The organism is Leptospira biflexa serovar Patoc strain 'Patoc 1 (Paris)' (genome assembly GCF_000017685.1).
GTDB classification, from domain to species: domain Bacteria; phylum Spirochaetota; class Leptospiria; order Leptospirales; family Leptospiraceae; genus Leptospira_A; species Leptospira_A biflexa.
Genome location: NC_010602.1, coordinates 1,834,215 through 1,891,885 on the forward strand (window position 1 = coordinate 1,834,215; position 57,671 = coordinate 1,891,885).

54 protein-coding genes (2 of these 54 cut by a window edge) are annotated in these 57,671 nt (G+C 39.2%); 30 read left to right on the plus strand and 24 right to left on the minus strand.

All coding sequences use genetic code 11. From position 1 onward, the window contains the following. The 7 genes in view from murC to rsmH are tightly spaced (at most 13 nt apart) and all read right to left on the minus strand, a layout consistent with a single transcriptional unit that may run on beyond the window. Positions 1-1,062 carry the 5' portion of a UDP-N-acetylmuramate--L-alanine ligase gene (murC, locus tag LEPBI_RS08675; protein ID WP_012388740.1) on the minus strand. It extends 348 nt beyond the left edge of the window, so 1,062 of the gene's 1,410 nt are visible here — the first part of the coding sequence; it begins with the start codon at positions 1,060-1,062; its stop codon lies off the left edge, out of view. Between the two features lie 13 nt (positions 1,063-1,075). After that, positions 1,076-2,161: a UDP-N-acetylglucosamine--N-acetylmuramyl-(pentapeptide) pyrophosphoryl-undecaprenol N-acetylglucosamine transferase gene (locus tag LEPBI_RS08680; RefSeq protein ID WP_012388741.1), complete on the minus strand. Its 1,086-nt coding sequence runs from the start codon at positions 2,159-2,161 to the stop codon at positions 1,076-1,078. Next, entirely contained in the window at positions 2,158-3,306 is a 1,149-nt protein-coding gene (locus tag LEPBI_RS08685; RefSeq protein WP_012388742.1) for an FtsW/RodA/SpoVE family cell cycle protein, read from the minus strand. The genes LEPBI_RS08680 and LEPBI_RS08685 overlap by 4 nt, the downstream gene beginning before the upstream one ends. After that, positions 3,306-4,418, minus strand: coding sequence for a phospho-N-acetylmuramoyl-pentapeptide-transferase (mraY, locus tag LEPBI_RS08690; RefSeq protein ID WP_012388743.1), 1,113 nt, complete (start codon positions 4,416-4,418; stop codon positions 3,306-3,308). The genes LEPBI_RS08685 and mraY overlap by 1 nt, the downstream gene beginning before the upstream one ends. A 10-nt stretch (positions 4,419-4,428) precedes the next feature. Then, positions 4,429-5,955 (minus strand): UDP-N-acetylmuramoyl-L-alanyl-D-glutamate--2,6-diaminopimelate ligase, encoded by a 1,527-nt coding sequence (locus LEPBI_RS08695; protein ID WP_012388744.1) that lies wholly within the window; start codon positions 5,953-5,955, stop codon positions 4,429-4,431. Further along, positions 5,952-6,308, minus strand: a complete 357-nt coding sequence (locus tag LEPBI_RS08700; RefSeq protein WP_041769824.1) for a hypothetical protein — start codon at positions 6,306-6,308, stop codon at positions 5,952-5,954. The genes LEPBI_RS08695 and LEPBI_RS08700 overlap by 4 nt, the downstream gene beginning before the upstream one ends. After that, a complete protein-coding gene (rsmH, locus tag LEPBI_RS08705) occupies positions 6,296-7,240 on the minus strand; it encodes a 16S rRNA (cytosine(1402)-N(4))-methyltransferase RsmH (protein ID WP_012388746.1) in 945 nt (314 codons plus the stop codon). Before rsmH ends, LEPBI_RS08700 begins: the two co-directional genes overlap by 13 nt. Positions 7,241-7,312: 72 nt before the next feature. On the opposite strand from rsmH, the gene LEPBI_RS08710 reads away from it, so the two are divergent. Next, the gene (locus LEPBI_RS08710) at positions 7,313-7,828 is read left to right on the plus strand and encodes an HIT family protein (RefSeq protein WP_012476277.1); all 516 of its coding nucleotides are present in this window, start codon (positions 7,313-7,315) and stop codon (positions 7,826-7,828) included. A gap of 2 nt (positions 7,829-7,830) precedes the next feature. Here LEPBI_RS08710 and LEPBI_RS08715 read toward each other — a convergent pair whose 3' ends face one another. Next, positions 7,831-8,691: a CheR family methyltransferase gene (locus LEPBI_RS08715; protein WP_041770007.1), complete on the minus strand. Its 861-nt coding sequence runs from the start codon at positions 8,689-8,691 to the stop codon at positions 7,831-7,833. A gap of 70 nt (positions 8,692-8,761) precedes the next feature. On the opposite strand from LEPBI_RS08715, the gene LEPBI_RS08720 reads away from it, so the two are divergent. Next, positions 8,762-9,508 (plus strand): menaquinone biosynthetic enzyme MqnA/MqnD family protein, encoded by a 747-nt coding sequence (locus LEPBI_RS08720; protein ID WP_012388749.1) that lies wholly within the window; start codon positions 8,762-8,764, stop codon positions 9,506-9,508. On the opposite strand, the gene LEPBI_RS08725 is transcribed toward LEPBI_RS08720, so the two are convergent. From LEPBI_RS08725 to LEPBI_RS08740, 4 genes are all read right to left on the minus strand, one after another. Next, positions 9,509-10,147 (minus strand): LIC11874 family lipoprotein, encoded by a 639-nt coding sequence (locus LEPBI_RS08725; protein ID WP_012388750.1) that lies wholly within the window; start codon positions 10,145-10,147, stop codon positions 9,509-9,511. Positions 10,148-10,185: 38 nt separating this feature from the next. Beyond that, complete coding sequence (locus LEPBI_RS08730; protein ID WP_012388751.1) at positions 10,186-11,613, minus strand: ammonium transporter; 1,428 nt, start codon at positions 11,611-11,613, stop codon at positions 10,186-10,188. A 10-nt stretch (positions 11,614-11,623) separates the two neighbouring features. Continuing rightward, a complete protein-coding gene (locus LEPBI_RS08735) occupies positions 11,624-13,444 on the minus strand; it encodes a GAF domain-containing SpoIIE family protein phosphatase (RefSeq protein WP_012388752.1) in 1,821 nt (606 codons plus the stop codon). A 174-nt stretch (positions 13,445-13,618) separates the two neighbouring features. Then, entirely contained in the window at positions 13,619-14,623 is a 1,005-nt protein-coding gene (locus LEPBI_RS08740; RefSeq protein ID WP_012388753.1) for a hypothetical protein, read from the minus strand. Positions 14,624-14,670: 47 nt separating this feature from the next. Here LEPBI_RS08740 and LEPBI_RS08745 point away from each other — a divergent pair, with 47 nt between their 5' ends. Both LEPBI_RS08745 and LEPBI_RS08750 read left to right on the plus strand, forming a co-directional pair. After that, on the plus strand, positions 14,671-15,099 hold the full coding sequence (locus tag LEPBI_RS08745; protein WP_012388754.1) for a hypothetical protein: 429 nt from the start codon (positions 14,671-14,673) through the stop codon (positions 15,097-15,099). A 71-nt stretch (positions 15,100-15,170) separates the two neighbouring features. Next, positions 15,171-16,619 (plus strand): AsmA family protein, encoded by a 1,449-nt coding sequence (locus tag LEPBI_RS08750; RefSeq protein WP_012388755.1) that lies wholly within the window; start codon positions 15,171-15,173, stop codon positions 16,617-16,619. A gap of 133 nt (positions 16,620-16,752) precedes the next feature. Here LEPBI_RS08750 and typA read toward each other — a convergent pair whose 3' ends face one another. Further along, on the minus strand, positions 16,753-18,561 hold the full coding sequence (gene typA / locus LEPBI_RS08755) for a translational GTPase TypA (RefSeq protein ID WP_012388756.1): 1,809 nt from the start codon (positions 18,559-18,561) through the stop codon (positions 16,753-16,755). Positions 18,562-18,679: 118 nt separating this feature from the next. On the opposite strand from typA, the gene rplU reads away from it, so the two are divergent. From rplU to rsfS, 10 genes are all read left to right on the plus strand, one after another. Then, positions 18,680-18,988, plus strand: a complete 309-nt coding sequence (gene rplU / locus LEPBI_RS08760; protein ID WP_012388757.1) for a 50S ribosomal protein L21 — start codon at positions 18,680-18,682, stop codon at positions 18,986-18,988. Then, entirely contained in the window at positions 18,989-19,318 is a 330-nt protein-coding gene (locus LEPBI_RS08765) for a ribosomal-processing cysteine protease Prp (RefSeq protein ID WP_012388758.1), read from the plus strand. It abuts the gene before it with no gap. Between the two features lie 3 nt (positions 19,319-19,321). Further along, positions 19,322-19,579, plus strand: coding sequence for a 50S ribosomal protein L27 (gene rpmA / locus LEPBI_RS08770; RefSeq protein WP_012388759.1), 258 nt, complete (start codon positions 19,322-19,324; stop codon positions 19,577-19,579). Between the two features lie 76 nt (positions 19,580-19,655). Then, positions 19,656-20,681, plus strand: coding sequence for a GTPase ObgE (gene obgE / locus LEPBI_RS08775; RefSeq protein ID WP_012388760.1), 1,026 nt, complete (start codon positions 19,656-19,658; stop codon positions 20,679-20,681). Continuing rightward, complete coding sequence (proB, locus tag LEPBI_RS08780) at positions 20,668-21,531, plus strand: glutamate 5-kinase (protein WP_012388761.1); 864 nt, start codon at positions 20,668-20,670, stop codon at positions 21,529-21,531. The genes obgE and proB overlap by 14 nt, the downstream gene beginning before the upstream one ends. Before the next feature lie 3 nt (positions 21,532-21,534). Further along, positions 21,535-22,800 carry a glutamate-5-semialdehyde dehydrogenase gene (locus LEPBI_RS08785; RefSeq protein WP_012388762.1) on the plus strand — a complete coding sequence of 422 codons (1,266 nt, stop codon included), beginning with the start codon at positions 21,535-21,537 and terminating at the stop codon, positions 22,798-22,800. A gap of 1 nt (position 22,801) precedes the next feature. Beyond that, complete coding sequence (locus tag LEPBI_RS08790) at positions 22,802-23,392, plus strand: nicotinate-nicotinamide nucleotide adenylyltransferase (protein WP_012388763.1); 591 nt, start codon at positions 22,802-22,804, stop codon at positions 23,390-23,392. Between the two features lie 2 nt (positions 23,393-23,394). Further along, entirely contained in the window at positions 23,395-24,000 is a 606-nt protein-coding gene (gene yqeK, locus LEPBI_RS08795) for a bis(5'-nucleosyl)-tetraphosphatase (symmetrical) YqeK (RefSeq protein ID WP_012388764.1), read from the plus strand. Beyond that, a complete protein-coding gene (locus tag LEPBI_RS08800) occupies positions 24,001-25,158 on the plus strand; it encodes a LytR C-terminal domain-containing protein (protein ID WP_012388765.1) in 1,158 nt (385 codons plus the stop codon). A gap of 1 nt (position 25,159) precedes the next feature. Then, on the plus strand, positions 25,160-25,525 hold the full coding sequence (gene rsfS / locus LEPBI_RS08805) for a ribosome silencing factor (protein WP_012388766.1): 366 nt from the start codon (positions 25,160-25,162) through the stop codon (positions 25,523-25,525). On the opposite strand, the gene LEPBI_RS08810 is transcribed toward rsfS, so the two are convergent. Beyond that, positions 25,512-27,584: a thioredoxin domain-containing protein gene (locus LEPBI_RS08810; protein ID WP_012388767.1), complete on the minus strand. Its 2,073-nt coding sequence runs from the start codon at positions 27,582-27,584 to the stop codon at positions 25,512-25,514. The two genes, rsfS and LEPBI_RS08810, sit on opposite strands and share 14 nt — an antisense overlap. A gap of 242 nt (positions 27,585-27,826) precedes the next feature. Here LEPBI_RS08810 and LEPBI_RS08815 point away from each other — a divergent pair, with 242 nt between their 5' ends. The 3 genes from LEPBI_RS08815 to LEPBI_RS08825 all read left to right on the plus strand — a co-directional run bounded on the left by LEPBI_RS08815 (position 27,827) and on the right by LEPBI_RS08825 (position 31,387). After that, complete coding sequence (locus tag LEPBI_RS08815; protein ID WP_041770009.1) at positions 27,827-29,386, plus strand: TolC family protein; 1,560 nt, start codon at positions 27,827-27,829, stop codon at positions 29,384-29,386. Further along, complete coding sequence (locus tag LEPBI_RS08820) at positions 29,383-30,561, plus strand: M20 metallopeptidase family protein (RefSeq protein ID WP_012388769.1); 1,179 nt, start codon at positions 29,383-29,385, stop codon at positions 30,559-30,561. Before LEPBI_RS08815 ends, LEPBI_RS08820 begins: the two co-directional genes overlap by 4 nt. A gap of 67 nt (positions 30,562-30,628) precedes the next feature. Then, entirely contained in the window at positions 30,629-31,387 is a 759-nt protein-coding gene (locus LEPBI_RS08825; RefSeq protein WP_012388770.1) for an enoyl-CoA hydratase/isomerase family protein, read from the plus strand. A gap of 4 nt (positions 31,388-31,391) precedes the next feature. On the opposite strand, the gene LEPBI_RS08830 is transcribed toward LEPBI_RS08825, so the two are convergent. From LEPBI_RS08830 to LEPBI_RS08845, 4 genes are read right to left on the minus strand one after another with little or no spacing between them, the layout of a single operon-like run. Continuing rightward, positions 31,392-31,853, minus strand: coding sequence for a MarR family winged helix-turn-helix transcriptional regulator (locus LEPBI_RS08830; protein WP_012388771.1), 462 nt, complete (start codon positions 31,851-31,853; stop codon positions 31,392-31,394). Between the two features lie 16 nt (positions 31,854-31,869). Then, positions 31,870-33,189, minus strand: a complete 1,320-nt coding sequence (locus LEPBI_RS08835; protein WP_012388772.1) for an aminopeptidase P N-terminal domain-containing protein — start codon at positions 33,187-33,189, stop codon at positions 31,870-31,872. After that, a complete protein-coding gene (waaF, locus tag LEPBI_RS08840; RefSeq protein ID WP_012388773.1) occupies positions 33,186-34,247 on the minus strand; it encodes a lipopolysaccharide heptosyltransferase II in 1,062 nt (353 codons plus the stop codon). The genes LEPBI_RS08835 and waaF overlap by 4 nt, the downstream gene beginning before the upstream one ends. After that, positions 34,247-35,347 (minus strand): thiolase family protein, encoded by a 1,101-nt coding sequence (locus LEPBI_RS08845; protein ID WP_012388774.1) that lies wholly within the window; start codon positions 35,345-35,347, stop codon positions 34,247-34,249. Before LEPBI_RS08845 ends, waaF begins: the two co-directional genes overlap by 1 nt. A gap of 78 nt (positions 35,348-35,425) precedes the next feature. Here LEPBI_RS08845 and bfr point away from each other — a divergent pair, with 78 nt between their 5' ends. From bfr to LEPBI_RS08865, 4 genes are read left to right on the plus strand one after another with little or no spacing between them, the layout of a single operon-like run. Continuing rightward, the gene (gene bfr, locus LEPBI_RS08850; protein ID WP_012388775.1) at positions 35,426-35,902 is read left to right on the plus strand and encodes a bacterioferritin; all 477 of its coding nucleotides are present in this window, start codon (positions 35,426-35,428) and stop codon (positions 35,900-35,902) included. Positions 35,903-35,928: 26 nt separating this feature from the next. Further along, entirely contained in the window at positions 35,929-37,032 is a 1,104-nt protein-coding gene (locus tag LEPBI_RS08855) for a THUMP domain-containing class I SAM-dependent RNA methyltransferase (protein ID WP_420804599.1), read from the plus strand. Beyond that, positions 37,029-38,186, plus strand: a complete 1,158-nt coding sequence (locus LEPBI_RS08860; RefSeq protein ID WP_012388777.1) for an acetylglutamate kinase — start codon at positions 37,029-37,031, stop codon at positions 38,184-38,186. Before LEPBI_RS08855 ends, LEPBI_RS08860 begins: the two co-directional genes overlap by 4 nt. Beyond that, positions 38,183-38,539: a DCC1-like thiol-disulfide oxidoreductase family protein gene (locus LEPBI_RS08865; RefSeq protein ID WP_012388778.1), complete on the plus strand. Its 357-nt coding sequence runs from the start codon at positions 38,183-38,185 to the stop codon at positions 38,537-38,539. Before LEPBI_RS08860 ends, LEPBI_RS08865 begins: the two co-directional genes overlap by 4 nt. Here the strand turns inward: LEPBI_RS08865 and LEPBI_RS08870 are convergent. From LEPBI_RS08870 to LEPBI_RS08880, 3 genes are read right to left on the minus strand one after another with little or no spacing between them, the layout of a single operon-like run. Next, positions 38,511-39,206 (minus strand): iron-containing redox enzyme family protein, encoded by a 696-nt coding sequence (locus tag LEPBI_RS08870; RefSeq protein WP_012388779.1) that lies wholly within the window; start codon positions 39,204-39,206, stop codon positions 38,511-38,513. The two genes, LEPBI_RS08865 and LEPBI_RS08870, sit on opposite strands and share 29 nt — an antisense overlap. Next, complete coding sequence (locus tag LEPBI_RS08875) at positions 39,203-40,192, minus strand: D-alanine--D-alanine ligase family protein (RefSeq protein ID WP_012388780.1); 990 nt, start codon at positions 40,190-40,192, stop codon at positions 39,203-39,205. The genes LEPBI_RS08870 and LEPBI_RS08875 overlap by 4 nt, the downstream gene beginning before the upstream one ends. Beyond that, positions 40,189-41,397: a KamA family radical SAM protein gene (locus tag LEPBI_RS08880; protein ID WP_012388781.1), complete on the minus strand. Its 1,209-nt coding sequence runs from the start codon at positions 41,395-41,397 to the stop codon at positions 40,189-40,191. The genes LEPBI_RS08875 and LEPBI_RS08880 overlap by 4 nt, the downstream gene beginning before the upstream one ends. A gap of 82 nt (positions 41,398-41,479) precedes the next feature. Here LEPBI_RS08880 and LEPBI_RS08885 point away from each other — a divergent pair, with 82 nt between their 5' ends. The 3 genes from LEPBI_RS08885 to LEPBI_RS08895 are packed head-to-tail and all read left to right on the plus strand — an operon-like array spanning position 41,480 to position 44,225. Then, positions 41,480-42,124: an HAD family hydrolase gene (locus LEPBI_RS08885; protein WP_226992738.1), complete on the plus strand. Its 645-nt coding sequence runs from the start codon at positions 41,480-41,482 to the stop codon at positions 42,122-42,124. Between the two features lie 34 nt (positions 42,125-42,158). After that, a complete protein-coding gene (locus tag LEPBI_RS08890) occupies positions 42,159-42,974 on the plus strand; it encodes a GerMN domain-containing protein (RefSeq protein WP_012388783.1) in 816 nt (271 codons plus the stop codon). A 57-nt stretch (positions 42,975-43,031) separates the two neighbouring features. After that, entirely contained in the window at positions 43,032-44,225 is a 1,194-nt protein-coding gene (locus tag LEPBI_RS08895; protein WP_012388784.1) for a GGDEF domain-containing protein, read from the plus strand. Positions 44,226-44,471: 246 nt separating this feature from the next. Here the strand turns inward: LEPBI_RS08895 and mqnC are convergent, their stop codons facing one another. Further along, positions 44,472-45,575, minus strand: coding sequence for a cyclic dehypoxanthinyl futalosine synthase (gene mqnC, locus LEPBI_RS08900; RefSeq protein WP_012388785.1), 1,104 nt, complete (start codon positions 45,573-45,575; stop codon positions 44,472-44,474). Between the two features lie 122 nt (positions 45,576-45,697). Here mqnC and LEPBI_RS08905 point away from each other — a divergent pair, with 122 nt between their 5' ends. Genes LEPBI_RS08905 through LEPBI_RS08920 form a run of 4 tightly spaced genes read left to right on the plus strand, consistent with a single transcriptional unit; the run spans position 45,698 to position 51,576 of the window. Beyond that, entirely contained in the window at positions 45,698-47,800 is a 2,103-nt protein-coding gene (locus tag LEPBI_RS08905; protein WP_012388786.1) for a (Fe-S)-binding protein, read from the plus strand. A gap of 18 nt (positions 47,801-47,818) precedes the next feature. Continuing rightward, positions 47,819-48,739: a FecR family protein gene (locus LEPBI_RS08910; RefSeq protein WP_012388787.1), complete on the plus strand. Its 921-nt coding sequence runs from the start codon at positions 47,819-47,821 to the stop codon at positions 48,737-48,739. Beyond that, positions 48,736-49,662 (plus strand): LBF_2017 N-terminal domain-containing protein, encoded by a 927-nt coding sequence (locus LEPBI_RS08915; protein WP_012388788.1) that lies wholly within the window; start codon positions 48,736-48,738, stop codon positions 49,660-49,662. The genes LEPBI_RS08910 and LEPBI_RS08915 overlap by 4 nt, the downstream gene beginning before the upstream one ends. After that, positions 49,663-51,576: a PP2C family protein-serine/threonine phosphatase gene (locus LEPBI_RS08920; RefSeq protein WP_012388789.1), complete on the plus strand. Its 1,914-nt coding sequence runs from the start codon at positions 49,663-49,665 to the stop codon at positions 51,574-51,576. It begins immediately after the preceding gene. Here the strand turns inward: LEPBI_RS08920 and LEPBI_RS08925 are convergent, their stop codons facing one another. Then, a complete protein-coding gene (locus LEPBI_RS08925) occupies positions 51,577-53,166 on the minus strand; it encodes a peptide chain release factor 3 (protein WP_012388790.1) in 1,590 nt (529 codons plus the stop codon). It abuts the gene before it with no gap. A 128-nt stretch (positions 53,167-53,294) separates the two neighbouring features. Here LEPBI_RS08925 and LEPBI_RS08930 point away from each other — a divergent pair, with 128 nt between their 5' ends. Together LEPBI_RS08930 and LEPBI_RS08935 are read left to right on the plus strand one after the other, a co-directional pair. Next, complete coding sequence (locus LEPBI_RS08930) at positions 53,295-55,328, plus strand: 6-bladed beta-propeller (protein ID WP_012388791.1); 2,034 nt, start codon at positions 53,295-53,297, stop codon at positions 55,326-55,328. After that, a complete protein-coding gene (locus LEPBI_RS08935) occupies positions 55,309-57,321 on the plus strand; it encodes a tetratricopeptide repeat protein (protein ID WP_012476280.1) in 2,013 nt (670 codons plus the stop codon). Before LEPBI_RS08930 ends, LEPBI_RS08935 begins: the two co-directional genes overlap by 20 nt. On the opposite strand, the gene LEPBI_RS08940 is transcribed toward LEPBI_RS08935, so the two are convergent. Then, positions 57,287-57,671: the 3' portion of a hypothetical protein gene (locus LEPBI_RS08940; protein WP_012388793.1), read on the minus strand. Its footprint extends 191 nt past the window's final position; 385 of the gene's 576 nt are visible here — the last part of the coding sequence; the start codon falls outside the window, past its right edge — the gene reads right to left on this strand; its stop codon occupies positions 57,287-57,289. The genes LEPBI_RS08935 and LEPBI_RS08940 overlap by 35 nt on opposite strands.

Sequence of the window (57,671 nt, forward strand, 5' to 3'; positions counted from 1 at the left end):
CATTTTGATTTCAGTTGGGTGGTGGCCATAGTCATCGATCACTGTCACCTCATTCCAAACTCCCAAAATTTCTTGCCTTCGTTTCACACCGATATAACGAGAGAGAATTTGAGAAGACTGAGAGGGACTGATTCCAATTCTATATGCACAAGTGAGAGCCACTAATCCATTGGTAAGGTAATGGACACCGGGATACGGTAATTCTAATGTATAGGACTGGTTTTCCAGTTGGAAATAAAGTTGATTTTCTTTCACTTCATAAAGAACCACAGTGATTTGTTTCTGAAACTGGGATAAAAAATAGGAAAACCATTCTTCATTTGTATGTGATTTTGTGACAAGTAAGTTCAGGTGTAACTCATTATGAAACGTAAGGTTACGATAATGAATTTCTAATACTGATTTTATCCCTGGATCACCAACAAATAATACAACTTCACCAGGAGATCCAAAACCCATATAGTCTAAGAAAGCTTCTTCTAACCTTTCTCGCGTTCGGTAGTAATCTAGATGGTCGTTATCGATATTCGTCAATAATCTAATGTTGGCTTTATGGCGAAGAAAGGTTCCGTCAGATTCGTCTGATTCGTAAACTGCATAGTCACCCTTTCCCATCTTACCACCACGTTTTTGTAATAAACTGGTATCCCCTCCAATCATGATGGTTGGATCAAGTCCAACTTCCGTTAAAATCTGTGAGACCATAGTTGTGGTCGAAGTTTTACCATGGCTACCCGCAACAGAAATTGATTTCTGATTGGAAACAAGAAGGTGCATAAATTCCGATCGATGTTTCAAAGGAATGTTTAAATTTTGAATACGATTAAACACATCTTTGTGTTTGTCATTGATGGCAGAACTGTAGACTACCATTTGGATACCATCCAAAGGAATTTCTCCAATCGAATGATAGAGTTTTACACCACGTTCGACTAAGTAGTCTGTGATATCTGATTTTTTTTTATCATAACCGACGACTGGAATTTGTAAATCGATGGCCATATGAGCAAGGCTTGACATCCCACTCCCACCAATGCCTAAAAATAGTATAGGACCTTTCATTTACGTTTTAATCCTAGTTTGAGTCTGAAAAAAAATAAGAAACGGTTTGGTAGGCTGCATTTACATTCGATAACGCCAAACTGATATGGCCCATTTCACGTAAAACTTCTGAATGGTCTTTCCAGGAAAGTAGGAATTTGACCAAAGGAGTTGGGTCATCACTTGTAGAATGTATGGTGACAGCGGCTCCTTGCTTTTCTAAATATTCTGCATTCGCCTTCTGGTGGTTATCTGCCGCAAAAGGATATGGTATGAGGATCATAGGTAAACCAAAAACCAAACACTCGGCAACTACACCTGCACCAGACCTTGCCACAACTAAATTTGCCCATTCATAATTGGGTTTCATATCATTGGCATAGGAAATGATTTCAGTTCCATCATTTGCTTTTTGTTTCGTTTCGTCGTAGAGATTTGTTCCCGTTAACAAACGAAATTTATACTTAGAGGCAATTTCAGCATTTTCCATCGTCTTTAAGATCATTTGGTTCAACTGTCTTGCTCCTTGTGAGCCTCCGAGGACGAGAACGTTGATTGTGTTTTTTTTACCCTCATGCAAATTTTCATTTTGTCTGATATTCAGATGTTCGGGTATCACACGTTTGCGAATGGGGTTGCCAATGATTTTTCCTGGAATTTGAAATGAGTCCACAATTGGAAAACTGAAGGCAATTTTTTTAGCAAATTTAGAAAACACCCTCGTGATTTTTCCTGGAACACAATTTTGTTCACATAAATACAAGGGTTTTCTAAATAAAATTGCATACAATATGGCAGGTAAACTGGAATACCCACCCATACCGATGACTGCATTGATTTTCAATTTTCTAAATAATAATATTGTTTTGATAAAAGGAAATAAAAACAAAAAAGGATAAACAATCGTCTTTAACCCACCTAACTGAGGGATATTATGCCAAATCACTTGGCAGGGTGGATTCAACAGGTCTGGATTATTTTGATTGCGAACTAAGGAATGAATATAAACAGATTCATATCCAAAAGCATTTGCCTTTTCACTTAAGACTTCTGCAAGCGCAACACCAGGTGAAATATGCCCACCGGTACCGCCAGCTGCAATGATTATAGATCCATTCATACGACCAAATTCTCCCTCCTAGTAATGTTGGCAAGGATTCCGAATAGGATAAAAATCGTTAAGAGAGAAGATCCTCCATAACTTAAAAAAGGAAGAGAGATTCCCGTCACTGGAACGATCCCTGTAACCACAAAAAGATTCAATATGGTTTGGAATCCAAATAAAATGAGAATCCCTGATCCTAAAAAGAAGCCCAATTTGTCTTTGGTTCGTTCCAAAAGGAAAAAAATGCGAACGAGTAAACATAAAACAATCAGAGTGAAAAATGTAAATCCGATAAAACCAAAATCTTCTACAAAAGAAGATAAGACAAAGTCGGTGTGACTATAAGCGAGATAACGATGTGCATAACCTGTTCCGATTGCTTTCCCAGTTGTTCCGCCATCAAAAAAAGCACGAAAACTTGTGACCAATTGGTGGCCTTCATCAAAACGGAATTTGTATGGATCAAGCCAAATCTCAAGTCGTTTTTTTCTGTAACCTACTTGAGTGACAAGTACAACAAGTAGTGGTATCACAGATGCTCCTAATATAAAAAGTCGTTTCAAAGGGAAACCAGCTAACAATACAAAGAAAAACAGTACAAGAAGTAACTCTACAGTGGTTCCAAACGCTGGTTCAATGACAATGAGTAAGAGTGTTAAAAAAATCACAACGATTGAAACGATCTTTTTTTGATCCCATTTGATTTTCTTAAAATCAAAGTTATAAAAAAAATATGATGAAAAAAGTAAAATACTGATCTTAGAAAATTCAGAAGGTTGGATTTGAAATCCAGCTATTTGGATCCATCGATTGAAACTCCTTCCATAACTCGTTCCAACAGATTTCCCAATTCCAGGAATGAATACCGCAACTAATAGTAATAAGCTGAAAAGAGAAAAAACAAATGACCATTTAACCAAAAATTGGTAAGGGATCTGGCAAAAGATAAGGAATAAAAAAAGTCCAATACCGCCCCACAAGATTTGTTTTTTTAAATAATAATAGGAATCGGAAAACTCTCTTTCAGCGGGAATGACGGAAGCACTAAACATCACAACGATTCCCATTCCAAATAACAAAAACATAAAAAAAAGCATGGGAGCATCAAATCGGGATGCTCCATATCGAAATAAATTTCGAAAATTTCGAATCAATTCCATTATTGGATTTTTAAGGTAGAGAGTGTGATGATCGCAAGAATGATCCCAATGATCCAAAACCGAATCACCACCTTCTCTTCTGACCAACCGGAAAGTTCAAAATGATGGTGCAAAGGCGCCATTTTAAAAATCCGTTTTCCCGTCAGTTTAAACGATCCCACTTGCAAAATCACGCTAACAGCCTCTGCAACAAAGATTCCACCGAGGATGACAAGTAGGATTTCTTTTTTTAACATAATGGCAACTAGACCCAAGGTGGATCCTAAAAACAAGGAACCTGTATCACCCATAAACACTTGCGCTGGGTGGCAATTGAACCATAGGAAACCAAGTAACGCACCGGAAAGGCCAGCAAGAAATACGGAATATTCATGGGAACCTGGAAGATACGGAATATGCAAATAGTTTGCTGCCGAAGGAGTTCCAGAAACATAAGCAATCAAAGCAAATGTTGCCGTGGAGATGACTACAGTTCCAGAAGCCAACCCATCCAATCCATCTGTTAAATTCACAGCATGAGAACTTCCGATTAACACGATAATGGCGAATGGAACTGCAAATATACCTAAGTTCCAAACAGGTCCTTTCACAAATGGTAAAAACAAATCGGTAATAGAAAAAACGATTCCTTTTTGAAGATTCACATTTGATTTACCTGTATAATAAAAATACAAGGTGGTAATCGTCACAGCAAAAAGTATCGTCACGATGAATTTGGTACGAGCTCTCATCCCACCTTTTATTTTTTTTACAGATTTCATATAATCGTCTGTAAATCCAAGGCCTGCAAAAAGGATAGCTGAGATAAGGAGTAAAATCACATTCCAATTAGACAAATTACCCCATAACAGAGTTGAGATGGTGAGTGATAAGATCATGATCAAACCACCCATGGTTGGGGTTCCCGATTTGTTAGCATGGGACTGGGGTCCATCATTTCGAACCGACTCTCGGAATTTTAAGGAAAGCAAAAACGAAATAAGAGATTTTCCAAAAATAAAGGTAATGAACATAGACGTAAGTCCCGCCATCATTGCCCGAAGGGTTACATAACTAAACACTCTTAAAAAACCATAATCATTACCAAATGATTCATAAATCCATTGGAACATACTAAATCCTCTATAACCCGGTATCTAAATTTAAAAACGCATTTTCAATTTCTAAAAAGTCGACAAAATTGGTTTTTTCTTTGCCGATGATTTGGTAAGTTTCGTGTCCCTTTCCTGCAACGACCAAAATGCCGTCTTTTTCCAAAAGGGAAACTGCTCGCTGAATGGCAACCCTTCGGTCAGTGATCTTCTCATACCGTTTGAAACCACGAGAAAAACCTGATTCGATTTCATCCAAGATGGACTCAGGATCCTCAGTTCTTGGATTGTCGGAAGTCAGGAAAACAAAATCAGCCAAGGTTTCTGCAATTTTTGCCATTTGTGGTCGTTTGGTACGATCCCGATCACCGCCACAACCAAACAAACAGATGAGTTGTTTGGGACGAATTTCAACACAACTCTTCAGAATATTTTCCAACGCATCAGGAGTGTGTGCATAATCCACAACGGCGATCCGAGTTTTGTCAGGGTATGGGATGACTTGAAAACGTCCAGGTACAGTGGGAATTTCTTCGATCGCCGTAACAACCTCATCCCAAGGAAATCCAAGTTCATAAGCAATGGACATGGCAAAGGCAGTATTAAACACGTTGAAGTTTCCGAGTAAATTGGTGCGAATGCTTCTGACTTCAATAAAAGGAAGATTTTTTTCTTTTTTATGGAAACGGTATTCGCTTCCAAGAAGAGAGAGTTTTGTATTGCTATAATGGAATTCACCCGATTTGCCAAGAATATAAATGGGAGTTTTTAATTTCGACTCGCGTATTCTTTGGATCATTCGATCACCAAATGAAACATCACCTGCAACCAAACCAAATTTGTTTTTGACTGACGATTGTTCGAGGAGTTGGAAAATTTTAAACTTACTTTCAAAATAGTCTTCCATACTTTCATGAAAGTCTAAATGGTCTTGGGTTAAATTGGTGAAACCAGCACAGGTGATTTCGATTCCTGCCACTCTTCCCAATTTTAATCCATGGCTACTTATCTCCATAAAAACATATTCTACACCTTCGTCTAACATCTCTCTGAGTAATAAATTGAGAGAAGATGCATCTGGTGTGGTATAACCTGATTCTAAAATTCGGTCTAAAATTTGGATTTGGACAGTACCTATGAGTGCAACTTTTTTCTTTAATTTTTTGGCAATGTGGAATAAAATAAAAGTTAAAGATGTTTTTCCATTTGTGCCAGTGATCCCAATGATTTTTAATTTTTTAGATGGGTTCCCTAAGAGTTGTGATGCCATTTTTCCATGAACATCACCTAACGCATCTTCTGATTCGAGTATGGTCGGAAATAAATCTAGATTTTTTAATTTGAGGTTCCGTTTGGATACAAGAACCACTTTGACACCTTTATCGTAAGCCATTTGCAAATAAGACTCGATTGTCTCAGCTTTGTCTTCCGGTAGTACAAAAACATCATTTGGTTTCAGCTTTCGGCTATCTGCCCAGATGTATCCTACGTCTAAATCTCCATCTCCTTTGATGAGTTTGAGCTCAGGAATTTTTTTGATAATTTCAGTTAGCTTCATGGTTTTGATTTTGCTTGCATCTCAGGTATGGGGGGAAGTTCAATCGTTACTGTCCTATTCCCTAAACTAATGGGTAAAAATTGATAAGTCCTTCGATACAAGGTTTCGATCCGCTCCGCAGAAGTATAGGAAACGATTCCAATTTTTAATTCATCGTTTTTTCGTTTTAACTCTTCTTTTGCTGTGGTACGTTCATGAATGAATCTCTGGAGTTTTGCCTTTTCCAAACCTTGCCAAACAAAAAAGAAAAAAAATCCTAAGAGGGGAAAAAGCACCAATAGTGATTGAAGAGGTGCCAAAAAATCGGACACCAGATTGGGTATCGATTTGATTGAGTGTGTCATTTTTCCCATCTACTTTCTTTTATCGGATTGATTTTCATAAGACCTCTTAATTTTGCCGATCGTGAGGCTCTGTTTTCCTTGATTTCTGTCTCGGAAGGTAATATGGGTTTTTTGGTTAAAATTTCGAATGGTCCATTGTCTTTCAAATCCCGAAAGGTCCATTTGACAATCCGGTCTTCCAATGAATGGAAGGAAATACAAGTGAGGACACCACCTATTCCCAAACATTGGGCAAGTGCTCGAATGCCTTTTTCCGCATGGACCAATTCTTCATTCACTTCAATTCGTAGGGCTTGGAAGATCCTTGTGGCAGGATGCGATTCTTTTGGCCAAAACTTTCTTGGGATGGATGCTTCTACAAGTTTTACTAAATCGGTATTGGTTCCAAATTTCTTTTTGTGTCTCGTCTGTACGATGTTATTTGCAATTTTTAAGGCCCAACGTTCCTCCCCATACTCCCAAAATACTTTTTTTAAGTGCAAAACTGAACTATAATTCACTACATCGGCAGCTGTTTTTCCACCGATATTGGCTTCCAACCGCATATCAAGCGGCTCATCATTCTTAAACGTGAATCCCCTACCCGAATGCAAAAAATGGAAAAGGGAAACGCCGAGATCCACAAGTGCCCCATCAAGCGAAGGACAACCTACTTCTTGTAATAACTCAGAATCTACTTCTGAAAAGTTCATTTGGAAGGCATGGACCCGGTCAAGAGAACCTATTTCTTTTAAGATCTCTTTTTTTGCTCTTTCTAACATCACTGCATCTCGATCGATGAGGATGAGTTTTGCCTCGGGGAAGGTTTTTAGAATGAGTTTGGAGTGTCCACCTTCTCCAGCGGTCCCATCCAAAAACCATTGCGGATTCGGATTTTTGGTCTGTTGTAATAAGGAGATGACTTCACTTGGCAGGACGGGTATGTGAGGAGATTCTAACACTGTTACTTTCTTACTGTATACTTGTCAAAATCCTTGCAATCCTTTAATCCTTCTCGGAGATTGAAAGTATCAATGAGTTCCTATGAAGAACATTCCATACGTAAAAATCTCTTTAGCATAGGGAAATTAGGATATGCAAAAGGGGACAGACCCAATGTAGAATGTATCCTATGTGGTGTACGCGACAAAAATGAAATTGTCCCGAATCTCACCATTGCAGAAACGGATCTTTCCATCGTTTCGATCAATTTATTTCCCTACAATCCAGGACACATCATCATATTTCCCAAACGCCATATCATCCATTATTTAGAACTGACTGACGAAGAGGCTTTGGATATCCATAGACTGACCCAAAAAACCATGAGGATTTTGGAACAACAATGGAAGGTACAAGGTTTCAATACGGGATACAATTTGGGGAAAAACAGTGGAGGGTCCATCCCCCACATCCACGAACACATTGTGCCTAGGTTTCCGAACGAAGCGGGATTTTTAGATGTACTTTCCAACACAAGGATTGTCATCTACGAACCTTACCAAATGTGGGAAGACCTAAAAAAACTTTGGGTAAAAGAAGAAAACTAAATTTACGTTTTCTTCTGGTAAATCGTATGACCTAAAAACTTAAATTGGTCTGAGATTCCAAACATGGTTTCCGAGTGGCCAAGGATCAAATACCCTTTGGGTTTCAAACTCACTTCAAAATTTTGGAAAAGAGTTTTTTGAGTGGGTTTGTCAAAATAAATCACAACATTCCGACAAAAGATCAAATCCAATTTGTCTGTGATGGGAAACGGAAACTGGAGTAAATTGATTTGGCGAAAATCAACGAGTGCTTTTAAATGAGGTTTCGCTTCAAAATAAACGTGTTCTTTTTCCGTAAATTGGTTGAAGTGTTTTTTCTTTAAGGACTCAGATACAGGTTCCAATCGATCGTCTCGGTAAACTCCCTTTTTCGCAGTCATGAGAACTTGGGTGTCAATATCCGATGCATAAATTTTACAATTCCAACCTGGTTTGTTTTGGAAATAATCATAAACGGTGATGGCAATCGAATAAGGTTCTTCCCCTGTGGACGATGCCGAACACCAAATCCGTAAGGTTTTGGGGGCTCCATTTTCTTGGGCTTCTTTTTCTAAATGGGGGAAGTATTCATTTTTTAAAAATTCAAAATGGTGGTTCTCCCGAAAAAAATCAGTCTTATTCGTTGTTATGCGATTGATAAGCTCTTGCATCTCTTGGGTCGCAAAACTAGGATCCAATTTTAATTTACCAACATAGTCTTCGAAACTTGGGATTCCAAGAGTCCGTAACCTAGCATTGAGCCTGGACTGCACCATGATTTTTTTGTGCGGAGCAAGGAAAATCCCTGCCTGTTTGTACACTAAATTTTTGATGAATTCAAACTCGGCATCACCGATTGTGTTTAAAGATGTTCGAAAGTCCAATTTGCCCTCACGAAGATTCAACAGTGTTTTTTGATTCTGACAAGTTGTTTTTTCCGAAGGAGGGTCAATCATGAAAATTGGCATCGTAAAACACCTAAATGCAAGGCCACTTACCCTCTATTTTGAAAGATCCCCTGATTTTACTCCCGTATATGAGAATCCAAGTGTCCTCATTGAACTTTTAAAAAAAGGGGAACTTGACTGCGCCCTCGTCTCTTCCATTGAATGTGAACGAAATCAAAACAAACTAGATTACACAAAAATTGTTGGAGTTTGCGCCAGGGACGTAGTGCGATCCGTTTTATTTTTTAAAAATGAAACAGAAACCGGGATCCCAGAAAAAGTGTTCACAGACATTGGGTCACGTTCGAGCGTTTGCCTTCTGCAATGCCTCTTCCATTTGGAATATGGAACGAAAGTGGAAGTGATCCCAACAGATGCCAAAGACATTTCCAAAATGATGGAAGAAGGAATTGGTTCCCATTTACTTTTTGGTGACCATGCACTTTTACAAACTCCTATCCCGAGTTACAAGGTGGTGGATCTTGCCGAATGGTGGCACAGAATCACTGGACTTTATTTTTGTTTTGCGTTTTGGGCTTATCCCAAGGGGAAAAAATGGGACCACCAAATCTTTTTAACTGCACTCGAATATGGGCTAAAGGAGCTAAATTCTATCATCAGTGAAGAAAAACGCCTTCCCATTGCCATTACTGACCGCTATCTAAAACAAGAGTTACACTATATCCCCGAACAAAAAAATTTGGATGGGTTTCTACTTTTTATCAAAACAGCAAAAGAATTAGGACTTTTATAATTAAAAAAATCGGATTTTGTATTCCCAAGTTTTAGCCTCAGGGTTTTCTAAAGTTTCTTGTAAAGGGATTTGATACACTAAATTTCCAAGTCCAATAAAACCCCGATTCGAGCTACACTCAGAATCTTTAGGAAACAATACTTTAAACTGAATTTTTCCTTCCCGTAATAATCTGGATGTTTCCGAAATGATTTTTTTTTCACCTGCACTCGAGTCAAGGATGGCGTTATCTGTTAGGTTAGGAAAATCTCGTTTGATCGATAAAGACCTAGGTTTTTGTTTGATGGAAAAAGTTCCTATGAGGACACCTTCCAAATGGACTGGGTCTTCAAAGTCTAATTTGTAAGAAACCTTTCCTTTTCGTTTGAAATACATATCCGTGGTCTCCGATTTCTCCAATTCACGGAACGTAAAGTCTCTCACTTGTAAATTATTATTGGATTTTTTTTTGACTGAATTTTGGATTTCTTCTTTTGAAGTGGGTAAAAATTTAACAAGAGATTCCTTTGAATCTTTTTTTAGAGGAACTGTATAAGCGATTTCCACTGTCCCAGAATTCAATTTTCGAAAAAGGATGGTTTCTTCGTATTCAAAGCAACCATAACAAAAAGGGAGTAAACATAATAAAATTCGAAACACACCCTAGACTTCCGCACGGAGAAATCTAGGGTCAAGGACTATTTGGAAACTGGATAGGCTTCGTTTCCGTGTTCTAAAATATCCAAACCTAACAGCTCTTCTTCTTCCGAAACGCGAAGCCCGACTGTTTTTTTGATGAGATAGAACATGAGTAAACTCGCAGGGAAAGCCCATAAAAATGCAGTGACCACTCCAATGGCTTGGGCCGCAAATTGAGCAAATCCCGCGCCGTAAAAGAGTCCCGTGTCCAAACTAAACAACCCATAAGCCATTGTCCCCCATGCGCCGCAGACCCCATGCACGGAGACAGCACCTACGGGATCATCGATTTTGCGATTGTCCAAAAAGAGAACCGAAACAATGACTAAAATACCAGCCACAAGGCCAATGATCACTGAGCCCAAAATGCTCACATTATCACATGGTGCCGTGATGGCAACAAGCCCGGCAAGGCCTCCATTGAGGGTAAGTCCAATCTCCGGTTTTTTGAATAGATACCAAGTGAGTGCCATAGCACTGAGAGCACCTGCACAAGCTGCCATATGAGTCACGACTGCGATCTTGGCAAAACTCCCCCCTTCGATGGAAGTGGTAGACCCTGGGTTAAATCCAAACCAACCAAACCATAAGATAAACACACCAAGGGCTGCCATAGACATATTATGCCCAAGGATTGGATAGACCCTACCATCGGATTGGAATTTGCCCATCCTTGGACCAACAACTATTGCTCCCGCAAGTCCAGCCCAGGCACCGATGCTATGTACGACTGTCGATCCAGCAAAATCATGAAACCCAACACCTTCACCTCCGCCAAGTCCGAGGGACTCTAAAAATCCTGTGGAGACTCCGAGTAAACTCCCCCAAGCGAAAGATCCAAAAACAGGGTAAATGACGGCAGTGATGATTACAGAAAAAATCAGGTAAGCAGAAAACTTGGTTCGTTCTGCCATCGCACCCGAAACAATCGTGGCGGCAGTGGCAGCAAATACAATTTGGAAGATAAAGAAAGTGTACTTACCTGGATCCATAGTCCCATCTTCTGCATTGATGAGAGATTCTGCAAACGAGGGGACTCCAATTCCAAATCCATCCAAAACTTGTGGGCCAAACATAATCGAAAAACCAATGAGCCAATACGCGAGGGCACCTACTGTTAAGTCGGAAAAGTTTTTCATAAGGATGTTCACTGCATTTTTGGCTCTCGTAAATCCTGCTTCGACATACGCAAACCCAGCTTGCATAAAAAAAACCAAAAAGGCGGCAATACAAGTCCAAACCCAATTGGCTTCTTGCTTTGTGGTTTCGAGGGCAAGTTTTGTTTCTGCAAGAGAGGCCTTGATAACAGCCAAGTCTTTTGCCAAGGATTCCAAACTTTCCTTTTCCCCGTTCTCAAGAGACTCAGCGTTCAGCACGCTGACCAAAAATAGGGCCATCAATGTAAAATAGATTCCGAAATGTTTCATATAACTTTCCTTAACTCACTTTTTGTGTATGTGATTCTAATCTCAAAAGAGAGGTTTTTAATTCCAAACTTTGAGGGGTGTTTTTTACGCCTTGTTGTAATACCTTAATCGCTTTTGGTTTCGCATTTTCTTTCAAATAACATTGTGCCAACAAAATACTTGCTTTCGCAAAACTATGGTCACTCGACAGGGCCATCTTCAAAGCCCGTTTCGCTTCCGAAATCATCCCTGCCTTGTAATAGGCTCGACCCATGGTAAAGTGAGAAGCGGCAGTATTATCACCAGAAGTGCGGAGATACTCTTCTAAATACCGAATGGCTTCCTTGTATTTTCCGTCTCGATAGTACATTTTTCCAAGGAACACTAAAATTTCTTTTAAAGAAGAATCGATGCTAAAGGCTTTGAGCGCTTGGGCATAGGCTTCTTCCATTTTCATTTTGGAATTGGATTGTTTTGCCAATTGGATGTAATGGGAAGCTTCCGGAATGGAATCTCCACAATACAAAAAGAGAAAACTCAAATCGTCTCCATTGGGAACTTCCCCTTGGTAGGCCCGAAACCGTTTGATAAAGGCAGCAGATAATTTTTTTAAATCCACTTTTCCTCGCCCTTCGATGACAAGTTTTTCCCTTTCATCGTGTAACCAAGTTTGGATTCGTTCCACACCTACTTCATCTTTAAGGTGGTTTCTTTGTTCACTAAAACCATCTGAAATCAAAAGTAAAAAATCACCAGGTTCGAGTTTACCTTGTTTTTCTTCATAATCTGCTTTTCTGACAGGAAGGATTCCCAAAGGGACCCCTTTTGTATCATATTGAATGAAGGTATCATCAGATGCTTTATAATGTAACATCCGTTGGTGGCCCGCATTCACATACCCAAAGGTATAATCACTAAAGATTCGAACCATAAACGCAGTGAAATAAGTTGATTCAGGAAGTTGTTCTCTTAATTTTTCGCCGAGTTCTTCCATGATTTCTGTGAGACCAAGCCCTGCCATCACGGATCGTCGGAACTGATGGTGGATGGCCATAGTAACGAGCGCCGCAGGGATTCCATGTCCCGACACATCGATGTTAATTGCTGTGAGAGAATGACCTTGTCTGACAATATCGACTAAATCCCCACTGACCTCAGCCATTGGTTCATAGTGACTTGCAAAATAAATTCCATTCCAGGCACTTAAGTCTTGTGGTAGGATTTGGCTTTGGACATTTCGTCCCATTTTTAAATCCCACTCCAATTGATTGAGAATTGCCGCCTCACGTGCCCTAGCAGTTACAAGTCCCTCAATGAGGCGCACACCATAAAGTGCCAGTGCCAGTTGTGAAGTGAGTGCCTCCAAAATTTCCAAGTCATCAATGATGTAGAAGTTTTCCCTTTCACTTTCTACAGCCAGAGTTCCGAGGATCTCTTCTTTTTGCATGATGGGAACACACATCACCGACTTGGTTTTTTCCCCCTCATCAAAGTAATGCGCCGATCTGGAAAGGTCATTGACAAGGATCGGTTCTTTGGTTTCAAAAACAGTTCCTGAATACCCTTCTCCTGCTTTTAAATTCCGACGTGGAGGTTCGGTTTCTTTTACAAATTTAACAGGGACTAAAAATTCACCGTCCCATAATCGGAGTGTGGTGTTGTCCGATTCAAAAATCTCCTGGCAAATCAGGATGACCTTGTCAAAGAGTTGGTCTTCTCTATCTAAATTGGCAAATTCTTTGGAGATATAAAGGAGGATTGCAATTTTATCTTTATCTGTTAATCCTCCCACAACTTTGTTCTGTCCGCGGAAGTTGACGAGCATTCGTTTGGAAACTTTGAAATCAACCATATTGGATACCTTTCACCTTTAGATGCAAGTATCGTACCGACGATGCATCTCGCCTAAAGAAGTTAAAATATCCTATATTTCTCTACAAACTGGATGGAATTTGCACAAAACGTCAACGGCTTGTTTATGGAAAACAGCCAATTTGTTTATCTTTTAAGCAAATGGTGTTCTTGATTAGAACTGAAACTGCAATTGGAAGGCCATTCGAGTTTCGGCACCCTCTCTTTCCGGGACACTCAAACCTGCTCTTTGGACTGATAGGGCATAAAAATAACCTTCGCCAAACCAACTTGGAAATAAGGATCCAACAATCCCGATGGATGCAGTATAAAACCCACGCAAAGTCCGATCCATCCTGATCTCTCGACCAACACCTGTTAGTAGTTGGATGGATTCTATTTTACCTACGGCAATACTGAAATTTCCCGAATACATAGTTCTCACAGCATAAGGAATGTATTGATTGGATTCATTGAGACGGACACTTGTTCTTTCATAAAATTTTCGTGACCCCTCTAGTTGGAATTCCAACCATTCATTCCATTTGTATCCCAAACCAAGTAAGACTCGTTCCGGTAATTTTTCATTTAGGCGTTCCGATCCCAAGAATTGATCATATCGATAGGATCCAGGTGATTCTAACAATACCCCAAGTCGAAACTGTTCATATTGGATCGCTGTCGAAAGGGAAACATTCCAAGAATAGGAACTATACCCACCAAGCCTTCCTGAAACACCAGGTCCTAAATGTAAGGCAAAGGAAATGTATGGATTGAGTTTCCAATTGGCAAATGCCTGAAAGGCATAATTCGAATAACGTTCATCAGATGGAAAGGATCGTAAGTAAACTGGTTTCCCACGAAATCCAAACCCAAATGACTCCGAAAACGAAACATAACCTGCTCCCGAAATATAAACTGGAGAAAGATTTGGATTCGCATAACTTCCACTTGATGATACATCCAAAATATGTTTGTTCTGGAATGAAAGAAATGCTGTGTTCCCATATATACTTCCCATCGCATGAGTGCTCACAACTCCTTGTGAGGAAAGACCAAGCAAATAGGCAGAAGGGAATGCAACATCGTAACCCGAAATTTGTGCGTGGATCGGAAGGAGAGGGAAAAACGAACTACAGAAAAGTAGGAACCCCGAATGCCATTTTGATTTGAAAATCATTTACTGCCATTCCTTCATGAATTTACTGGAAAGAAAAGGGATTTCTGATGACAAAACCAATGTACAAACAATTTCGTTCCCCTCAAGGTTGGTATTCCTTCCTATTTCCTGTCAACTGGGAGCAAATGGTGGTCGAAGAAATCCCAGCCTTTTTCCATCCAGATGGTGGCGGTGCTTTACAAGTCTACGCCTTTGAATCAAAATTAGAACACTTCGATATTGACAAAGAATTGGAAAATTATCTCAAAATCCATGAAATCGACTACGATCCAGAAAAAGTTGCTGAATTTGAAAATAACGAAGGTTCATCCATCCGTGCCTGTGAGTTTATGCGAGATGATCGCGTTTGGATGGTATACATGGTGGCAAATAAAGAAAAGATGATCCTTCTCACTTACAATTCTGATGAAGAAATCGGTGATGAACTCTTCCAACAATTAACCAATATCATCAGTTCTGTCAGAATTTTGAATTAATTTCTACTTTACAGATTCAAAAAACCAACATAGTCTCAACTCCACCGTTTTAGATGGAAGTAGGAGTCACCATGAAAAAAGTAGGTTATGGAATTGGAGCATTTTTTGCTGCGATTCTTCTAATCATCATCATCGCATTTGTTTTAGCTGGGAGTATCATCACTCCAAGTTTTCTTGTCAAACAAATTGAATCTTCCTTAAATGTCCGTGCCCATGTCGAATCAGTGAATATCAATCTTTTGAATGTGTTATCTGGCATTGAGATTGAAGGGATCATCCTTGCCCCAAGGGATGAAGTGGCAAACAAAGGCACTCCTCTCGAAGAACGAAAATCGAAACCGAAAGGTGCCATCCAACTTGGTAAAGTGGATGTAAAAATTTCTTTCCTAGCTCTCCTTACCAAAACGGTTAAAGTCAACAAACTGGTGTTAAAACAACCAGAAATTGCTCTCACCATGAATGAAGATGGAGGCAATAATCTAACGTCACTTTTCAAAACGCCAAAAATCGTAGATGGCGAAAAAAACCCTGCCCTCTCTCCTGAGGCCCTAGCTGAAAAAAAAGCCGCCGAGGAAGAAGAAGCGAAAGAAAAAGCAAGTGCACCTCCCTCTGGACCTTTTTCCATTAAAGACGTTCCGATTGCCATCAAGATGGGACTTGTGGGGATCCAAGAAGGGAACATCCAAGTGAATATGCGTAAAACGGGTCAACAAATCCTAGTCCAAAAATTAGACCTGGAAATCACAGACATTGATATTGATGGAAGTGATTTGGATTCGCATAACAGCCTTGATGTGAATTTTGATGCGGATGTCACAATCATTGGAAGGAACAAAAAAGAAGCTGCCAAGTTTTTACTCGAAACGGGTGGGAAGGTCACTCCATTTGTTGTGAAGACAGGCCTTGTGAATCCAAAAGTGATATACGAAGTTACGATGAAAGAGGATTCCTTTCTTTCGGGTTTTGCTGCCTTTGATGCGATTGCCGGTGAACTTCCTGCTATGAACCAAGCTGGACTCAAACTCGACAAACTCAAAGAAAAAGCGGAACTCAAAAAAGATGTGAGTTTCAAAGTGGAATATAGCAACGGTAAGGTGACTTTTCTTGACGAACCCACTTTCCCTACAAAAAATTATGACCTGCAAATCACAAAGGGTTCTTACATCATCACAACAACCAATTACCATGAAATGAGAATGGGTATGTTGTATGATGAAGATGAATCTAAAAAATCCCTGGCATCTGTAGATGAAAAAATCAAACAAGCCACCAAAGGCCAAGGGGATGCGAAAGCACTCCGGAATAAAATTGTGGGAAACTTAGTGAAGGATGAACGTTTGTTTATCCCTTTTCGCACCTATGGCGATATCCGCAATCCCAATGTAGAACTGGGTGTGGGACTTGGTACTCTCACTGACCTAATCGGTGGGGCGGTGAAAGAGGTGATCAAAGGGAAAGCAGGTGATGCGTTGAAAAAAATCCCAGGTGCAGGTGATGCCTTAAAGGGACTAGGGTTTTAAAATGAAATCCTAGATTTAGATCAAGAATGTACATAAAAAAGGGACCAAAGATTTACTTCTTTCTGGTCCCTTTTTTCATTCAGCCAAAATACCAAACATTTTAGATTGGCAGTTTGGTATTGTTTTTTAGAGACTAACGTCCACCACTCGATCTTTTTCTCATACTTGCATCCAAAACTTTTTTACGAAGACGCAAACTTTGTGGAGTGACTTCCAAAAGTTCATCATCATCTAAAAATTCAATGGATTGTTCCAATGTGAGTTTTTTCGGTGGAACAAGGCGGATTGCCTCATCCGATCCTGAAGCCCTTACGTTTGTGAGTTTTTTCTCACGCACTGGGTTTACTTCTAAATCAGAGTCCCTGCTGTTCATTCCGAGGATCATACCTGGGTAAACAGATACTTGCGGTTCAATGAAAAGATCCCCACGTTCCTGGACTTTCCAAAGAGCATAAGCAGTTGATTCCCCAGAGTCCATAGAAATGAGGGCTCCGTTTTTACGACCTGGAATTTCCCCTTTGTATTTATCAAAACGTAGGAAGCGGCTAGACATAACCCCTTCTCCACGAGTTTCCGAAATGAAATGGCCTCTAAATCCAATGATCCCTCTTGTAGGAATGATGTATTCCACGCGAGTGATTCCAGAAGTATGGGCATCCATTCCAGTGAGTTCTCCCTTTCGGCGGTTTAGCTCTTGGATCACAGCACCTGTGTATTGGTCTGGTAAATCCATCACTAAAGTTTCGTAAGGTTCAATTTTTTCACCGGCTTCATTGTGTTTGATGATGACTTCTGGTCGAGATACTTGGAGTTCGTAACCTTCACGTCTCATGTTTTCAATGAGGATGGATAAGTGGAGTTCCCCACGTCCCAAAATTTTAAAACGATCTTTGTCTTCTGTTTCTTCTAATCGTAATGCAACGTTTGTTTCAAGCTCTCGATCAAGGCGTTCCCGAAGGTTACGTGTTGTCACAAACTTTCCTTCTTTTCCGGCAAACGGTGAGTTGTTGACCATAAAGAACATGGAAACCGTTGGTTCTTCTACTTGGATCGCAGGAAGTGGGAGTGGATTGCCCATATCACAAACGGTGTCTCCAATGAAGACATCAGGAATTCCCGCCATCGCGACGATATCTCCCGATCCGGCTTCATCGATTTCATAACGAGTGAGGCCTTCGTATCCGTAGAGTTTTGTGATTTTATAATTAGCAGTGGTTCCGTTGGTTTTGGCGAGAGTGACATCTGCCCCTTTTTTCATTGTCCCTTGGTAAATTTTACCAATGGCGATACGACCCACATATTCGTTATAATCAAGTGCAGTCACTTGGAACTGGAGTGCTTTGTCACTGTCTCGTTTCACCGGAGGGACATGTGCAAGGACCATATCAAGGATTGGCTCGATGTTGGCACCAGGCACTTCCGAAAGATTATTCACAGCCCAACCTTGTTTTGCGGAAGCGTAAACAATCGGAAAGTCTAACTGTTCTTCTGTGGCACCAAGGTCACTAAACAAATCAAATACTTTGTCGACAGAAAAACCTGGCCTTGCCCCTTCACGGTCGACCTTATTCACAACTACAATGGGTTTATGGCCTAGTTGGAGGGATTTTCCAAGGACAAACCGTGTTTGTGGCATAGGACCGTCGAATGCATCCACAAGTAAAAGTGTACAGTCTGTCATGGACAGAACTCGTTCCACTTCTCCTCCGAAGTCAGCGTGGCCTGGAGTGTCTACGATATTAATGCGAGTGCCTTTGTACTTTACCGAAGTGTTCTTGGCAAGGATGGTGATCCCTTTTTCTTGTTCCAATGCATTGGAATCCATGATTCTTTCTCGGTCTTCTTTTGCGGTTACGGCGCCCGTATGGCGAAGGATACAATCTGTAAGTGTCGTCTTACCGTGGTCGACGTGTGCGATGATGGCGATGTTGCGAATTTCCATTGTTTTTACCAGAAATTCCAATCCACTTTGGCTGTAAATGGGGATTTGCGTTTGACAAGAGGTGCCTTTCAGAAATCCTGGTAAGAACTACATTCGAGAAAGAGATTAGGATAGTTATATGTTCGCCATCATTGAACTTGGAGCCAAACAATTTAAAGTGTCTCCTGACCAGGTATTCGTCGCAGAAAAAACAGGAAACACGGTTGGAAGCACAGTAGAGACGAAAGTCCTACTCCTTTCCGATAATAACAAAGTGAACATCGGTTCTCCAGCTCTGTCTGGCGCCAAAGTCACTTTAAAGGTATTAGAAGACTGTAAGGGTGAAAAAATCCACGGTTTCAAATACAAAAAGAGAAAGAACTACAAGAAGTCTTGGGGTCATAGACAACAACTCCAAAAACTACAAGTGGTTTCGATCAGCGGTTAATTGATTTATAGTAAAATTTTTAAAGATTTAGGAGGGAAAATCGCAGGAATCCAACTGGAAGGGCATTCTCCAAGGGACCATGGTCTAAGCGGAGAAAATCTATTGTGTGCAGGGGTATCCACTCTCGTTCAGAGTGCTCACTCTTACTTAGCATCACAAGACAGTTTGGAATCGGAAGCAAAACGTGACGGGTATTTGGAATTTTTTGTCAAATCCAACCAAAGAGAGGCTTTGCAAAGCCTACTTTCGATGGTCGAATTTGGACTGAAAAGCCTAGCCCACTCTCATTCCGAAGCGATTTCCATCCGTGACGAAATACTAAAGGGGTAAACAATGGCTACAAAAAAAGGTGGTGGTTCCACAAAGAACGGTCGTGATTCGGTATCGAAAAGACTTGGTGTCAAAGTATATGGTGGCCAACAAGCAATTGCTGGAAACATCATTGTTCGCCAAAGAGGAACTGAATACAAACCTGGAAAAAACGTAGGGATTGGTCGTGACCATACCCTGTATGCACTCGTTGACGGGATTGTGACTTTCGAACATGTAACAAAAGAAAGACAACAAATTTCCGTTTACCCGAAAGTGTAATCCTCTCCTACATTTGAGAGGACCAAACCCGTTTTAGGATTCCCTTAAACGGGTTTTTTTTTGACCCAAGGACTATATGAGCGGATTTATCGACGAAGTACCCATTCAAATTCGAGCCGGACACGGAGGGGCAGGTTCTGTCCATTTCCATAAAGAGAAATTTGTCGAATTTGGTGGCCCAGATGGTGGCGACGGTGGCAAAGGTGGCGACGTGATCTTTCTTGCGGAAGGTCGAATGATGACCTTGGAAAACTACCTGCCCGATCGTATGTATGCCGCACAAGACGGAGAGCCAGGTCTTGGTCAAAACCGAAACGGAAAAAATGGAGAAGACCTAATCCTCAAGGTTCCCGTAGGAACTCAAATCATAGATTCCGTGACGATGGAACTTATCTACGACTTCAATCACGACGGAGAAAGTTTTACCATTGCTACGGGCGGACGCGGCGGAAAGGGAAATACATTTTTTAAAACTTCTGTCCAACAAGCCCCACGTTACAGCCAACCTGGCGAAGAAGGTGGTGCTTTTTCTCTCATCTTAGAATTAAAATTATTAGCAGACATTGGCATTGTGGGTCTCCCTAACGCTGGTAAGTCGACTTTACTTGCCAAAATCACTCATGCCCATCCTAAAATTGCAGGGTATGCCTTCACTACTCTCTCCCCAAATCTTGGTGTTGTGCATAGACATGAAGATTTGTTTCGTTATACGGTAGCAGACATTCCAGGGATCATAGAGGGAGCATCAAGAGGTGTGGGACTTGGGATCAGTTTTCTCAAACACATTGAACGAGTACAAGGGATTCTTTTTCTTTTTGACGGTGGGAATTTACAACTCGAAGAAGAATTGGAAATGTTACGAAGTGAACTTGGGAATTATAACCAAACACTTCTGGATAAAAAGTTTTTACTTGTGATCAATAAAATGGACATTTGGGACAATGATCCCAGTTTCACCGAAGAGATCCAAAAAAAATACTCTCACCTAGGTGAAATCATTTGTATCTCAGCAGATAAAGAATTCAATTTGGAATATTTACTCGAACGTATCGACAAAGTATTTTTTACCGAAAAAGTAAAGTTAGTTTATGAAAACACGTAAGGATTTTTTAGATTCCATCCAAAAATCAAAACTCATAGTCATTAAAATTGGTAGTGCGCGGGTTTCTGGCGAAGAATCTAAAATTAATGATTTTTTATATGATTTGGTAGGTGACATTCGTTCCCTTCGTGACCAAGGAAAAGAAATCATTCTTGTATCCTCTGGTGCGATCGCACAAGGGAAAAAACTCTTGGTTCAAAAAAGTGGTTCTCACCTTCCCAATGGAAAAACGTCACTTGCCGAGAAACAAGCGCTAGCTGCTATGGGGCAGAATAAACTTCTCAACCTATATGATAGTTTTTTTAGTCGCGTGAATGTTCCCATTGCGCAAATTTTATTTGGACGAAAGGACTTAAACGAAGAAAATAGTTTCACAAATTTGAAACAAACATTCCGTCAACTTTTGGATTGGGGAATTTTACCCATTGTGAATGAAAACGATTCTGTTTCCACGGAAGAAATCAATTTAGGTGATAATGACATTCTTTCTGCCGTAGTTGCCTCTGTTGTAGGTGCAGACCTTCTTCTCATACTTACAGGTGTGGATGGTTTTTTAAATGGATCCGAAAAAATTGATTTGTTTACTGAAATCACAAAAGAAACAGAATCTTTGGCAACGGGTCCTTCTGGTCCTGGTACGGGTGGAATGTTTACAAAAATCAACGCCGCAAAACTTTTGTTACCATTTGGAATCAAAACAGGAATTGCAAATGGCGAAACAAAACATGCAATCAATCAATTTTTTTCAAGAGAATCGTTTGGGACCTTGGTTGCCAATGGAAGTTTTCCACATAGAATTCCTTCCGCTTCTGAAATCCAATCACACTTTTTTTCCTATCAGGTGGAGTAAACTATGACATTCGAAGCAACAGAATATGCAAAGTCCATTGCAACAAAGGCAAAAGAAGCAAGTCGTGCATTAAAAAGTCTCACAACCCTACAAAAGAATTCTGTTTTAAAACGAGTGGAAACACTGCTTTTGGAAAATGAAACGGCAATCATCAAAGAAAACCAAATCGATTTACAAAATGGAATTCAAAAAGGACTTTCATCCGCCATGATGGACCGTCTGTTATTAGATTCCAAACGAATCCAATCGATGGCAAAGAGCATAGAAGAGATTCGAAACCTTCCCGATCCCGTGGGTGAAGTTGTACGCGGGACCATCCTTCCGAATGGACTCGAACTTCTTACGAAACGTGTGCCCATTGGTGTGGTCATGACCATTTTTGAATCTAGACCCAATGTGATTGTCGACATTGCATCTTTATCCTTTAAATCGGGGAACGCTTGTATCCTACGTGGTGGGAGTGAAGCATATCACTCCAATTTGATTTTGTCATCCTTATTCCATCAAGCAATTGGTGAGTCGAACCTTCCCAGTGTCACAAAAGATGTGGTGAGTTTTGTGGAAAATACGGATCGCGAAGCGATGGTTCCGTTTTTCCAATTGGATGATCTCATTGATGTGATTGTTCCTAGAGGGGGCGAAGCCCTCATCCGATTTGTATCAGAGAATAGTAAAATCCCTGTCATCAAACACGATAAAGGTGTCACGAATTTATATCTATCCAATAAAGCCAAGGAAGACATTGTCCTTCCTATTCTAATCAATTCTAAAGTCCAACGCCCAGGGGTTTGTAATGCACTTGAGAATTTATTCATTCACAAAGACTACCCCCATATTCAAACCTTACTGAGTGATTTGCAAAAGGCTGGTGTTCAGGTTTTAGGAGATCAGTCGACCCAATCCATTTTTCCGAACCTACCGCTTGCAACAGAAGCAGATTTTTACACAGAGTTTTTAGATACAAGGCTCAGTGTCAAAATCGTAAAATCAGTCGAAGATGCCATGCAAAACATCCAAAACTACAGTTCAGGTCATACGGAATGCATTCTTTCAGAAGATGAATCAGAAATCCAAACCTTTCGCCAAGGACTCGATAGTGCGGCTATCTTTGTCAATTGTTCCACAAGATTCCATGATGGAGGCGAATTTGGCCTAGGAGCAGAAGTTGGAATTTCCACAGGAAAACTCCATGTGAGGGGGCCCATGGGACTTATCCACCTAACTACGACTACCACCTATGTTACAGGAAAAGGACAAGTCCGAGGATAAAATGGATGTGATCTTGTTTGGTGGGAGTTTTAACCCACCGCACATAGGGCACAGACATGTGATCACTACCATTCGGAACCAATTCCCAAAATCAAAACTTTATATCTGTCCTAATTTTGTTTCACCATTTAAGTTGAATGAAAAAAAGTTTTCGAAAGAAGAAATTTGGTCTCTTTGTTTAGCTGAATTCGAAGCATTTTTGGAAAATAATGTGATCCTTTGGGATGAAGAAATCAAAAAAGACCAAATCAGTTTTACAATTGATACACTATTCAAATTAAAACAATTAGAACCGGGCCATTTGATTTCTCTCGTGATTGGTGAAGACAATGTTACACATTTTAACCAATGGAAATCATACCGAGAAATTTTAAACTTAGTTTATAAATTAATCATAGTCAGGCGAGAAACAGAATTTCCCAAACCAGTTTCCATACCAAATTACATTCCAGCTGAGAAAATCCTTGTTTTAAACAATCCCATTATGATAAAAAGTAGCCAGGAGATTCGGAACCTATTAGAAAATGGATTAGAAATCAATTCCATTCTTCCAAAAACCAAAACATTACTTCTAAACATGTACAAACAATGAGAATGAATCATAACGAAACCAAATCGATTGAAGAATGGATTTTTTTCTTCGAAAAAGAAGTTCCGACTCATGTAACAGAAACCAGGTGGGAGCATATCAAAAAAGTGGCAAAAATTGCAGAAGATTTGGCAATCATTCACGAGCCAAAGAATCCAAAAAAAGCCTACTTAGCAGGTCTTTGTCATGACATTACCAAACAAAAAAAATCAGATATCCATATGAATTTATTTCGTGAGTTCCATTTGGAAACAAATGGGATTCCCACCCAGGCCCTTCATGCCTATTCTGCCCCCTTATTCTTACAAAAACAGTATGGATTCTTCGATGAAGAAATCCAATCGGCCATCCAAAGCCATACTCTCGGGAATACAAATCCTTCTCTTTTGGACCAAATTGTATATGCAGCCGATTTTTTAGGATCAGATTTTGCCCAAAGGTCTCAGGAAATAGAAGTGTGGATACAAAAAACGAAGGAAAACCTTCATTTTGGGATTTTTATGAAGGCGTTTCAAACCATCTCGTTTCTCATGGAAAAAAAAGAAGTCATCCATCCCAATACTTTTTTTACATACAATCAATCAGCCCAATTTCTAAAGGAACACAGTTAAATGTTACGTGAGACCCAAGAAAAACAAACCATCCCTGCCAAAACCCTTCTATTGATTGCAGGTAGCTTTTTTGTCTTTGCATTATTATTTTTATTCCTAAGGTCAAAAACAGGATTTTCTCTCGATCAAAAATTTTCCCAAAGCAAACGAATGCCGATTCTTTTTTCTGTTTTAGGAGACAAAGATGAGTATCTGTTTTCTCTTTACGCGGAATTTTATCCAAATGAGAAAAAAGCAGCACTTTTTTTTGTGAATCCAAAAACGAGTTTTGATGACGGTGAAAAATCTTTAAAAGAAAAAGGAAATTCTGCACCTTCTTATGTTGAGTCTGTATTGGAAGATACTTTAGATTCTAACATTCCTTTTAAAATCGTTTGGACTAAGGAACAATTTCAGAATTGGATCAACCTACTCGGTGGATTACAACTTTTTTTTGAGCCTAAATCTTTACACCTAACTAAAAATTTCGATCGTAATAAAGAATCCTATGTGTTAGATGGAGAGGATTGTTTTGATTGGATGAGTTCTCTTTCAGACGAAACCATGATTTCCTACATTCGTAGATTAGAAATCCAAGAGACAGTGATTTTGACACTACTAGAAACCATTCATGAAAAAAGAGATACCATAGGCAAACAAAAAGTCGCATACCTTCATAGTCAAATGACGACAAACCTTTCTTCCAAAGAATGGGAAAATCTTTTTGATTTTTTAAAAAAGGAAAAAATTCAATTTGGAGTTTCTGAAGTTCCCGGTGAACCAGTTTTACGTCCCAAAATCAAAGACCAAATTTTGAAAGCAAATGAAGAAACGGTAAAGGTAGCATTTTATAAATTTTCAAGCGAACTTAGATCACCTTCTTTTGGAGAGGGAGAACGAGCAAGAATCGAAGTCTTAAATGGAACAGCAAAAAATGGACTTGCCAGATATGGAAAAGTGTTACTCAATGATAAAGGTCTGAAAGTTCTCACCGTTGACAATGCTTGGAATTCCAACTTTAAATCCACTGTGATCTTAAATCGTTCGGGAAATACTCATTACACAGATATGATCTCTGATACCTTCCAAGGCAGAAAAGTTTACTTTTCATTACGAAAGGATTTGGGTCTAGACGCCACCGTGATCATCGGAGAAGACTTTCAGAATTCCAAGGATTAATATGCCAAATATAAGCACGGAAACATTAGAACATTTAAAGAAAATAAAACAAACATTAGTTGAAAAAAAATGTGACCAAATACAATTTTTGGATCTAAAGGATGTACATTCCTACTTATCTTTATTTGTAATCGCCACAGTCAAAACAGAAACACAAGGAAGATCTTGTGCCAAAGACATTGATAAATACATGAAACCATTGAAACTCGCAGTCAAACGTCAAAATTTCGCTGACTTACCGAAAGATGCCACTGGTTGGATCTTACTCGATTATGGCGAAATTTGTGTACATATCATGACGGACGAAATGCGGAATTATTATTCATTGGATCGGCTTTGGGGAGATGCAACTCCTATTTTGATATAAGGTGGAAGGCTTCTTCCCAAGTATCCGTTGGCAATTCACACTGAAAGTTTTGGCATACATAATAACGCACTCCATCACCGGCATCACGCCCATTTAATATACCTAAATCAAGTTCTAAGGACCGGCTCACATCCTCCGAGAGGACAAGCCAAATGAGTGTGGGGTCGTTCAAAGAACTTAAGTTTTTTCGGATCTCATTCATTTTTTCCTCAGATTGATTCCGATGGAGTACAATGACTACTTTGGATGGTGTTTGGAATTTCTGAAAGGCAGACAACATTGATGGATAACTCAATGAATTTTGAGTGAGCTCTGGCAAAAAATAGGAAAATATCGCATTCGCTTTTTTTAGAATGTCCGCATGTAAAAACCCGAGTGAATGTAAAAAGTAAAAAATATGTAGGATTGTTGAGTTCCCTGATGGCTCCACTCCGTCATACCCATCGATTGTCCGAGCGATTAATTCTTCATCCCCCGCTGCCGATTCAAAATATGGTCCCATATCTGATAAAAAATGTGTTTCTACATATTTGAATATTTGTAGGCCTTGCAAAAAATATTGTTTATCACCAACTAACTGAAATAAACGAAATGAAACCCATATGAGTTCTGAGTAGTCTGGTAACGTACCAAAAAATTTTGTTTCTCCCTCTCTAAATCTTCTATAAACAGACCCATCTTCTTTCACTAAATATGTGAATAAGAATTCATAAATTGTTTTGGATTGGTTGAGAAAAAGTGGGTCTCCCGTTGCCTCAAAACTGGCAAGTAATGCTCGAATCCATAAACAGTTCCAGGAAGTTAAAATTTTATCGTCACGTAAGGGACGAATGCGCTGGTTTCGCAATTGATACAAAATTTCTTTGGATCTTTCTAACTTGATTTTGAATCCATCCTTAAAATGGATTCCTTCTTGGTACGGATTTTTACCCTTAATCGCAACATTCAAAATGTTTTGGTTGTTTTCAAAATTTCCTTCTTCGGTAACATTCCAATATCCGATCACTTCCTCCTCAGTTAACTCGGAAAGGATTTCTGATTCTTTCCATAGATAAAATTTTCCTTCTTCTCCTTCTGAATCCGCATCTTCAGCACTGGCAATCCCACCAATGTCTAAACGCATGTCCCTTTGGATGTATGAAATGATCTCCATTAATGCTTCTAAAAAGAAAATTTCTCCCGTGATTTGATAGAGTTTGGCTAAAAATTCCACATACAAGGCATTATCGTATAACATCTTTTCAAAGTGAGGTACAAGCCATTCATGGTCTGTCGCATAACGATAAATCCCTCCTCCCACCTGATCATAAATCCCACCCGATTTCATCGCATACCCAGTATTATACGCCATCTCCAAGGCACGGTTGTCTTTATGAATGGAATAATAATCTAATAAAAAAATTAGGGCCATACTAGGAGGAAATTTATTTATTGTATTTGTTTTGAAACCAAAGAATTCCTGATCATAGACTTGCCAGTAACGATTGAAATTTTGAACAAGAATTTCAGTTCCAGGAACCTTTCCATCATTTGTTCTTGTTTGGTTCTCTCTTAGATAATTACTTAATTCATTCGCCGCTTGTAAAAGTTCCCCTTTTTGTTCCTTCCAAGCTTTGGTCACAAGCCGTAAAACTTCTTTGAAACTTCTTTTTCCATAACGATTTTCGGGTGGAAAATAAGTCCCACCAAGGATGGGTTCTTTTTCTGGGGTCAGAAACATATTCAGAGGCCATCCGCCTTGGGTCCCCATGGCATGTAAGGCATCCATATAAATTTTATCAATGTCGGGACGTTCTTCTCTGTCTAACTTGATGCATACAAAATCACGGTTTAACACTTCTGCTGTGGAAATGTCTTCAAAGGATTCACGTTCCATGACATGGCACCAGTGGCAGGTAGAATAACCGATGGATAAAAGGATGATTTTATCTTCTTTTTTAGCTTTCTCGAAGGCTTCCGTCCCCCAAGGGAACCAATCCACAGGATTGTGTGCATGTTGTAACAAATAAGGACTTTTTTCATGAACCAATCGATTCGGTTTTTTAGACAAATTTGCCACAATCTTCTCCTAGAAAAGAAACTTTCCGAACCTATGTTTTTACAATTTCGGTTGATTGACAACATTGATTTTTTCATCTTGTTCCTGTAAGGGGTTTAAAAAAGTTTCCATTGAAAAGTCAAAATTTTATCCCCACACGTAACTTCACACATTCGCAAAAGTTGACCAGCTGGTTAATATCTTTAAGTTTATTAGGACTTCCCATTTTTGCTGATTCTGACTTTGACGAAGAAATCAAACGGATGCAACTGGCCCAGTGGGAAAATGGTGATGTTGTCCCTGAACCTTTACAAGGACCCGGACCCAAAAAACTTAGGCTCACCATTGCCCAGGCCATCGAACAGGTCATCGAAAACAATACCATTGTTCAAAATGCGAAGTTGGAAATTGTAAAAGCGGATAGCCCAGAATGGAAAAACGAATCTAAGTATTCTTGGAAAGCACTGGCAAGCATCCAATCCGCAAAACAAATCCTCCCAAATAACAGGAATAACCTCTTTGCAGGAACCATTCGTTCCCAAGATAAAATTTCTGCGGGGATTGAAAAACAATTCAAAACAGGAACGTATTTCAAAACGGAAATCAGCACCATCCGTTTTGACGTAAATGCCTTCGAAAATCCAGACCCCGCCACTGCTGGTTTTGCCAGTTTGCTTGCGGCACCTCCCATGTACACGGGAGCCGTTTCTGCTACACTTTCCCAAGAACTTCTCAAATATGGATTTGGCAAAAACGAAGAGGAAAAGGAAAAATTACTCAAAAACCAAACCCTTCTACTTAGAGAAAATTACATCAATATCTTAACGCAACTGGTCGTCAAAATCCTCGTCGACTACTGGTCACTCAGCATCGTTGATTCAAGAATCGCTACGTATGAGAAGGTTTCCAAAAACACTGAGGAGATTCGACGGTTAACTCTTCGCAAAACCGGACTTGGACTATCGGAAGGGTTTGAGGTCAACCAATGGAACCAGGCATATCTCAAAACCCAATCCTTATTGGAAAAAGCGAAAGTGGATCGAATCGAAGCAGAACGAAATTTGATCCGTATCTTAAACGTTGATACCGCATCTTCCATTGAAGGTGTGACCGACTTAAGTGAAACATTACCGACTGGAATCAATTTAAAATCAGATATCGCATACGCCTTAGCACATCGAACCGATTACCTCCTTCTCAAAAGGGAAAGAGAAATCGCAAAACTTGCCTTAAGCACGGCTCTTGCAGAAGATGATCCTTCCTTACTTGCCACCGTTACTTATAGTTCGATTGGACAAAACTTTTTATCCCCACAGGAAAATTTCATCGCAAGGCAACGCGGAGTGACTTCCTTTATGTTTCCGCAAATTACGGCTGAATTAAAGATGTCCTATCCTTTATGGGATTTGGGAATCAAAGCATCCATTCGTGATGCAGAAACGAATTTAAAAGTAAATGAATTAAAGATCCAAAACTTGGAACAAGAGATTGAACAAGAAATTGTGACAAGACAAGAAGCCTTGATTGCAAGTCATGCTCTTCTCAAAGACTTACAAAAAACCAAAAGGGAAACTGAAATTTTTTACAATGGTTTGATGGAACGTTTTCGACAAGGCCGTTATACTGCCGTGAACGTTAAAAATGCTCTCGATAGTTTGGCCAATACGGAACTTGCCGTCACCCAAGCTAAAATTAACTATAATATCAATTTGGTACGTTATGAATTGGCGAAAAATTCACTGTTTGAAAAGTATGGACTGGATTTATATTCTATTTTAGAAGAAGTAGAAAAACGTGCCAAACTCGAAACAGATAAATTATGAAATCCTTACCCACACATAGAAAAGATGAAATGGTTCGTTACCGGAGAACCTTTCATCAAAACCCAGAACTTAAATACGAAGAAAAAGAAACAGCAAGGTTTGCCAAAGAACATCTAGAATCTCTTGGTTTCCAAGTAGAAGATGGAATCGCAGAAACAGGCCTAGTTGCCTTATTTGATTCAGGAATTCCAGGCAAAACCATTCTCGTTCGTGCTGACATGGATGCCCTACCGATCCACGAAGAAAATTCCCATACTTACAAAAGCCGAAATGAAGGGAAAATGCATGCATGTGGACATGACGGACATACGAGCATTTTACTGGCGTTATCCTCTGATCTAAAAATAGATTTCAAAAGTTTTGTTCCCAAGGGAAAAGTTTTACTTTGTTTCCAACCAGCAGAAGAAGGTGGATCTGGTGCCGACAGAATGATTGAATCTGGAATTCTAGATCGATACCATGTTGATGCTGTATTTGCCTTACATGTATGGAACCATATTCCATTAGGGAAAGTGGGTGTGGTAAATGGAACAATGATGGCATCGGTTGATGAGTTTAAAATCACAATCCAAGGAACTTCTGGCCATGGAGCCATGCCCCAACATACAGTTGATCCAATTGTTGTTGGAAGTCATTTGGTTGCCGCATTGCAAACGTTAGTATCAAGAAATGTGGATCCTCTGGAACCATGTGTAGTTACAGTTGGTTCGTTTCATTCCGGAAATGCATTTAACGTCATTCCAGAATCAGCCGTCCTTCATGGAACCGTCCGAACATATTCCAAATCAGTTTACGAAATGATCCCAGAAAGAATGAGACAACTTACCAGCCAAGTTGGCGCTGGATTTGGTGCAAAAATCACACTTGATTACAAACGAATCGATAAACCCACAATCAATGATCCAGTTATGGCTGATGTGGTTCGAAAGGCTGCAAAAACAGTATTAGGAGACCATTGCCTTACGGAAGAAAATACGAGAACCATGGGTGGCGAAGATTTTTCTGCATTTCTTATGCAAAGACCTGGATGTTATTTTTTTATTGGATCTCGAAACGAGGAGAAAGGATTTGTCCACCCTCACCACAGCTCATTTTTTGATTTTGATGAAGACGCACTTCCCATCGGTCTTTCGGTGATGAAGGAAGTGGTCAAAACCTATCTCCAAGAATTTTAATAAATTTTTTCTTGCGAAAAAAACCTAAGAATCTATTAGTTAGATATCTAACCAATTAGAGGGAATTATGATTAGTTTCGAACTCAATGACGGAATCGGATTGATAAAACTTGCGATCAATGAAAAGAACAGTTTTTCCAATGAATCATTTTTGAATTTAAAAAAAGTAATCCAATCGGCAAAAGAATCCAATGCAAAAGTTGTCGTATTACGAAGTGAATCCAGTGGTTCATTTTCATTGGGACTTGATCTCACAACTGTAAGCACAATGGATATGACAAAGGACCTTGCCCCATTTTTGGAATTATTTTACCACAATCTCACGGAACTTTACCAGCTCGAGGTGCCAACCATTGCAGAAGTTTCAGGACATGCTTTAGGTTATGGTGCGATGCTTGCTTTGGTTTGTGACTATCGATTTGGAACTGCAGACATTCGTTTTGGATTACCGGAAGTAAAAATTGGAATCCAAGTCCCTTCCTTTGTGTATGCACTGATGGGGGAAGCTGTCGGTTACGACGTTGCCAAACGGCATGTTTTACTTGGTGATGCGTTCAAAGCAAAAGAAATGCCTACTTTATTTGAAGAAATTACAGATTCAGAAGAAGATCTAAGGAAAAAATCAAAATCCTTACAAACAAAACTGAAAAAAAATTCTTACAGTGCGATGAAGGATACCAAAAAAGGAATCTTACATGTTCACAAACCACTTCTTGATTTAGTGAAAGATGATATGAAAAACACAATTAGTAGCATCCAATCTCCAGATGCAAAGGAAGGAATTTCCGCATCAGTAGAAGTGAGAAGACCTGTGTTTACATCTTAAACATTCACACGATTCCCCTTCGATTCCGTATGTGTTTATAAATTTCATCGAGGATAGGATACAAAATATCCTCGTTTTCTTTTGATATCCCCCAAGTCTGCAAAGATAGAAGTTTAGCAGAAATCGTAACAATTTTTTTTCTGATTTTTTTTCCTTCTTTGGAAAGAAGTATCGCCCACTCTCTCCCGTCACTGGGCGAAGGGTTTCGATCCACCAAACCTTCTTTGACCAAACGGTTCACAAGAACCGTACACGTTGGTTTTGTTTTTTCAATGGTTTTGGCAATTTGAGTCATATTGATGGGTTTTGATGTTCGGATCAAAAATGTAAGAATTTCAAAGTGGGAAGTAGTGAGTCCTGGAAAGCCTAGTTTTTCCATTTCCGTTCGAACAATGTCTGCAATTTCAGAACTAATGCGATCAAAATATCGGACGGATCGAAAGCGTTTTGGGAGTTCTCTTGCCATGGAACGATTGAATCTACTACGATTTCAAAGCTTCAATTTCAGAAACTTCTTTTGGAATCGATTCTGTTAAATTGATTGGTTCTTTTCCATTGATGAGGATATCATCTTCAATACGAATTCCTATGCCCCGAAATTCTTTTGGTATTGAATCATCACTTGGATCAAAATACAATCCAGGTTCAACTGTGACCACTTGCCCATCCTTTAAGGGTCTTGACTTTCCATCTATAAAATACCTACCAACATCATGGACATCCATTCCTAAATAATGCCCAGTTCGATGCATATAAAACTTTTTGTAGGTTTCTTTTTCTAAAATTTCATCGAGATTCCCTTTTAAAAAACCCATCTCACGTAAACAATCTGCAAGGAAACGAACCGTTTTTTCATGTACTTCATTGAATGGAATTCCAGTTACGGATTGACGAATCGCATTCTTTTGAGCATACAATACAACTTCATAAATTGTCTTTTGCGCGTCTGAAAACTTTTTCCCAACAGGAAAAACACGGGTTACGTCCGCCGTGTAATAATTCCATTCCGCACCAGAATCCACTAATACCAAATCACCATCTAACAAACGATCATCGTTATTAACATAATGTAAGATACATGCGTTTTTACCGGATGCTACAATATGACCATACCCACCACCAATCGATCCATATTTTAGGTATTCTTGTTCAAGTAAAGCTTCCAATTCATATTCATACAACCCGGGTTTACTTTCTCGCATGATACGCATATGTCCAAATTTTGTAATCTCGGCAGCATTTTTTAGAATTTGGATTTCTTCTTTGGATTTGATGAGTCGTTCTTCGTGTAAAAAATAAGGGTGTTCGATACGATGTGGTCCAAATTTCCCTTCCCTTGCTCTTTCCGAAAGATTTTTACATTCCTGTAATAGTTCACGATCCCTGTCGGGATTTTCTCCAAAAAAATAATATAAGGTATGATTCCCAATGAGAATTGCTGATTTTTGTTTGTCCCAATCGTTCAAATCATATGTAAAATCCAAATCTAACATGGATTTGATTTTATCTTTGCCTAAACGAATCCCTGTCCAAATTTCCCTTTCTTTGTCTTTGGGCAAACAGAACATCCCAACTGCATCAGAAGTTAAAACAAAAATTGAATCCTCTTCTCTAACCCCTGTTAGGTAATAAAAATCGGAATTTTGTCTGAATTTATATTCAACGTCTCGATTTCTAATTTTGTGAGTTGCTGCAAATAAGATTAATATTTCGCCCTTTTTTAGCTTTTTTTGGACTTTCCGAATTCGTTTTTGAAATAGTCCTGCATCGAATTCATTCGATTTCATAACCGGTAGTTTCATGTCTTAATCACTTCCTCGAGTGCTTCAAAAATACGTACTGGATTTTGATCCAACATACACCGAAAATGCCCTTCTGGGCAAACCCTACCTCCGTGAATGCCACATGGTCTGCAGTTTAATCCATTCACTTCCATAATACGGTGTTTGTCAGACAAACTTCCATAACCAAACGCCGGTATTGTGGCGCCATAAATCATCACTGTAGGTGTATTAAAGGCAGATGCAAAGTGAATGGGACTCGAATCATTCGAAAGAATGGCAGTCGCATTTTGGATCCAAACCATAAGTTCTTTTAAACTCGTTTGGCCAACAAGTGATAACAACCTTTCCCTTTCTTTTAATTCAAGTGGCTCTGTTTTCATCAAACGGAAAATATGATTCTGAATCTCTATATCTGCCTTACTTCCGATGAGGATCACAGTTTCATTTCGTTTTCGCAAGATTTGAGTGATGACACTGACAAATTTTTCTTCAGGCAACCGTTTTGTTTCCCACAAGGATGACGGGGCAATGAGGATATAACCCGAGTCATTTTTTATGAGTTTTGATTTTTTGAGAGCAAAACTCGATTCTTCCTCGGTACCTGGATACAAGTAAGGTTGCCTTTCCCTTCCCGTTGGAAAATCATAAGGTTCAAATAAGAGAGAAAATAATTTTTCCACTTCATGAGGACCTTGTTTGGGTCTTTGGATTACCTTCGTGTGCAAAAAAGAAAATCCCGATTCCTTATAACCAATGCGAATGGGTGCCTTTGTAAAAAAGGAAATGAGGCTCGATCGATAGGAAAAATGAGGAGAGTAAACCTTATCAAATCTTTCTGATCTTAATTTTTTAACAAATTTTAGGAAAAAAAAGGGATTCTTTTTGATCCTTTTTTTATCCAAACACCAAACTTTAGTTATGTCAGGATTTTGGTCTAGGACCGACTCCGTACCCAAATTGACTAAGACATGGATTTCGCTTTCCTTGTGTTCCATTTTCACAGCATGGAAAAAGGAGGTCGATAGGATCAAATCTCCTAAAAAAGCGGTTTGGATGATCAGTATTTTTTCAGGCATCAGACTCTTTCTAATATCGACACAAAGTTGTTTGTAGCTAGTCCACCTATACTTTGTGCTACTGCCAACCGCTTTTCGGGCCATTCAGAAAAGAAGCGGCAAAGTTCTACAATCTGTGCAAGACCGGAAGCACCGACTGGATGACCCCTCGATTTAAGCCCACCAGAGGCGTTGATAGGAAGTTTCCCCTTGGGATGGGTGAGACCAGCTTTAACTTGGAACAGGGCCTCCCCTCGTTTGAAAAAACCAGCATCCTCAGCCCCTACGAGCTCAAAAGGAGTGAAGGCATCGTGTAATTCCGCAAAATGAATGTCGTTTGGGTCCACCCCTGCTCCTTCATATGCTTTGGAAAAGGCAATGCGATTGGCTAAAAAACTGGGCTCAGCCGAGGAAAGAAAGGGAGCCGTGCCAGATCCCATCCCACGCACCAGAATGGAACTTGGATCCTTTGAAAGAATGAGAGCCGCAGAACCATCCGAAAGTGGAGATATATCATAGAGACCCAAGGGACTCGCGATTTTTGGTTGGTTTTCGTATTCCTCAATGGTTAGATTTTTTTTGATATGGGCTTTTGGATTTTGTAGGCCATTGTCGTGGAGTTTTTTCGCAATCGCAAATAAGTCCTCTTTCGAATATCCATACTCATGAAGGTAACGATTGGTAATCATGGCTCCACCTTGTGCCATTGACATTCCCAATTTTTTTTGAGAGTCAGAGAGGACTGAGCCTAACAACAAATTACTTTCCTCACGATTCAATTGTGACATGAGTTCTGTTGCAATCACGAGACCATGATCATAACGACCACTGAGAATTAAATTCACTCCCAATTGAAAGGCTGAAGCCCCAGAAGACGAAGCCGTTTCCATCCGAATGGAATAAACATCTTTGAGACCGAGCCTTGCTGCTATTTTTGCAGAGAGATGGTATTCCTTGTTATAAGAATCAGGTGAAAAACTTGCATAAATAATGAACTGAATTTTGTGAGATTGAAACTCATGTACAGATTGTTTTGCGGTGGCATAAGACAAATCTAATTGAGAACCTTTATGTTTACCGAATACACTGAGTGATGGATTGTGAATGTAAACTTTCTTCATTCGAATATAGTTTCCGCTTGCCTATTCCATGAAAACCAATTATCTTTCCAATTGAACCGATAAAAAGAGGTCACCCATATGAAGGGAAATAAAGAAGTAATCGACATATTAGCAGAAGTTCTCTCAGCAGAACTCACAGCCATCAATCAGTATTTTATTCATGCAAAACTTTGTAAAAATTGGGGGTATTTGGAACTCGCAGAATACCTTCGAAAAGAATCCATCGAAGAAATGAAACATGCGGATGAGATCATGGAACGCATATTGTATTTTGACGGAATCCCTGACTTACAAAAATACATGAAAATCAATGTAGGCCAATCTGTTCCAGAAATGTTAAAACATGACTTACAATTGGAATACAGTGCTGTCGAACGTCTGAACCGAGGCATTGACATCTGCGTTTCTGCAAAAGACAACGGAACCCGTGAACTTTTAGAAAAAATCCTTGTTTCGGAAGAAGAACACATCGATTGGATTGAAACACAAAACTCAATCATCGAAGCCATTGGATTGCCAAACTACTTGGCTCAAAAATTAGGAGATTCGGAATAAAACCTACTCACCCCACCTACCATGCCATCTGCGGAGAGGGTCTTTCTCCGCTTTTGGAACAAGAAATCCTTTCCTTCCATCTCAAGATAAATAATTCGAATCGAGGTGGTGTTTTCTTTTCTGGAAAAAAAGAAGATGTCATCCAATTTGCCATTCATACTAAATTTGCCTCTCGTGTGAACCTGCAGTTGTTACACGAGAATGCCCAAAACTATGATGAATTTTATTCCAAAGCAATCGAACTACCATGGGAAAAATACATTGGTCCAGGTGTCAGTTTTAGCATCGATGCAGAAACAAAAGACAAACTGAAAAACTCTGAATTTTCGATGCATCGAATGAAGGATGCCATCCTCGACAGATTACGAAGTCAAAAAGTAGCATTACCGGAAATTCAAAAACGAATGGCGGATGTAACCATTGTTGTTAGGTCACATACGGACAGGTTCAGCATCGAACTTTCGTTATCGGGTGATCCGGTAGGTAGACGTGGGTATCGTTTGCATGCTGGGAATGCTCCCGTTCGGGAACCAATCGCTCAAGCGATGTTAGAATTATCCGAATGGAAAGAAGGAGATACTTTGCTTGATCCCATGTGTGGGTCAGGCACAATTCTCATTGAAGCTGCTCTCAGGGAACGGCTGTATGGCGAAATCAATCGATTCTTGTTTGCAGAATCACCTATCTTTCAAATTTTATTCCCTACTTATGTTTTTTCAGAAAGGAAAAAAGAAAACCCCACCACACCACATTTATTCGGATTTGACATTGATCCAGAAGCCATTCGCATCGCAAAAGAAAATGCGTATGAAGCCGGTGTGGAAGACTTTATCAAATTTGAAGTGGGAGATTGTTTGGCATTAAAAAATGCATTTGGCTCAAAAGGCCATTTGGTGACCAATCCTCCCTATGGGGATCGGATTGGAAAACCGATGGAAGACTTACGAGAGATGTACTTTCAGTTTGGTCGGGTTTTAAAAAATGAATTTGGTGGTTGGAAGTTTACCGTCTTATGTGCTGATTTTTCATTATTCGGAAAATTTGGCTTAAAAGAAAACAAACATATCAGCCTCAAACATGCAAATCTAAAGGCAAAAATAGTCGATTATGAATTACGAGGGGGGAAATGAAATCAAAGGACATTCTAAGTCGAGTTTTTGAAATCACAAGAGACCCAAGGGATGGACTTTTATTCTTAAAAGAATTCCAATCCCTTTCACCGGAATCATTTGCCATTCTTTATGCAGATTCAGAAACCATCTTTGAAAGTTCTGAGGCTTTATTTTCCGATTTAAAGCTCCTTTACCAATTGGATTTATTTCCCTTCGTAGTTTTGGAAGAGGATAGTTTCCAATACCTGAAGGTATTTTTCCCATTAGAACAAATGGCAACGAACGCGACCGATGATAAGTCCCTTGGTTTTTCTTATGAGATCATCGCACGAGAAAAACCATTGAAGGAAGCGGTTCGAGATTCTATTCAAAAGAAAAAAATTCCCATACTTTTATGGAATGATGAAACTGAAAAACTGGAAGCAGTTCTCGATCGGTGCCGTTCTATTTTAAATTCGGCAAAAATCATCTATGTATCCATTGATGGGCCGTTGAAAGATCCAAACTCTGGAAAAGTAAAATCAATCTTACAATTGGAAAACACATTCCAACTCCCAGCTGGATTCTCCATTACGGAAACACAAAAAGAATTTGTGCATTTGTCGGAAGGACTACTTTCCAAAATCGAAGATCCAAAATTTAGTATTGTACTCACTTCCCCGTTTACATTGTTAACAGAACTATTTACGGTCAAAGGAAGTGGAACACTTGTTAAAAGAAAAAACAAGATCCATAAATATGAATCAATGGATGGGGTCAATATGGAGCGTCTCTTCCAATTGATTGGAGAATCCTTTGGTAAAAAATTGAAACCTAATTTTTTCCAAACGCAATTTGATGTTTTATTTTTGGAAGAATCGTATCGAGCCTGCGCCTGGATGCAAAAAACTGAATTTGGTTACCTCCTCTCCAAATTTGCTGTGAATGGAGTGGCAAGGGGCGCGGGAGTGGGTCGCGATATTTGGGATCAAATCTTAGAAAACTGTAATCCTCTTTTTTGGAGGAGTAAACCTGATAACACCATCAACAAATGGTATATGTCCATCGCCCAAGGGATTGAAAAAGATGAAAACTGGTATTATTATTGGCTTGGTGTGGACCGCACGCTGATCCCAAAAATCATCGAACTTTTACAATCCCAACCAGAAGATTTTGAATCCAAACTCCCGTGAAAGATCAGAGTCCAATCATTTTAATTTATGACGGAAATTGTTCCTTTTGTACGAATCTTGCAAAAGCGATTGAATCAAAATCGATAAATCCAATTCAAATCCTCTCTTATCATACAATCCCTGAGGAAAATTTAAAAAAGATCCATATCCAACTGACAACAGAAAGGTGTCGTGGTGAGGTACAAATCATTCAAAATGGAAATCGTTATCCCGGATTTTTTGGACTCAGAGTTCTCCTTTGGAATGTAAAACGATACCGGTATATTGTTTGGATCCTATATTTACCTCTCGTTCCCTTTTTAGGAATGATGGTACTTTCGATTCTCAAACGGACAAGGTATTGGATTGGTTAAATTCTTTTTTGTCCAAATTGGATAATCCAGAATAAAAATCTTTCCTTGCCTCCAATGCCAATCGATTCCCTTCCGCCACCTGGTGTTTGGATTCTTCCGTATGACAAACGTTTGCGATCAGATCAAACATACGTTTGCTATGCCCTTCGTCTGCATCTAAATTGACTTGGAAAAACTTACCTTCCGGTAAACCCATCTCCCATTTTAATTTTTGATACGCATCTGCAATTTGTGAATATTCCAGTTTTAACAAATATTCATTGGCAGGGCCCAAAGCACCTAAACCGTAAAAGAATCCTAAGTCGATCACTGCTTGCATCTTCTCCAAATAGGTCTTAGTTTCTGGTAACATTTTGTGAGCGAAAAAATCAAAGTGTAAAGATTTCAAAAATTCAGTAAGAATGGAAACGTGAGTCTCCTCTATTTTACCTTCGCCTAACTCTTCCCAAATGTTCTCAACAAGGATAATTTTTGCGTTTTGGTCCCTTGTTTTTGCCGCCACAAGTAGAAACCAATCGACAAAACCAATAGAGACAAAATATTCCTGGCTTAACCAAAGTAACAAATCGTCAAAACTAAACTTTAGTTTTCTTTCTTTTAACCATTTTGATTGCAAAACGGGATGGGTTTCTACGTCATTTTTTAAAGTTTGAATGAAGTTGTTCATAATTGGTCCTTTCCATATTGGAACCGTTTCTGTGTAAAAAATTCTTCAAATCCTAGTTCCAATGAATATTGAAGAAGTTCAGAATAAGACCTTCCTGATCTTTCCCATAACAAAGGCAAGGTGGAGTAAATATGAGAGAAACCAGGAGTCGCATTGGCTTCTAAAAAAAAGGGTTTCTCATTTTCTAATTTAAAATCGATTCGCAGATACCCGGAAGAGCCTAATCGTTCTGCAATTTGTAAGGAGATCGATTCTATCTGACTACATAAATGATTTGGTAAGTCAAAATCTAGGGATTCTAAAAATTCAGATTTTGATTTGATCCCTTCATGATAAACTCCGCTAGGAGTTTTGACATAGGCAATCGGTAATACTTGGTAGTTTCCTTGGTTCCCCATAATACCAACAGTCACTTCTTCTCCCGAAAGGTAAGGCTCAACAAGTAAAGGTGAAAATGTCTCTAATAGTTTTGGAACTTGTGTATCCCAATCGTCTTTCGAATGGATCACATTCGCATCCGTAATCCCTAAACTGGAACCTTCTCCATTGGGTTTGACAAAAAGAGGATACGAAATCCTTGGTAATTCCGATTCCGAATCAATCAATTGTGAGACTAGTGTTGGAATTCCAAACGAAGCTAAATACAATTTGGTTTTGTATTTGTCTAATGTCAATGTTTGGACGGCCGCATGACTTCCTGTATGTGGAATCCCTAAATATTCGCATAACGCAGGAATATACGCTTCTCTTGATGGTGATAAATACCCTTCAATGAAATTCCATACGATCCAATTCTTTCGATTGGATTTAGGAATCCCAGCGAGTGCGGAGGTGATTTCTGTTGGATGGTTTAAAACCACAACATCATAACCTAATGATTGAATCGTTTTTTCCATGTGAAGGATGGTTTCTTCCGATTCCCATTCTTGGGAAAGTTTTGGATGTTGTTTGTCGTAGATATCACAAGCGATGAGAACAGTTTTCATCTTGGTTTCCATTTCTCCCATTCTTCATCTGAGATTTTTGGATAATAAGATTCCTTGTTTGAACCAATTGGTTCAAAAGAGAAATGGATCTTTTTTGTCACAGCAGATCGGAAAACATGTTGTCTCGTTTTTGGATAGAAACCTAAATACCAGTTGGCACCAATTGTGATTTTACCACCCCCACCAGGTAAATCGTTCACAAACTGAGGAATCCCCATCCCACCAATTTTCCCTCGCATGTATTCTACGATTTCTATGCCACGTGCCAGAGGTGTACGAAAACCTCGAGAACCAGGAATGAGTTCTGGGTCATATAAGTAATAGGCCCTCACACGCATTTCTAATAACTTCTTATGAAGTGTTAACATGGTTTCTTCATCATCATTAATTCCTTTGAGTAAAACCGCTTGGTTCCCAACAGAAACTCCCACCTTTAATAACTTAAGGATCGCTTCTTTTGTTTCCTTTGTGCATTCTTTTGGATGATTGAATTGAGTGTTACAAAAAATGGATAAATTGTCATCATTGTATTTTTCGATGATTTGACAAATGGCATCTGTTATGCGAAACGGAAGTGTGACAGGATTTCGTGTTCCCAATCGGCAAATTTTTACATGGGGGATTTGGTTGAGTTCTTTTAAAATCCATTCAATCCGAAGATCCGCAAGGTTCAAAGGATCACCCCCACTCACGACAACATCTTCTATCTCAGGATGATTTCTGATATAGTCAAAGGCAGATTCCAAATCCGATTTTTCCATCCTTTCTTCATTCGATGAAACCTTCCTTCCGCGCATACAATGACGGCAATACACACTGCACGAGTGATTCGAAAATAAAAGGACTCGATTCGGATACATATGAGTGAGCCCACGAACAGGGCTTAACCTTTCTTCTTCCAAAGGATCTGCACTTTCCTCCAAAGAAAAAATGGCTTCTTCCTTTGTTGGAACAATCATCCTACGAATCGGGCAATTCGGGTCACTTGGATCTGACAAAGATAAATAATATGGGGTTGTCGAGACAAGGAGTCGGATTGTGTTTTGGATCCCCACACGTTCTGAATCAGACAAGACAAAATAACGCGCGAGATCTTCTCCCTTCACACGGTTTTGAAGTTGTGAGGTGGGGTCGTTCCAATTTGTCCTAGAAAACAATTCTTCTCTGGCCCGAAGAACTTCTGATAAACTGTTTTGCACGAGCATAAGATTTTATTCCTTACTTGCCAACAGACCACCAAATTCTTTTCTGGTGGTAATGCAAGAAAACCGCTTGGGGGAAATCCGAATGGTCGCCTTCGATGTCGATGGGACCTTATTTTCCTCAGAATCCATAATCTTTAAGACGTATGTGCAGGCAATCGAAGAGTTTGCAAAAAAAACAGGAAAAATTACGTCTTTGCCAACACATGATCAGATTATCAATGAAATTGGAAAACCAGTTCGGACCATCTTTGCAAACCTTCTCCCCTCGTTACCAGAGCCAGAACGTGACTCCATCTCTGGCAGAGTTTTAGATCTCCTTTGTGATTCCATTCGTAGCGGCGGTGGTGATTTTTATGCTGGGGTGGGATCGACCATCCACTACCTCAAAGAAAAAGGTTATACCATCACCTGTGCCTCCAATGGTAGAAAACCATACATCGAAACTGTCCTCGATACTGCTGGGGTATTACAATACTTTGAACCCATTGTGGTCATCAACCAAGAGACCATCCATACCAAGGGGGAAATCTTGGCTGAGTATATTCGCAAGTACAATCTTGAGCCCAGTTCCATCGCCATGATCGGTGATCGTCATAGTGATTGGGAGGCAGCAAGGCAAAATGGTTGTCCGTTCGGATTTTGCACCTATGGCCACGGAGTCCCTGGAGAAATCCCAGACTTTGATTGGAAATTTGAAGATTTAACAACTCTCAAAGAAATTTTTTAAATTCTAAATTCGAACCTACTCCGACATTGATAGTGTGGCGGTACTTCCCCAAATCCAAGAAGACAAATGGAAATCCTTACGCTATTTCCTTGGCGGGATCTTTTTTGTACTCGTCTTAATTGAAAAATCTATGGGGTTTGATCTAAAAACCACGGGAAATTTTTTTCCAAAACAAGGTTTCAAAAACATTGGGAAATTGACCGAAAAACCAAAATTCGCCGAACCTACAGACCCTTTCCAAAGTGAAAATTTTGAAGATGAATTGAATTGGGAAGAAGAAGTGTTCAATCATACTTATCCTTCAACTTCGAGCAAATCCAAACCAAACAAAATCGTTGATGATACCATTCCAGAGATCACCTTACCAGAAGACAGGTTCCCAGGAGCCGGAAAACGAATCCAAGCAGAACCAGGTTACCTTCCTGTTTACTTTTTAAAATTTTACGGTACGGGCAAAAATAGCCAGTCGCAACTTGTCAAACTCACACGGGAATTCCCAGGTGGGGACCCCATCGTTTTCCTATTCCAAGAATTGACAAAAGGCCCAAACGGTGAGGAAAAAACGAAGGGAGTTTTATCTGCCCTGACTAAAAAGATCCGAATTGATCCCAATTATCGTTTGGAAAATGGAATCCTCCACCTCTCCGTTTCCGAGGACTTCAATTATGGTGGGAGTATGGAAATCCTAAAAGACCGCTTGGACCAAATCACCTTCACTTATGTGGGCCATTTTGGAATCCAAGGAGTTGTACTATATACAAATGGGGAAAGAATCCGAAGCCTTGGCAGTGATGGTTTGTCTTTACCTGATGTCCTTGCCAAATCCCAACGAAAAGTGATTTTATTCTAATCCACTAAATGGTTTACAGAGAATCCACAAATTGTATCCTAAAGTCTGGTTTTCACCATGCGTAGGTATACCTTCAAACGATACGAATTTGTTTTGCGGAAATTATTTTTACGCCCTTATCACCCGGAGTTCATTACAACTAGTTTGGACGACATTGCCTCTTCACTTCAAATCTTTAGTGTGATGACGGCTGTGACATCTATCATTTCGCTTTTGTTTGTTGATTCACTCGTTCGTACAAAAGCAGCCAGTTTTTGGATCGCCTTTTTTAGAATTTCCTCTCTTGCCATTTGTTTTGCCGTTTATCTCTTAGCCAAACGGCGGATCAAACGTTATGAAAAATATATCTTACATATCACAAGTTTAGTTCTCATAGGACTTGTGACTTTGTATATTCCCATGATGGTATTTGATAATCCAAACCATGCCTATTATTTATTTGGTTCTGCCATTGTCATCGCGGGAGCCTCCATCTTACTTTGGTTAGAACCCATCCGAATATGTATCCTTTCCTTGCTTTATATTTCTGTTTTTATCCCATTACATTTAAATTACTCTCGGATCCAAGGATTTGATCGGTATTTCTTTTACCAAGATGTTCTTATCGTTTCCTTTTTATTAGCCTTTGGAATCGTTGCCAATTTTCTTATCAACTACTGGCGTTTTGAAGAATACCGTGTGAAAGACAAACTTCATATAACAGTGGGTAAACTACTTCGTATCAACCAAAAGATTGAAGACTTGTCCCGAGTGGATTCCATGACGGAACTCTTTAACAGAAGGCATCTTCTAGAACAATTTGATTTGTACAAAAAAAGATCACACCGAGAAGGATTTGTGATCGGACTTGTCATTTTGGATTTGGACAAATTAAAAACGATTAACGATCGTTATGGTCACAAACAAGGGGACCTTGCCATCCAAGCCTTTGCCAAAACCTTAAAGTCAAGGACAAGGATCACAGACATTGCGGCAAGGATTGGTGGGGATGAGTTTTGTTTGCTCGTCTCTCCCATTGACAAGGAAGGACTTCACACCTTAACCGAATCCATTCGGGGAAAGATGGAAGAATTAAAAATCCCGATCTATAATGCTCCGAATGAATCTCTCACTCTCACTGTCTCTATCGGAGGAACCCTTTTCCATCCAGAAGACGATCCTAGTTTTGATGAACTCTACCATAAAATCGACACAGCCCTCTACACATCCAAAAACGAAGGCAGAAACCGAATCACTTTACTGGAAATGTAAAAAAAAAGATCGACGGAATGTGGATTCAAAATCATACCAGTAAATGAGACTGATTCTCAGTTTATGTCCATTACGGATAAGGTGTAAAACTTACGAGATGGGGAGAACTCCCCCATCTTTTTTTTTAAAACTAGCGAATCTTAGAAATGTTTTGTTTGTTTCGCTGCCGACTCGAAGAGAATCGAATGCGACCAGATTTCAGAATCCTTTTACGACTCTGTCATCACAACCGATCGATCAGTTAGTTTATACCAGCTCCAAATTCGTTGGCACTTCTTCATAATTGAGATCACGGCGGACGGGTCGAAACCCACCTTCCTTAAGGAATTTTCTCGCTTCCTTCTCCGTTTTCAGTCCAAATGAACGGAGGACATTTTCTTCAATCACAACAGAAGATATATCATCGGCTCCTGAATAGAGTGCCAGTTGTCCAACCCCTTTCCCTAGCACCATCACAGAAGTTTCAATGTGTTGGATATTATCGAGGAAAATTCGGCAGATCCCAAGCACCTTCAAATACTCATGTGTCGGAACAGGCCTCACTTTGAACCGTTTGGTTTGGGGTTGGAAGGTCCAAGGGATAAAAGACAAAAACCCACCGGTACGATCTTGTAAATCTCGCACCACCTGCAAGTGTTCCATCACTTCCTCTTCTGTTTCTTCCGATCCAAATACGATATTGGCAGAGCCTTTGAGTCCCACTTCGTGGCAGGTTTCCATGGCTCGAACCCACTCCGCCACCGTTGCTTTCTTCGGAGAGATGATTTGGCGCATCCTTTCTGTGAGGATTTCTGCCCCGGCACCCGGGACTGAATCAAGTCCTGCTTCTTTTAAAATTTCTAAAACTTCACGGAGTGGTTTTCCTGTAATGGTCTCCAGGTTGATTACCTCTACCGGGGAAAAGGCTCGGATATGCATTTTAGGGTATTTGGCTTTTACGGTGCGAATCACGTCCAAATAATAATCAAAAGGAAGCTCTGGATACACCCCTCCCTGTAAGAACATTTGGTCGGCCCCTTCTTCCATGGCATAGTCCATCTTTTGCAGGATGTCTTCTTTGGAGAGGACATATCCCTTCCCATTCCCAATTTCATCCATGAAGGAACAAAAACTACATTCAACATTACAATAATTGGTATAGTTCACCACCCGAAACATGGTGTAACTTGCCTCGGAATGAGGACGTATCTTCTCTCGGAGGAAACGTGCCACCATTTGGATTTTCAGAAAGTCTCCTTCTTTGTAGAGAAGGAGTCCCTCTTTTGGTGAGATGCGTTTGCCTTCCGTAGCCTTCAAAAGGACGGAATCGACTGGATCATTCGGGTTCAGGGAAAAGGAGGCTAAATTCATATCTCTACCTACTTGGACAGGAAATCTTCTGACATATCCCTGTAAAAACCGAATTTTCCTGGACATTCATTTTTCTATAGAAATCCTAGGAAATACCAAACACCTTAAGGGCATAAATATAAATGGATATCGGAAGAATTCTCTTTCACCTATTATTCACAGCTTTTTTCGTCGTGGCAAACGTAGTGTTTGTCCGCGCTATCCTTTACAGGCTCGGATTGATCTTCAACGGTCGTCCTGCATTTTTTAACGAAGATGCAAAAAAGAACCTGAACATCGGATTCCGTTTAAAAAGTTTTTTGATAAACGTAATCTTACAAAAAAAGAACTTCCGTGAACCTGTACGCGGGATCATGCACGCCTTTGTTTTTTATGGATTTATCGTCTATACGATCCATACAACAAGCCAAATGATCGCGGGTGTCTTCGGTTATGCCATGGAAGACCCTTATCAATTTGCACTACCCAATTTTTTATTTGGGGAAACTGCAAACCATCTCTATGAACAAACTGTTAACTATGTATCCATTTTAGTTTTAACTGGTCTCGGTTTTTTTGCTTGGAGACGTTGGATCCAAAAAGCAAAAGGTTTGGACGTTCACTCACCTGCTTCTGCCATTGTGATCAGTATGATTGCAACGCTTATGGTGACCACCTTACTTGGGAATGGTGCTAAGACTGTTGCGGCAACTTACTACACACATGCAGGTTTCATCGATGGTGCCATCGGAAGTCTTTGGGAATCAATCGGAGTAGCAAACTCTTCTGCGGATATCGTTTTCCAAATCATGTGGTGGGGCCATATCATCACTGTTTTCTCTTTTATGTTGTATGTTCCTACATCCAAACATGCTCACTTGATCTTTGCTCCATTTAACTACTTCCTTGCCACTGACACTCCCAAAGGACAGTTATCGAAACTCAATTTGGATGATGAAAATGCAGTTTGGGGATCCAACCGTGTGGAAGATTTCCCTTGGCCAAACCTACTCGATGGAATGTCTTGCATTGAATGCGGACGTTGCCAAGTGGAGTGCCCTGCCAACAGAACGGGTAAAGTATTAAATCCAAAAGCTATCATTGTCGAACTCAAACACCAAATGTTAGAGAAAATGCCTGAGGTTGCTTCCGCTCGTGCTGGCAAAACTCCAGAAGAAGCGGCAGAAGCAGTTGCGGCTCTTGACACAGGTGTCATCAACTCTCATGAAGGCCTTAGCGAAGAAGCACTTTGGGGATGTACCACTTGTTATGCGTGCGTTGAAGCATGCCCTGTTGGAAACAACCAAGTAAACGCCATCATTGAGATGCGCCGTCACTTAGTCCTTGCTGAATCCAAAATGAGTCCAGAACTCCAAAAAGCCTTCACCAACATGGAAAACAATTCTAACCCATGGGGAGTTGGTGCACACACAAGAGCAGACTGGGCAGATGGCTTAAACGTAAAAGTACTCTCAGAAGCAGAAGACAAAAACGTAGATGTTCTCTATTGGGTAGGTTGTGCTGGTGCTTTTGATGAAAGAAATAAAAAGATCTCTCGTGACTTTGTCAAAATCATGCAAAAAGCAGATGTGAACTTTGGTATCCTTGGAACTGAAGAAGGATGTTCGGGAGACTCGGCTCGCCGTGGTGGTAACGAATACCTATACCAAACATTAGCACAAACAAACGTAGACACAATCAACGGTTACGGAATCAAAAAGATCGTAACCGCTTGTCCACATTGTTACAACACGATCAAAAACGAATATCCACAATTTGGTGGGAACTTCGAAGTCATCCACCACTCGGAATACATCAACCAACTATCCAAAGATGGAAAAATCGATGTAAAAGTGGCCGATGATGCCAAAACTGGAAAGTATACGTATCACGACTCTTGTTACATCGGTCGTTATAACAACAATTACGACAACCCTCGTGATGTTGTGAAAAAGGTATCTGGTGGTAAAATAGAAGAAGCAGTCGACCATCACTCCAAAGGACTTTGTTGTGGTGCAGGTGGTGCGCAGTACTGGATGGAAGAACATGTAGATGAGTCCAACCCAGAAAGTATGCGTGTGAATAGCAAACGTACAGGACAACTCCTCGATACAGGTGCCACAACCATTGCTACAGCCTGCCCATTCTGTATCACAATGATCACAGACGGAGTCAAAGCTGCGGAAAAAATTGACTCTGTCAAAGTAAAAGACATTGCAGAACTTGTAGCCGAAAATATCGACTAACAAGATCATAGGGGAAATATGAGATTCGCAGATTTCCCCTATCTAATTTCCACATTCAGTCCCAGGAAGGAAACCGTATGGAATTCTTTTTGGGACTTTTGTTGTACGCATACGAAAGCGTTTGGCCAAAAACTGCCAAAACTCCAAAGATTGTTTCTCGTAAACTTACTTTTGTTTGTTTTCGTTTTTGGAATTCCAGCCGAATCTAAAAAACAAACCTTCCAGCCTAACCCAGATGATGGGATCACCATTATTGTGGAAAAAGGACAAACCTTAAGCATTATTTCCAAAACCTATTTGGATGATCCGAGGAAATGGAAGGAACTTCTGAAATCCAACCAAATCGACAATCCCAATCTCATCATCCCAGGCATGAAACTATGGATCCCAAAAAGTTTAGGGAAAAAACCTCTCGCCGACTTACAACGGTTCACCGGCACAACTGAAGTTTTAAAAATTTCTCAAAAACAAAATGATTGGGCCAAAGGAAATATTGGCGAAGGACTGTATGCGAAGGATGAGGTACGAACCTTAAAAGAATCGGAAGCACAATTTGTTTTTCAATCGGGGTCTCGATTTGAAATCACAGAAAATAGCCATGTAATTATGGAACGCGGAAAAACTGATTCGGAACCAGATGAAGTATTTTTACGACAAGGACGCATTCGCTCCCTCATTCCTAAATCAAAATCACCTAACCAAAAAATGTTTTTATTAAAAACAGAATCGGCTGAGTCTGTTGTCAAAGGAACTGATTTTATAACGGAAGTGGATACTGCGGGAAATACAACTTTAAGTTGTTATGAAGGAAGTGTTGCGGTATCGGCAGAAAAAGTAACCGTACTCGTCAACCAAGGCTTTGCCACCTATGTTGAAAAAGGAAAGGCACCTTTAAAACCATTCCCTGTTCCAAACCCTCCCATCCCAAACAACCAATGACGTTACAAAACATTCCAATTCAGTTTGTTTTTTTCTCTATTTTTCTTTTTTGGTTTTGGAATCCTCTTTTCGCCAAACAAATCCAATTTGCACTGGTTCCTGATAGAGAAGATATCATCCAATATGAAATTGAACTATGGAAATCAGATGTTTTGGAATTGGAAATTCCCTTTCGTGTTTTATCGAACCCAGGACAGGTCAATTTATTCATTCCAGATGGATATGAATACTTTCGGATTCGTGCCGTTGCCAAACGAAAGGTAAGAGGGTATTGGACTGAACTTTACGAAGTGAATCAATTTGGTAAAAAGAAAAAACCAAAAGAAACACCCATCGTCAAAATTCCGGTCAAAACGGATGTCCTCGTCCCGATCCTGACCAAAGAAGGAAATTCTGAATTATTTTTAACAACGAGTCAAATTGTAATCGTTCCCGTCTCGATTGGGAAACATTTTAAAATCCAATATCGTATCAATTCAGGACCATGGCAAAAGTCTACCTCTCCAGAACTGAATTTTTTAAAGGATGGCAGTTACCGCTTAGAATACAAAGTTACAAATGAATTGGGTGTCTCTGACGGGATGCAAGTTTGGGAATTCAAAGTGGATTCTACTCCTCCAGAAACCTCTATCAATTTTTTACATCCAACGTTTCAAAAAAATGGTAAGTCCTTTATCTCAAATCAAAATCCAATCCAAATTTTCGCAATCGATAGCGGATCTGGAATCAATTCCATACGATACCGAATGACCTGCAATGGAGCACAAAGCAGTGACTATATGGTTTGGAATGAGACATCTTGGAAGGAAATCCTTTCCAGTTGTCAAAAGGATTTACTATTGGAATTTAGTGCCATTGATCGTTTAGGCAACGAAGAAATCCCCAAAAAAATATACATTCAAAAATCGACCAAAGGCGAGTGAATGAAAACGTTCTTAGATAAAGGTCGAAATGTTTATTCGAATTTTATCTATGTCATTCGAACCAAATCGTTTTACAAACTATTTTTATCATTAGTTTTATTTATCATCTTACCGTATTCCATCATCGCAGGAAGGATGATTTATTTTGAATATGATAACGCCTTGGATTGGAACCAAAGATTCCAACTCATCAGAATCCAACTCCTAGCCATCGACATTGAAAATCAAATCCAAGACCAGCTGCAGAAAGAATTCACTAATCCAAAGAACAAATTGGAATCAAAAAAAAATTCAGATGAAATTAGAACATTTTGTAAACTAGACTCATCTGATTCAAAACAAGAAGTTTTTTTTCAAATGGTTCGTTGTCATTTTTCAGAAGAAGAACAATCTTATTTTCTTCTTTCAGATGGAAATGGATATCGAATATATCCAAGTACTTTCATTGAAGAAGCACTTCTAGACTCCCCTTTCAGTGATCCAAATGAAGGCCTTTTTTTATTAAATTCAAAAGGTGATTTTGGTATTTCAGGTTTTATTGAAGATGATTTTTTAGTATCTGAGGAATGGAAAGAAAAAACAAAGTCTTCTCTCCAAACAAATTCAAATTTACCAACCTTAAAAGAGGTTAGGAAGGATGACTTGGGATTTTTTCTTGTGGGAGTTCCACTTTATGGATTGCCGATTCACTTATTTGTGGTGAGTCCCATTAATTTAGTATTACAACCAATTCTCTCTACTTTAAAAACAAACCTAACTACGTTATCTGGAATCCTTTTGTTTACATTTTTCATCTCATTCTTTATCTCTTTAAAAGAAATTGAATCAAAACAAAAATTAAAATTAATTCTAAAAGAATTCCCTCATGCTGCCATTTTGTATGATTCAACTGGGAATGTTCTTTTAGAAAATCCCCATATAGAACCGACGATCCAATTGAAAGATGTTTTTATATACCAAGACTCATTCGTTTTGTGGTTAAAAAAGGAAGTATTAGTATTTTTGAAAGAAATCAAAGACCAAAAAATGGAACAACAACAGCTTCGGAAAGAAGAACTGGAAGTGTTTACAAATAATGGAGAGAATCTTCTATTAGAAATCACATATCAAATTTGGTACTTAGAACAAGACCACCAATCTGCAAGCGGAGCCTTAATTCTAGTTCAGGATGTAACTAAAAAACGTCTCGAGTTTGAAAAAGAGATGGATTACGCAAGAGACTTACAAAAAAAATACCTCCCTTCACGGATTCAAATTTTTCCAAAATTAGATTATGAGATCCTCTATCGGCCACTCATCCAAGTGGGTGGTGATTATTATGATTATATCGATTTAGGGAACAATCGTTATATTTTTGCATTAGGTGATGTCATTGGTCATGGAGTGAAAGCTGCAATGATGATGACTGTCTTAAAAGTATTATTCCACCAAATTGCAAAAACAGAACCAGATCCTAGTCAAATTCTATTAAAAATGAACGAGGGTATCGCTACCCATTTTCCTGATCCTTATGCCTTTGTACCGTTTTTGTTTCTGTTGTTTGATATAAATCAAAATTTTGTTTATTATGGCAATGCGGGCCACCCTGGAATGGTTCATTTTTCCAAAAATGGTCCCGAGTGTTATGAAAAACTAAACCCGATGTTTGGAATGTTACCTAAGTTTTCACCCAAGGTTTTAGAATTTCCAATCACAAAAGGAGATCGATTCTATTTGTTTACGGATGGACTAAAAGATGTTGAAAATTTTAAACAAGAGAAACTCTGGGAAAATGAATTAATGGGGTTTTTCCATACCATGGAAAATAATCATATGTCTTTCATAAAACAAGAATTAGATTCCAAGATCAGATCTTTTTCAGAAGGAAAGGACCTATTAGATGACATCACTTGGATTGGTATTGATATCATTTAATCATTCTTCCAAGGGAGGATTGTCTAAAAGTTCAATTCCTTCATTGTTTTTATGAAAATAATTCATATCCCATTCTGTATCAAATAACAGAGCCATATTTCCAAACAAATCTTCTACTAAATTTGCATTGGATGGAATTTTACTTCGATCTTCTTTTTTCACCCATCTGGAAATTCCATACGGTAAAATATGAATGGAAGTGTCGGCTCCATATTCATCCTTTAATCGCCTTTGGAAGACCTCAAATTGTAATTTGCCCATGGCACCAATGATAGGGACACCACCGCCTATTGTACGTGAGGTGAAGAGATGCAAAATTCCTTCTTCTGCCAATTGGTCTAAACCTTTTTTAAACGATTTTAATTGTAAGGTGTCCTTACAAGAAATGGTCGCAAATAACTCAGGAGCAAAACTCGGAAGTGGACGTAATGGAGGAGTATTTCCAGTAGAAAGTACATCACCAATTTTATAGGTCCCAGGATTCACAAGACCGATAATGTCTCCAGGATAGGCTAAATCGACTGTGTTTCGGTCTTGTCCAAAAAAAGCAAAACTCGAAGACAGTTTCACAGGTTTATCCAAACGGTTGTGGTTTACATTCAAACCTCTTTCAAACACGCCAGAACAAATTCGTAAAAAAGCAATTCGATCACGATGGGCTTTGTTCATATTGGCTTGCACCTTAAAAACAAATGCACTGAAAGGGGAATTCACTGGATCTAAATAGTTTCCATCACGGAGTGGAATGTGGTCTGGACCTGGGGCAAGTTCCAAAAATTTATTTAAAAACAATTCGATTCCGAAGTTATTTACCGCCGAACCGAAGTATACGGGAGTTTCTTTGCCTAATAAAAAGGAATTTTTATCTACTTGTCCAATTCCATTTTCCACCAAATCAATTTGTTCACGGAATGCCTTTACAATTTCCTCATCAAACTGATCGTCAAGACTTGTATCATTGGGACCTGCCATTCGAAAGCCCGCTTTTTGTTTGCCTCCAGGAGTCCGATCAAATAGATACAATTGTTGGTCTCTTAAATCATAAACTCCCTTAAAATCAAATCCTGTTCCCAAAGGCCAAACATCAGGAACGGCTTTGATGCCCAAAACTTTTTCGATTTCATCCAAGAGCGCATACAAATCTTTTGTCGGACGATCCATTTTATTGATAAAAGTGATGATGGGAATCCCACGATCCCGACAAACTCGGAATAATTTGATGGTTTGTGGTTCCACTCCTTTTCCAGCATCTAACACCATGACGGCGGTATCTGCCGCCATCAAAGTTCTGTAGGTGTCTTCCGAAAAGTCTTCGTGGCCTGGAGTGTCGAGTAAATTGAGGATATGGTTTTTATATTCAAATTGTAAGGCAGCAGATGTGATGGAAATCCCTCTTTCCTTCTCCATCGCCATCCAATCAGAGGTAGCGGATTTCCCTTCTTTTTTGGCTTTCACGGCCCCTGCCAGTTGGATGGCACCTCCGTAGAGGAGTAATTTTTCAGTCAGGGTGGTTTTCCCGGCATCCGGGTGCGCAATGATTGCGAATGTTTTCCTGCGATTGACTTCTTTTTCTATGATTTCAGGGGACATAATGACTATTCCATATTGCCTAAATTGGCGATTCTGTCGAGAATAAAGAAAGAATCAGGTTCCTTTCCCCAAGGAAGGGTTGACTCTAGAATTATGTCCCTTTAAACTGGGGACAGAGGGAGAGTTTTTTGCGAAAGTTTGTCACTACTATCTTTCTTTTGGTCTGCACCCAAATTTTACCTCTAGACTTTCCCAATTTTTCTTTGGGTGAAGAGAATGCCAAGGAAGAATTCAAACGGGGACTCACTTATAAAAATTTAAGAGAGTATTCTGCCGCAAAAGAACGTTTTCAAAAAGCTGTTAATTTAAAAAAAGATTTCCATTTAGCTCGGCTTGAGCTATCCAATAACTACTATTTGTTAGGCGAATGGGAGGAAGCTCTCGATGAATTGGAAATTTTAGCCACTAAGGCTAAAAATGATTTACTCATTTCCAATAAAATAGAAACACTACGGCTTGCCATTGCAGGTGGTGTGACGGAAAAAGAAAAAATATATTTTAAAACCATTGAAGGAGATTCCATTCGTGGTTTCCGATTTCGTAATCCTGTTGATATAACATTTGATGAAGACGGAAATTTTTATGTGGCTGGATTTGATACATCCAACGTCATTAAATTCAATGCAGCAGGAACTCCAATTTCTAATTGGAGAGGCGGAATCACTCGTAAACTAGAAAGGCCAGTCTCACTTGTATATCAAAACCAAAAAATTTATATCGCTGACTTTCTTCGTGATGAAGTTTTGATTTTTGATTTAAATGGTAGTTTTTTATCTTCCATCGGCGGACCAGGCAAAGGACCTGGTCAATTCAGAGGCCCCTCTTCCATTTGTTTTGATCGATCTGGTAATTTATTTGTAGCGGATTCAGGAAATGGTCGAATCCAAAAGTTCAATTCGAATGGGCAATTTGTATTAGAAATTTCTGGAATGGGAAATTCAAAATTAATCAATCCATCTGGGATTACGGTCGATGCAAATAAACTGTATGTAGTTGATAAAGACAAAGTTCAAGTACATATTTTTGATGGTGATGGTAATACTTTGGAAACCATCTCCAAACCTGAATGGAAAAAACCTCGTAATATCAAAATTTTAGAAAATCAAATATTTTTAACTGATGAACTCACTGGTATATGGACCTACTCTCTGTTAAATGGTGATTGGACCCAACTTCCTAAATTTCGAGATAAAAAGGGTGTATATCGAGTATTATTTCGGCCATTTGCGGCCAATATGGATGGGACGGGAAGTTTATATTTCGTTGATTTTGGAAAACATAGAATCGATATATTTTCCCAAAAAAACAATCTCCTATCCAATTTGGATTTGAAAATTGAATCCATTGATACCTCTGATTTTCCCAATATTCACATTTACACTCGAGTCAAAAACAGAGGTGGAAAAGAATTGGTAGGAATCGATCGATTAAGTTTTCGAATATTCGAGAATGATAATATGACTCCCTTATTTTCACTCGCGAATAAAAACAAAGTAAATGAAAAATTGAATCTCGCTATCATATACGAAAATAGTGAATCTTTAAAAAAAGGAAAACTGAGCTTAGAGGATGGACTATTCCCCCTGTTTCGTTCCTTACATGATACGGATCACGTGGCGGTTTATCGTGCAGGAAAAGATAGCCAGCTCATCTTGCGAGAAACCGTGTCCCTCCGAGATATTTTGGCAAAAATTAGAGACGGCCAACCAGAAGAGAAACATAATTTTGGAAAGGCAAGTATCGCCGCTTTAAAAAAGTTATCAATGGAAATTGGTCCAAAAGCCTTGGTTTATTTAGTTTCAAAAGAGGCAAAAGAAGATAGTTTTTACCAATACCAAAAATCAAGAATTGTCACTTATGCAAAAGCCCACTCCATTCCTATCTATGTATTAACAACCAATCCAAATCCATCCTATGAAGAATCCTGGTCAGATATCACAAGTCCTACCAATGGAAAGTATATCTATTTGGATGGTGAAGGTGAGGAACGTGAATTGTACAAACAATTCAGATCGCATTTGGATTATCGTTACATCCTTTCTTACAAAACAGACACAAATCCAGAACTCATCAACCGGTACATCAAAATTGGAATTGGAGTGAATCATCGAGGGGTCAAAGGCCGAGATGAAGGAGGTTATTTTGTTCCAGAACCTCGTTAGCCGAAAACTCAAATTTTTATCTGTTTTGGTATTGGGATTCACTACCAATATTATTTTTGCTGAAAGTACAGCCTTGGAAGATATTGCAGAGGCAAAAATTTTTCAATCGGGAAACAATTGTAGGAAAGCAATACCACTCTATCAGTCTGCCTTACAAAAAAATAGGAATTCAATCGATGCTAAATTAGGAATTGCTGACTGTAGTTATAAATTAGGTTCGTTTAAAGAAGGTAAAAAGTTTTATTTAGAAATCTTACAAAGAGAATCTAAATTTATCCCTGCTGTTACAGGTTTATCAGAAATTTATTTAGTTGAAAATGACTTTAAATCAATCAATGAATTAATCCAACCACTACTTTCGGAATTTCCGAATCACAGTGGCCTAAGAATTACAGAGGCAAAGTCCCTTTTGAAACAAGGGAAAATTGATTCTGCTTTATATAAAATAAAAAGTTTATCAGAAAAATTGGATGAACCTTCAGATTTATTACGTATGTTAGCTGAGCTCTATTTCTCAAAGAATCATTATGAAGATGCATTAAATACTGTTGATTCCTATACAAAAAAAGAGCCGAATGATCCATCTGGATTTTCGTTTAAAGCTAAAGTCTTATTATATCAAAATTACTTTAAGCCTGACGCATTATTATCAATTTTACCTCTGGTAAAAGAATCACTCGATAATGCACTTAATTTAGATGATAAAAATGAAGAAGCACGTTTTTATTCTGTGTATCATGATCTGATCCTATCGAATGCAAACAATGACAAAGGATTAAAAACCAAAGCTTTTAAAAGAATATATGAATTAGCTCGTGAATTTCCTGACAATCAAATGTATCATAGTTTGGAAGCAAACATTGCATGGGAGTTGGGCGAAACAAAATTTGCAGCTTTCCATTACCGAAGGGCATTGTCTCTAGATGATTTAGATGAAGTTTTAAGATTTGAGGCTGAAGAATACTCCATTGAGTTCGAAAAAGAGGAATCTAAACTGAGACGGGAACTAGGTGAATATAGAAAGGACCGTTTTTATTCAGAAAAACATTCGTTATACCACCAAAGTAGCCTTTTTCATTTATTTCGTGCCCGAGATTTAAGTGCACAAACTCCGATCATCCGCAGAGAATTATTAGATTTTTATAATCAGTCAGGTGACGCAGTAAAATACACAAATTTATTACTTCGTTTACGGGAAGAAGATCCAAATTCATTTAAATTACAAAACAAATTAGAATTTGTAATCAAAAACATTAAAGATTCCATCGAATTTAAAGAAGGTTATATTCAAATTGATGCAAATTCAGTTGCGAATCATTCAGTTCGATTTAGTCCCGAAGTATATGTATTTGATTTAGAATCGATTTCACCTTTTCCTTATCATTTACAAGCGGGAAGATTATTTGCAGAAGCAATTAGATACCAATTAAAAAATATGTTGTCTGTCCGTGTGATCGAAGGAAGTGAATTCAAACAAATTCGAGCATTACTAAAAGAATCAAGTTACCATCCATTCTCTCAAACCATTCCCTTTACCATTGACAATCTCCACCACTTAGATACAAAAAGACGAAATGCGACAAAGATCCGTTATGTGGTTCATGGTCGTTACCAAATTCAGAATGGAGACATTAAGTTTGAAATTTCTGTTTATGATCGGGATTTACTGAAGGACATTGTGACTTGGAAAACAAACCAAAGGGGCCGGGATAGTTTACCTACCATTGTTCATAGAATTGCAGAAAGAATCAAAAATACCTTACCCATCGAAGGTAAAATATTAAAAATAAAGAAAGATGAAGTCATCATTTCACTTGGAAAAGATGACGGTCTTAAACCCAATTCAAAACTCCTTTTCCAAAGGAGAGGAAAAACGTTATTTGAAGGTGATATTTTGATATTAGGTAAATCCATTGCAAGTATCAAACCAAAACAACGAGGATGGGAAAAAGAACTTGCTACTGGAGACGATGTGGTTCTATCAAAGGACTAGAATAAAACCTTGAAACATATGTAAGTAATGCATCGGAAATTCGAATTTCTTTTTCCTTATCCAAAGTTTCCAGTTCTAATTGGCAAATGTTCCCATCCATATAAAGAGAGATCACCTCTTCTTTTAAAAAACACTCAGTCAAGATCGGGCGTAATTTTTTGAAATCCTTTTTTTCTAAAATTAATTTTCCTTTCGAAAATTCATAATTGGATTGAATGCGATGGATATTTTGGTTTGGGGTCAGTTTCCATTCGAGATCTACATTGGGATAAAAGTATACATTCCCCTTCTCATACTGAAATTCACCCTTGGATAAAGTTCTTTTGATCACTTCATTTTCAAAACGTAGG

Excerpts from the sequence above, each read along its gene's own strand:
- LEPBI_RS08825 (WP_012388770.1), top strand. The coding sequence starts at position 30,629 with ATGATTAGTTTCGAACTCAATGACGGAATCGGATTGATAAAACTTGCG.
- LEPBI_RS08925 (WP_012388790.1), bottom strand. The coding sequence starts at position 53,166 with ATGTCCCCTGAAATCATAGAAAAAGAAGTCAATCGCAGGAAAACATTC.
- LEPBI_RS08700 (WP_041769824.1), bottom strand. The coding sequence starts at position 6,308 with ATGGGAAAAATGACACACTCAATCAAATCGATACCCAATCTGGTGTCC.
- LEPBI_RS08820 (WP_012388769.1), top strand. The coding sequence starts at position 29,383 with ATGAAATCCTTACCCACACATAGAAAAGATGAAATGGTTCGTTACCGG.
- LEPBI_RS08730 (WP_012388751.1), bottom strand. The coding sequence starts at position 11,613 with ATGAAACATTTCGGAATCTATTTTACATTGATGGCCCTATTTTTGGTC.
- rpmA (WP_012388759.1), top strand. The coding sequence starts at position 19,322 with ATGGCTACAAAAAAAGGTGGTGGTTCCACAAAGAACGGTCGTGATTCG.
- LEPBI_RS08910 (WP_012388787.1), top strand. The coding sequence starts at position 47,819 with ATGAGATTCGCAGATTTCCCCTATCTAATTTCCACATTCAGTCCCAGG.
- waaF (WP_012388773.1), bottom strand. The coding sequence starts at position 34,247 with ATGCCTGAAAAAATACTGATCATCCAAACCGCTTTTTTAGGAGATTTG.
- LEPBI_RS08685 (WP_012388742.1), bottom strand. The coding sequence starts at position 3,306 with ATGGAATTGATTCGAAATTTTCGAAATTTATTTCGATATGGAGCATCC.
- LEPBI_RS08695 (WP_012388744.1), bottom strand. The coding sequence starts at position 5,955 with ATGAAGCTAACTGAAATTATCAAAAAAATTCCTGAGCTCAAACTCATC.
- typA (WP_012388756.1), bottom strand. The coding sequence starts at position 18,561 with ATGGAAATTCGCAACATCGCCATCATCGCACACGTCGACCACGGTAAG.
- LEPBI_RS08880 (WP_012388781.1), bottom strand. The coding sequence starts at position 41,397 with ATGCTCGTGCAAAACAGTTTATCAGAAGTTCTTCGGGCCAGAGAAGAA.
- LEPBI_RS08750 (WP_012388755.1), top strand. The coding sequence starts at position 15,171 with ATGAAAAAAGTAGGTTATGGAATTGGAGCATTTTTTGCTGCGATTCTT.
- LEPBI_RS08790 (WP_012388763.1), top strand. The coding sequence starts at position 22,802 with ATGGATGTGATCTTGTTTGGTGGGAGTTTTAACCCACCGCACATAGGG.
- LEPBI_RS08895 (WP_012388784.1), top strand. The coding sequence starts at position 43,032 with ATGCGTAGGTATACCTTCAAACGATACGAATTTGTTTTGCGGAAATTA.
- LEPBI_RS08815 (WP_041770009.1), top strand. The coding sequence starts at position 27,827 with ATGCAACTGGCCCAGTGGGAAAATGGTGATGTTGTCCCTGAACCTTTA.
- LEPBI_RS08835 (WP_012388772.1), bottom strand. The coding sequence starts at position 33,189 with ATGAAACTACCGGTTATGAAATCGAATGAATTCGATGCAGGACTATTT.
- LEPBI_RS08735 (WP_012388752.1), bottom strand. The coding sequence starts at position 13,444 with ATGGTTGATTTCAAAGTTTCCAAACGAATGCTCGTCAACTTCCGCGGA.
- LEPBI_RS08710 (WP_012476277.1), top strand. The coding sequence starts at position 7,313 with ATGAGTTCCTATGAAGAACATTCCATACGTAAAAATCTCTTTAGCATA.
- rplU (WP_012388757.1), top strand. The coding sequence starts at position 18,680 with ATGTTCGCCATCATTGAACTTGGAGCCAAACAATTTAAAGTGTCTCCT.
- mqnC (WP_012388785.1), bottom strand. The coding sequence starts at position 45,575 with ATGAATTTAGCCTCCTTTTCCCTGAACCCGAATGATCCAGTCGATTCC.
- LEPBI_RS08720 (WP_012388749.1), top strand. The coding sequence starts at position 8,762 with ATGAAAATTGGCATCGTAAAACACCTAAATGCAAGGCCACTTACCCTC.
- LEPBI_RS08875 (WP_012388780.1), bottom strand. The coding sequence starts at position 40,192 with ATGAAAACTGTTCTCATCGCTTGTGATATCTACGACAAACAACATCCA.
- LEPBI_RS08905 (WP_012388786.1), top strand. The coding sequence starts at position 45,698 with ATGGATATCGGAAGAATTCTCTTTCACCTATTATTCACAGCTTTTTTC.
- LEPBI_RS08870 (WP_012388779.1), bottom strand. The coding sequence starts at position 39,206 with ATGAACAACTTCATTCAAACTTTAAAAAATGACGTAGAAACCCATCCC.
- proB (WP_012388761.1), top strand. The coding sequence starts at position 20,668 with ATGAAAACACGTAAGGATTTTTTAGATTCCATCCAAAAATCAAAACTC.
- LEPBI_RS08740 (WP_012388753.1), bottom strand. The coding sequence starts at position 14,623 with ATGATTTTCAAATCAAAATGGCATTCGGGGTTCCTACTTTTCTGTAGT.
- LEPBI_RS08860 (WP_012388777.1), top strand. The coding sequence starts at position 37,029 with ATGAAATCAAAGGACATTCTAAGTCGAGTTTTTGAAATCACAAGAGAC.
- LEPBI_RS08830 (WP_012388771.1), bottom strand. The coding sequence starts at position 31,853 with ATGGCAAGAGAACTCCCAAAACGCTTTCGATCCGTCCGATATTTTGAT.
- LEPBI_RS08800 (WP_012388765.1), top strand. The coding sequence starts at position 24,001 with ATGTTACGTGAGACCCAAGAAAAACAAACCATCCCTGCCAAAACCCTT.
- LEPBI_RS08785 (WP_012388762.1), top strand. The coding sequence starts at position 21,535 with ATGACATTCGAAGCAACAGAATATGCAAAGTCCATTGCAACAAAGGCA.
- LEPBI_RS08845 (WP_012388774.1), bottom strand. The coding sequence starts at position 35,347 with ATGAAGAAAGTTTACATTCACAATCCATCACTCAGTGTATTCGGTAAA.
- LEPBI_RS08745 (WP_012388754.1), top strand. The coding sequence starts at position 14,671 with ATGACAAAACCAATGTACAAACAATTTCGTTCCCCTCAAGGTTGGTAT.
- LEPBI_RS08920 (WP_012388789.1), top strand. The coding sequence starts at position 49,663 with ATGAAAACGTTCTTAGATAAAGGTCGAAATGTTTATTCGAATTTTATC.
- LEPBI_RS08915 (WP_012388788.1), top strand. The coding sequence starts at position 48,736 with ATGACGTTACAAAACATTCCAATTCAGTTTGTTTTTTTCTCTATTTTT.
- yqeK (WP_012388764.1), top strand. The coding sequence starts at position 23,395 with ATGAATCATAACGAAACCAAATCGATTGAAGAATGGATTTTTTTCTTC.
- rsfS (WP_012388766.1), top strand. The coding sequence starts at position 25,160 with ATGCCAAATATAAGCACGGAAACATTAGAACATTTAAAGAAAATAAAA.
- LEPBI_RS08680 (WP_012388741.1), bottom strand. The coding sequence starts at position 2,161 with ATGAATGGATCTATAATCATTGCAGCTGGCGGTACCGGTGGGCATATT.
- obgE (WP_012388760.1), top strand. The coding sequence starts at position 19,656 with ATGAGCGGATTTATCGACGAAGTACCCATTCAAATTCGAGCCGGACAC.
- bfr (WP_012388775.1), top strand. The coding sequence starts at position 35,426 with ATGAAGGGAAATAAAGAAGTAATCGACATATTAGCAGAAGTTCTCTCA.
- LEPBI_RS08885 (WP_226992738.1), top strand. The coding sequence starts at position 41,480 with ATGGTCGCCTTCGATGTCGATGGGACCTTATTTTCCTCAGAATCCATA.
- mraY (WP_012388743.1), bottom strand. The coding sequence starts at position 4,418 with ATGTTCCAATGGATTTATGAATCATTTGGTAATGATTATGGTTTTTTA.